47 protein-coding genes (2 of these 47 cut by a window edge) are annotated in these 57671 nt (G+C 33.4%); 33 read left to right on the top strand and 14 right to left on the bottom strand.

The features are described 5' to 3' along the window. The 5 genes from AST99_RS14755 to AST99_RS14735 all read left to right on the top strand — a co-directional run. Nucleotides 1–463: the 3' portion of a succinate dehydrogenase/fumarate reductase iron-sulfur subunit gene (locus AST99_RS14755; RefSeq protein WP_057782986.1), read on the top strand. Its footprint begins 293 nt before the window's first position; the window shows 463 of its 756 coding nt (coding positions 294–756); its start codon lies beyond the left edge, outside the window; the stop codon is at nucleotides 461–463. A 99-nt stretch (nucleotides 464–562) separates the two neighbouring features. After that, complete coding sequence (locus AST99_RS14750; RefSeq protein WP_057782984.1) at nucleotides 563–2332, top strand: MutS-related protein; 1770 nt, start codon at nucleotides 563–565, stop codon at nucleotides 2330–2332. Between the two features lie 780 nt (nucleotides 2333–3112). Further along, complete coding sequence (locus AST99_RS14745) at nucleotides 3113–4240, top strand: efflux RND transporter periplasmic adaptor subunit (RefSeq protein ID WP_057782982.1); 1128 nt, start codon at nucleotides 3113–3115, stop codon at nucleotides 4238–4240. A gap of 5 nt (nucleotides 4241–4245) precedes the next feature. Beyond that, nucleotides 4246–7449 (top strand): efflux RND transporter permease subunit, encoded by a 3204-nt coding sequence (locus AST99_RS14740; protein ID WP_057782980.1) that lies wholly within the window; start codon nucleotides 4246–4248, stop codon nucleotides 7447–7449. Next, complete coding sequence (locus AST99_RS14735) at nucleotides 7439–8755, top strand: TolC family protein (protein ID WP_057782978.1); 1317 nt, start codon at nucleotides 7439–7441, stop codon at nucleotides 8753–8755. The genes AST99_RS14740 and AST99_RS14735 overlap by 11 nt, the downstream gene beginning before the upstream one ends. A gap of 77 nt (nucleotides 8756–8832) precedes the next feature. On the opposite strand, the gene AST99_RS14730 is transcribed toward AST99_RS14735, so the two are convergent. From AST99_RS14730 to AST99_RS14715, 4 genes are all read right to left on the bottom strand, one after another. Continuing rightward, complete coding sequence (locus tag AST99_RS14730) at nucleotides 8833–9846, bottom strand: phytase (RefSeq protein ID WP_057782976.1); 1014 nt, start codon at nucleotides 9844–9846, stop codon at nucleotides 8833–8835. Nucleotides 9847–9849: 3 nt separating this feature from the next. Next, the gene (locus AST99_RS14725; protein ID WP_069727865.1) at nucleotides 9850–12702 is read right to left on the bottom strand and encodes a TonB-dependent receptor; all 2853 of its coding nucleotides are present in this window, start codon (nucleotides 12700–12702) and stop codon (nucleotides 9850–9852) included. Between the two features lie 163 nt (nucleotides 12703–12865). Beyond that, nucleotides 12866–14491, bottom strand: a complete 1626-nt coding sequence (locus AST99_RS14720) for a tetratricopeptide repeat protein (RefSeq protein WP_057782973.1) — start codon at nucleotides 14489–14491, stop codon at nucleotides 12866–12868. A 138-nt stretch (nucleotides 14492–14629) separates the two neighbouring features. Continuing rightward, nucleotides 14630–16717 carry a S46 family peptidase gene (locus AST99_RS14715; protein ID WP_057782971.1) on the bottom strand — a complete coding sequence of 696 codons (2088 nt, stop codon included), beginning with the start codon at nucleotides 16715–16717 and terminating at the stop codon, nucleotides 14630–14632. A 184-nt stretch (nucleotides 16718–16901) separates the two neighbouring features. Here AST99_RS14715 and AST99_RS14710 point away from each other — a divergent pair, with 184 nt between their 5' ends. Continuing rightward, nucleotides 16902–17231 carry a hypothetical protein gene (locus AST99_RS14710; RefSeq protein ID WP_057782969.1) on the top strand — a complete coding sequence of 110 codons (330 nt, stop codon included), beginning with the start codon at nucleotides 16902–16904 and terminating at the stop codon, nucleotides 17229–17231. After that, complete coding sequence (locus AST99_RS14705) at nucleotides 17231–18010, top strand: amidohydrolase (RefSeq protein WP_057782967.1); 780 nt, start codon at nucleotides 17231–17233, stop codon at nucleotides 18008–18010. Before AST99_RS14710 ends, AST99_RS14705 begins: the two co-directional genes overlap by 1 nt. Here the strand turns inward: AST99_RS14705 and AST99_RS14700 are convergent. After that, nucleotides 17997–19604: an Ig-like domain-containing domain gene (locus tag AST99_RS14700; protein WP_057782965.1), complete on the bottom strand. Its 1608-nt coding sequence runs from the start codon at nucleotides 19602–19604 to the stop codon at nucleotides 17997–17999. The two genes, AST99_RS14705 and AST99_RS14700, sit on opposite strands and share 14 nt — an antisense overlap. Before the next feature lie 56 nt (nucleotides 19605–19660). Continuing rightward, nucleotides 19661–20338: a ComF family protein gene (locus tag AST99_RS14695; protein WP_057782963.1), complete on the bottom strand. Its 678-nt coding sequence runs from the start codon at nucleotides 20336–20338 to the stop codon at nucleotides 19661–19663. A gap of 87 nt (nucleotides 20339–20425) precedes the next feature. On the opposite strand from AST99_RS14695, the gene AST99_RS14690 reads away from it, so the two are divergent. Next, nucleotides 20426–21967 carry a glycine--tRNA ligase gene (locus tag AST99_RS14690; RefSeq protein ID WP_057782961.1) on the top strand — a complete coding sequence of 514 codons (1542 nt, stop codon included), beginning with the start codon at nucleotides 20426–20428 and terminating at the stop codon, nucleotides 21965–21967. A 292-nt stretch (nucleotides 21968–22259) separates the two neighbouring features. Here the strand turns inward: AST99_RS14690 and AST99_RS14685 are convergent, their stop codons facing one another. Beyond that, nucleotides 22260–25664, bottom strand: a complete 3405-nt coding sequence (locus AST99_RS14685) for a hypothetical protein (RefSeq protein WP_057782960.1) — start codon at nucleotides 25662–25664, stop codon at nucleotides 22260–22262. A gap of 256 nt (nucleotides 25665–25920) precedes the next feature. On the opposite strand from AST99_RS14685, the gene AST99_RS14680 reads away from it, so the two are divergent. The 5 genes from AST99_RS14680 (at nucleotide 25921) to AST99_RS14660 (ending at nucleotide 31681) form a co-directional block, all read left to right on the top strand. Next, nucleotides 25921–26682, top strand: coding sequence for an exodeoxyribonuclease III (locus AST99_RS14680; RefSeq protein WP_057782957.1), 762 nt, complete (start codon nucleotides 25921–25923; stop codon nucleotides 26680–26682). 29 nt (nucleotides 26683–26711) lie between these two features. Next, complete coding sequence (locus tag AST99_RS14675; RefSeq protein ID WP_057782955.1) at nucleotides 26712–27671, top strand: OmpA family protein; 960 nt, start codon at nucleotides 26712–26714, stop codon at nucleotides 27669–27671. A 153-nt stretch (nucleotides 27672–27824) separates the two neighbouring features. Continuing rightward, complete coding sequence (locus AST99_RS14670) at nucleotides 27825–30005, top strand: tetratricopeptide repeat protein (protein ID WP_057782953.1); 2181 nt, start codon at nucleotides 27825–27827, stop codon at nucleotides 30003–30005. A gap of 17 nt (nucleotides 30006–30022) precedes the next feature. Then, nucleotides 30023–31060, top strand: a complete 1038-nt coding sequence (locus tag AST99_RS14665; protein WP_057782951.1) for an aldo/keto reductase — start codon at nucleotides 30023–30025, stop codon at nucleotides 31058–31060. A gap of 36 nt (nucleotides 31061–31096) precedes the next feature. Then, nucleotides 31097–31681, top strand: a complete 585-nt coding sequence (locus AST99_RS14660) for a hypothetical protein (protein ID WP_057782949.1) — start codon at nucleotides 31097–31099, stop codon at nucleotides 31679–31681. A gap of 75 nt (nucleotides 31682–31756) precedes the next feature. On the opposite strand, the gene AST99_RS14655 is transcribed toward AST99_RS14660, so the two are convergent. After that, entirely contained in the window at nucleotides 31757–33301 is a 1545-nt protein-coding gene (locus AST99_RS14655) for an Rne/Rng family ribonuclease (protein ID WP_057782947.1), read from the bottom strand. A 374-nt stretch (nucleotides 33302–33675) separates the two neighbouring features. Next, complete coding sequence (locus tag AST99_RS14650; protein ID WP_038532346.1) at nucleotides 33676–33969, bottom strand: HU family DNA-binding protein; 294 nt, start codon at nucleotides 33967–33969, stop codon at nucleotides 33676–33678. Between the two features lie 136 nt (nucleotides 33970–34105). Between AST99_RS14650 and mutY the strand changes: the two genes are divergently transcribed. From mutY to AST99_RS14615, 7 genes are all read left to right on the top strand, one after another. Further along, nucleotides 34106–35146 carry an A/G-specific adenine glycosylase gene (gene mutY, locus AST99_RS14645; RefSeq protein ID WP_057782945.1) on the top strand — a complete coding sequence of 347 codons (1041 nt, stop codon included), beginning with the start codon at nucleotides 34106–34108 and terminating at the stop codon, nucleotides 35144–35146. Between the two features lie 91 nt (nucleotides 35147–35237). Further along, nucleotides 35238–35684, top strand: coding sequence for a single-stranded DNA-binding protein (locus AST99_RS14640; RefSeq protein ID WP_057782943.1), 447 nt, complete (start codon nucleotides 35238–35240; stop codon nucleotides 35682–35684). Between the two features lie 23 nt (nucleotides 35685–35707). Continuing rightward, a complete protein-coding gene (locus tag AST99_RS14635; RefSeq protein ID WP_057782941.1) occupies nucleotides 35708–37012 on the top strand; it encodes a gliding motility-associated protein GldE in 1305 nt (434 codons plus the stop codon). Between the two features lies 1 nt (nucleotide 37013). Further along, on the top strand, nucleotides 37014–37601 hold the full coding sequence (gldD, locus tag AST99_RS14630; RefSeq protein ID WP_057782939.1) for a gliding motility lipoprotein GldD: 588 nt from the start codon (nucleotides 37014–37016) through the stop codon (nucleotides 37599–37601). A 180-nt stretch (nucleotides 37602–37781) separates the two neighbouring features. Next, entirely contained in the window at nucleotides 37782–39050 is a 1269-nt protein-coding gene (locus tag AST99_RS14625) for a chloride channel protein (protein WP_057782937.1), read from the top strand. A 105-nt stretch (nucleotides 39051–39155) separates the two neighbouring features. Continuing rightward, nucleotides 39156–40043: a dienelactone hydrolase family protein gene (locus tag AST99_RS14620; RefSeq protein ID WP_057782935.1), complete on the top strand. Its 888-nt coding sequence runs from the start codon at nucleotides 39156–39158 to the stop codon at nucleotides 40041–40043. A gap of 229 nt (nucleotides 40044–40272) precedes the next feature. Continuing rightward, nucleotides 40273–41061, top strand: coding sequence for a transglutaminase family protein (locus AST99_RS14615; protein ID WP_057782933.1), 789 nt, complete (start codon nucleotides 40273–40275; stop codon nucleotides 41059–41061). Nucleotides 41062–41176: 115 nt separating this feature from the next. On the opposite strand, the gene AST99_RS14610 is transcribed toward AST99_RS14615, so the two are convergent. Continuing rightward, a complete protein-coding gene (locus AST99_RS14610; protein WP_069727864.1) occupies nucleotides 41177–41722 on the bottom strand; it encodes a heavy-metal-associated domain-containing protein in 546 nt (181 codons plus the stop codon). A 94-nt stretch (nucleotides 41723–41816) separates the two neighbouring features. On the opposite strand from AST99_RS14610, the gene AST99_RS14605 reads away from it, so the two are divergent. Then, the gene (locus AST99_RS14605; protein ID WP_057782931.1) at nucleotides 41817–42692 is read left to right on the top strand and encodes a DMT family transporter; all 876 of its coding nucleotides are present in this window, start codon (nucleotides 41817–41819) and stop codon (nucleotides 42690–42692) included. A gap of 48 nt (nucleotides 42693–42740) precedes the next feature. Here AST99_RS14605 and AST99_RS14600 read toward each other — a convergent pair whose 3' ends face one another. Together AST99_RS14600 and AST99_RS14595 are read right to left on the bottom strand one after the other, a co-directional pair. Further along, entirely contained in the window at nucleotides 42741–44792 is a 2052-nt protein-coding gene (locus AST99_RS14600; protein WP_057782929.1) for a M16 family metallopeptidase, read from the bottom strand. Between the two features lie 19 nt (nucleotides 44793–44811). Beyond that, entirely contained in the window at nucleotides 44812–46131 is a 1320-nt protein-coding gene (locus tag AST99_RS14595) for a M16 family metallopeptidase (RefSeq protein ID WP_057782927.1), read from the bottom strand. A gap of 357 nt (nucleotides 46132–46488) precedes the next feature. Here AST99_RS14595 and rplU point away from each other — a divergent pair, with 357 nt between their 5' ends. Next, entirely contained in the window at nucleotides 46489–47109 is a 621-nt protein-coding gene (gene rplU, locus AST99_RS14590) for a 50S ribosomal protein L21 (protein WP_057782925.1), read from the top strand. A 42-nt stretch (nucleotides 47110–47151) separates the two neighbouring features. Next, a complete protein-coding gene (gene rpmA, locus AST99_RS14585) occupies nucleotides 47152–47412 on the top strand; it encodes a 50S ribosomal protein L27 (RefSeq protein WP_057782923.1) in 261 nt (86 codons plus the stop codon). Nucleotides 47413–47608: 196 nt separating this feature from the next. Here the strand turns inward: rpmA and ahcY are convergent, their stop codons facing one another. Beyond that, nucleotides 47609–48925, bottom strand: coding sequence for an adenosylhomocysteinase (gene ahcY / locus AST99_RS14580; RefSeq protein WP_057782921.1), 1317 nt, complete (start codon nucleotides 48923–48925; stop codon nucleotides 47609–47611). Between the two features lie 62 nt (nucleotides 48926–48987). On the opposite strand from ahcY, the gene AST99_RS14575 reads away from it, so the two are divergent. The 8 genes from AST99_RS14575 to AST99_RS14540 all read left to right on the top strand — a co-directional run bounded on the left by AST99_RS14575 (nucleotide 48988) and on the right by AST99_RS14540 (nucleotide 56319). Continuing rightward, nucleotides 48988–49614 carry a 4'-phosphopantetheinyl transferase family protein gene (locus AST99_RS14575; protein WP_057782919.1) on the top strand — a complete coding sequence of 209 codons (627 nt, stop codon included), beginning with the start codon at nucleotides 48988–48990 and terminating at the stop codon, nucleotides 49612–49614. Nucleotides 49615–49617: 3 nt separating this feature from the next. Further along, a complete protein-coding gene (locus AST99_RS14570) occupies nucleotides 49618–50343 on the top strand; it encodes a phosphoglycerol geranylgeranyltransferase (protein WP_057782917.1) in 726 nt (241 codons plus the stop codon). Between the two features lie 77 nt (nucleotides 50344–50420). After that, nucleotides 50421–50681, top strand: a complete 261-nt coding sequence (locus tag AST99_RS14565) for a thiamine-binding protein (RefSeq protein WP_057782915.1) — start codon at nucleotides 50421–50423, stop codon at nucleotides 50679–50681. Next, nucleotides 50665–51297, top strand: coding sequence for a nicotinamide riboside transporter PnuC (pnuC, locus tag AST99_RS14560; protein ID WP_057782913.1), 633 nt, complete (start codon nucleotides 50665–50667; stop codon nucleotides 51295–51297). The genes AST99_RS14565 and pnuC overlap by 17 nt, the downstream gene beginning before the upstream one ends. After that, the gene (locus tag AST99_RS14555) at nucleotides 51258–51824 is read left to right on the top strand and encodes an AAA family ATPase (RefSeq protein WP_057782911.1); all 567 of its coding nucleotides are present in this window, start codon (nucleotides 51258–51260) and stop codon (nucleotides 51822–51824) included. The genes pnuC and AST99_RS14555 overlap by 40 nt, the downstream gene beginning before the upstream one ends. After that, complete coding sequence (locus AST99_RS14550) at nucleotides 51821–53374, top strand: DUF4301 family protein (protein WP_057782909.1); 1554 nt, start codon at nucleotides 51821–51823, stop codon at nucleotides 53372–53374. Before AST99_RS14555 ends, AST99_RS14550 begins: the two co-directional genes overlap by 4 nt. Nucleotides 53375–53378: 4 nt before the next feature. Further along, entirely contained in the window at nucleotides 53379–53786 is a 408-nt protein-coding gene (gene arfB / locus AST99_RS14545; RefSeq protein WP_244973262.1) for an alternative ribosome rescue aminoacyl-tRNA hydrolase ArfB, read from the top strand. 343 nt (nucleotides 53787–54129) lie between these two features. After that, entirely contained in the window at nucleotides 54130–56319 is a 2190-nt protein-coding gene (locus AST99_RS14540; RefSeq protein WP_057782907.1) for a TonB-dependent receptor, read from the top strand. Between the two features lie 43 nt (nucleotides 56320–56362). Here the strand turns inward: AST99_RS14540 and AST99_RS14535 are convergent, their stop codons facing one another. Next, the gene (locus AST99_RS14535; protein WP_057782905.1) at nucleotides 56363–56806 is read right to left on the bottom strand and encodes a hypothetical protein; all 444 of its coding nucleotides are present in this window, start codon (nucleotides 56804–56806) and stop codon (nucleotides 56363–56365) included. Between the two features lie 150 nt (nucleotides 56807–56956). On the opposite strand from AST99_RS14535, the gene greA reads away from it, so the two are divergent. Further along, entirely contained in the window at nucleotides 56957–57430 is a 474-nt protein-coding gene (greA, locus tag AST99_RS14530; protein ID WP_057782902.1) for a transcription elongation factor GreA, read from the top strand. 111 nt (nucleotides 57431–57541) lie between these two features. Then, nucleotides 57542–57671, top strand: partial view of an HIT family protein gene (locus tag AST99_RS14525; protein ID WP_057782900.1) — the start only. It continues 260 nt past the right edge of the window; the window shows 130 of its 390 coding nt (coding positions 1–130); the start codon lies at nucleotides 57542–57544; the stop codon falls past the right edge of the window.

Here is a 57671-nt window from a genome sequence, read left to right as displayed (position 1 = left end):
TACCATTACTATCGAACCATGGAGAGCAGCAGCATTTCCAGTAATAAAGGATTTAGTAGTAGATAGAATGGCTTTCGAGCGTATTCAGCAAGCTGGAGGTTACATCTCTGTAAATACATCTGGAAATACGCAAGATGCGAACTCACTACCAATTTCTAAGATTGCAGCAGATGAAGCTATGGATGCTGCAGCATGTATTGGTTGCGGTGCTTGTGTTGCGAGTTGTAAAAACTCTTCAGCAATGCTATTCGTAGGTGCAAAAGTATCTCAGTACGCCTTATTGCCACAAGGTCAGGTTGAAGCAACAGAACGTGTTAAAAACATGGTTGCGCAAATGGATCTTGAAGGTTTTGGAAACTGTACAAATACTGGAGCATGCGAGGTAGAATGTCCTAAAGGCATTTCTTTAGATAACATTGCACGTATGAACAGAGAATTCATGAAAGCAAACGTAAAGGGGTAATCTAAACCTTTTAATTGTTATAATATTAAGAATCCCAAGCGCACAGCTTGGGATTTTTTGTTTAGTTTTATCTGTTATTTAATTCGTATACAAGTTTAAATGAAATCTCCAATCACTTTTTATAAAGAACAAGCTCAAATTCATCAAGTCAAAGCAACGGCTTTAAATAAGCAAATGCGATTGTTAAGTATCGTGCGTTTATTAGTGTTTTTAAGTGCGGCTTATGGCGTATATTTAATGTTTTCTAATTGGCAAGTTGCCGTGGCTATTGCTGTTGTGGGGATTGGTTTGTTTTTGTTTTTATTGCTGAAGTATACCAATATAAAACATCAGCGTAATTTAGAGAAAGCTATTGTAGCGATTAATGAAGAAGAAATAAAAATAAAAACTGAAGGTTTTGTCGATCGTTTAGATGGTTTAGAGTTTCAAGATCCGTTGCATGAATATTGTTTAGATATCGATTTATTTGGACGAGGTTCTTTCTTTCAGAATATAAATAGAACATATATTAAAGAAGGGGCGGAGAAACTTTCTGAAGCACTTAAGGCAAATGATATTCATAATATCAATACGCGCCAGGATGCGATTAAGGAACTGTCAGATAAAGCTATTTGGAGACAAAATTATAGTGCTATAGCAAGTTTAATTAAAGTTGAAACACCTGCAAAAAGTATAAATAGTTGGTTGTCTAATTACAAACCTAAATTTGGTAGTATTCTAAAAATATTGCCTTGGTTTTTTACTATTGTAACTCTTGTTGTCTTTTCTTTAGTATATTTAAATATAGTATCTGCTAACTATTTAGGTCTTTGGTTATTGCTTGGTTTAGTAACTACTGGTGTGTATTTAAAATCTATTAATGTTATTGCTTCGCAAACCGATAAACTAAAGGAAACGTTTAAGCAGTATGCGGCTTTGCTTGATAACATTGAACAAGAAACCTTTCAATCAGAATTGTTAGTTGAAAAACAAAACCAAATTACTCAAGAAGGAGAAAAGGCTTCAGCTATATTTTCAGAATTATCGAAGTTATTAGATCGTTTGGATAATCGGAATAATCTAATTTCTGCCATTTTTGGAAATGGGTTTTTCTTGTTAGATGTCAAAAATGCATATGCCATTGAACAATGGATTAAAAAATATGCGCATAAAACCACAGATTGGTTTGAAGTCATTTCCTTTTTCGATGCGTATAATTCATTAGGAAATTACGCATTCAATAATGCTGAATTTGTATATCCGAAAATTGATAAAACTCAAGACGTTATTTCAGCTAAAAATTTAGGTCATCCCTTATTAAAGACAGAAAAACGTGTGGATAATGATTTAAATATTCACAACGAAGAGTTTTTTATTATTACAGGAGCAAATATGGCAGGAAAGAGTACGTTTTTAAGAACAGTTTCACTTCATATTGTGATGGCTAATGTTGGACTTCCTGTGTGCGCCCAAAGTAGTGCTTACAATCCCATTAAATTAATAACAAGTATGCGTACAAGCGATTCGTTAACCGACGATAGCTCATACTTCTTTTCAGAATTAACACGTTTAAAATATATTGTAGATGCCATCCAAACCGACCGTTATTTTATAGTGTTAGATGAAATTTTAAAAGGCACGAATAGTACAGATAAAGCTATTGGTTCGCGCAAGTTTGTTGAAAAATTAGTAGCGTCTAATGCCACAGGAATAATTGCAACTCATGACTTGAGTTTATGTGAAATTTCTGAAGAATTATCTCAGGTTAAAAATCATTATTTTGATGCTGAAATTATTAACGACGAGTTGTATTTTGACTACACCTTTAAAGATGGAATTTGTCAGAATATGAATGCTAGTTTTTTACTTAAAAAAATGGAAATTATATAAGTTTTAAAATCTTAAAAAAAATAAAAAAAGTGCTATTTTATAAATCGTCTAAATTTAAATTGTAACTCTGTTTTTGATAGTGTTTTGAATAGTTTGTTTTGTTATTTGAATTTAATATTATTTAACTGATAATAAGTATTTTATGTTCTAATATTTTTGAACATGTTGTTAATTGTTGTGTTGTAATAACTGTCTTTAAATTTTGAAATCGTTATTAAGGATATCAGTATAATAATTTTGACTTGAACCAAAAATAAAGCAGTGTTTTTTACGAGTTACATTTCGTTTTAACCTATTTTAAAATTGATAGTAAAATTCAAATAAAATATTAATTATTTAGTATGATAGAATTTATAATATAGACCTCAGTTTTTTCATCGTATCAATGAATTTTTTACCATTTACATATTGCCCAGATTTAACTTTTCAATTTTCATTTAAGTGTTTAAACTCATAAAATCTAAATATGCCATCGCCGAATTTATTTATGTAGTTGGAACAAAGAAAATCATTACCTTTTAATTCAAATCTTTTTAAATAATTAGCATGTACTCAATGAAAATGACAATCTAACATTATAGTGATCTATTAACCATTATTGTAAACTGTTATAAATAAATATGATCTGTGGTATTTTACTTCTTTTTAAAAATACACAAATATAATACAAGGCAAAAAGTGCAGTATTTTAATAAGTTATATGGTTTTTAGGTTTTTTTTAACAAAACTTAACTAAACTTAGGGATAGTTTTGAAGTCAAATACTTTTTAAAGCCTCCATATGAGAAAAATTATACTTACTGTTTTGGGCATACTTTTAATAGTTGCCTCTTTTTTTTTAGCGAAATATCTAATTGATAATAAAAACAAAGTAAAACCTGTAGCTCCGAAAGTGGTGAAAGTGGTTTTTGCAGATACCGTAAAAAATAGTACAATTCCTATTGTAATTCCTGCCAACGGAAATCTAACAGCAAAACGAAGATTTGAATTATATGCAGAGGTGGAAGGGATCTTTAAACCTGGTAACGTCTTATTTAAAGCTGGGCAAACCTATAAAAAAGGTCAGACCCTAATTCGTATAGAAGATTCCGAATATTATTCTACGGTGCAATCTGCTAAAAGTGATTTGTACAATTCTATTGCAGCTATAATGGCCGATTTAAGATTAGACTTTCCAGAAGTGTTTCCGAAATGGGAAGCCTATTTACGTAGTTTCGATTTAAATAAAGCAACACCTAAGCTTCCTGAAATGTCTTCAGAAAAAGAAAATTATTTTATAACAGGTAGAAGTATTGTTTCTAATTATTATAATGTTAAAAATTTAGAACAGCGTTTATCAAAATATGTGATTAGAACACCATTTAAAGGGATTCTTACAGAAGCTTTAGTCAACGAAGGTACTTTAATTAGAAACGGACAAAAATTAGGAGAATTTATAGATCCGTCGGTTTACGAAATGGAAGTGGCTATAAGTAAATCTTTTGCCGGTTTATTACAAGTTGGAGAGGCTGTCGCTTTAAAGAATTTAGAAGGTACCGAATCGTACACCGGAAAAGTATCTCGTGTTAATGGAAGTGTAGATGCTACAACGCAAACCATTCAAGTTTTTATTGATGTACAAGATGAAAATTTAAAGGAAGGAATGTATTTAGAAGCTTATGTAGATGCTAAAGACGAAGAAAATGCTATAGAAATAGATAGAAATTTACTGCTTGACACTAAAGAGATTTTTGTAGTTAGAGATTCAGTGTTAGATGTTATTCCTGTAAAACCCATACATTTTAGTGATACTAAAGTGGTTTTAAAAGACGTTCCAGACGGTAGCGTTATAGTAGCTCGTCCTATACAAGGTGGTTATGCTGGTATGTTGGTAAAAGTGTTTACAGAACAAGAGTCTAAAAACAACTAAGCAATATGAGAAAAATAATAGCTTATTTTATAAAGCATCATATTGCTGTAACGATATTTATTTTAGGATTTACCATTTTTGGAATATTAGGACTGTTATCTTTAAAATCGTCGTATTTCCCTATTATAGAATCAAAAATCATTACCATTCAAATTACATATCCTGGAGCTTCACCTCAGGAAATAGAAGAAGGTATTGTACTTCAAATAGAAGATAATTTAAAAGGCTTACAGGGTGTAGATCGCGTTACATCCACATCAACAGAAGATAGTGGAACGATAACTGTTGAAATTGAAAAAGGCGAGAATATCGATTTTATGCTTTTAGAGATTAAAAATGCGGTAGATCGTGTGCCTAGTTTTCCTTCAGGTATGGAACCTTTGGTGGTTTCTAAAGTAGAAAATGTTAGAGAAACCATTTCGTTTGCCATTAGTGGTGAAAACATTCCACTGGCAACATTAAAACAAATTGGTCGGCAGGTAGAAAACGATTTAAGAGCTATTAAAGGGATTTCACAAGTAGAAGTGTCGGGATATCCAGAAGAAGAAATTGAAATTGCCGTTAATGAAAATAGTCTTTTAGCTTATAATATTACGTTTAACGAAGTTGCTGCTGCAGTAAGTGGTTCTAATATTTTAGTGACAGGTGGAAATATTAAAACCAATGCTGAAGAGTTTTTAATTCGTGCCAATAACAGAGCTTATTATAGCGACGAGCTTTCTAACGTTGTTGTACGTGCTTTTTCAGATGGGAAAACCATTCGACTTAAAGATGTCGCTGTATTAAGAGATCGATTCTCTGAGACTCCAAAAGCAACTTATTTTAACGGAGAATTATCTGTAAATGTTAGTGTAACAAGTACCGATACTGAAGATTTATTGTCTTCTGCAGAAAAGGTAAATGCCTATATTGTTCAATTTAATCAGTCGCATAATAACGTTCAGTTAGATGTGGTTAGAGATTTATCTATTACACTAAAACAACGTACGCAATTATTAACAGAAAACGCCGTCGCAGGTATGCTGTTGGTGTTATTGTTTTTATCTCTGTTTTTAAACACGAGGTTAGCATTTTGGGTTGCATTCGGGTTACCAATATCTTTTCTTGGAATGTTAATTTTCGCCGGGCAGTTTGATGTTACAATCAATCAGTTTTCACTTTTCGGAATGATTATCGTGATCGGTATTTTGGTAGATGATGGTATTGTTATTGCTGAAAATATTTATCAGCATTTTGAAAAAGGAAAAGATCCTATAAATGCAGCAATCGATGGAACCTTAGAAGTTATTCCTCCGGTTGTATCAGCTATTATTACAACCTTATTAGCCTTTTCAACATTCTTGTTTTTAGAAAGTAGAATTGGAGAATTTTTTAGTGAAGTTTCGGTTATAGTCATCTTAACTTTAATTGTGTCTTTAATAGAAGCTCTTATTATTTTACCAGCGCATTTAGCGCACTCTAAAGCGTTACAAAGACATAAAGACAGAAAGAATGGTCCTAAAACTAAAACAGGTTTGTTTTTTGCTAAAATGCGAGGAATTAATGCTTTTGGAGATCGCATCATGATCTTTTTAAGAGAGAAGATTTATGTACCGGTACTTAACTTTATGTTCGAGTTTAAAATATTAGCACTTGGTATATTTTTAGGAGTATTAATTTTAACTTTTGGAGCTATTGGTGGCGGTGTTATTGGAGTGACTATCTTTCCAAGTATCGCGAGTGATCGTGTCTCTATAGAATTAGAAATGCCAAACGGTACAAACGTTCGTGTTACAGATTCTATTATGGCTATTATTGAAGAAAAAGCATATTTGGTAAACGAAGAGTTTACTGAAAAATATCTTGGCGATTCGGATAAGATGCTTTTTGAAAATACCATTAAAAATATAAATAGTGCTTCTAGCGCCACTTTAAATATAAATATGTTGCCAGGTGAAGAGCGTCCAGATGTGATCAATTCTTCATTAGTTGCGAATCGTGTACGCGAATTAGTTGGTCCTGTAATAGGTGTTGAGAAATTAATTTTTGGTTCTGGTGGAAACTTCGGAGGAAGTCCGGTGGCTGTTTCGTTATTAAGTAACAATATAGAAGAATTAAAGGCTGCCAAATTAGAGCTTAAATCTATTTTAGAAACCAATCCGTTACTAAAAGATGTGGCCGATAATGATCCTGCAGGAATTAAAGAAATTAGATTAGAACTTAAGGAAAGTGCTTATTTATTGGGATTAGATTTAAGTTCTGTAATGAGCCAGATTAGAGCTGGATTCTTTGGAGTGCAAGCACAACGTTTTCAGCGTGGGCAAGACGAGATACGTGTTTGGGTGCGTTACGATATAGAAAACAGAGCATCTATAAACGATTTAGACGATATGCGTATTGTAACGCCTACTGGAGAGCGTGTCACTTTAAAAGATATTGCAAACTATTCTATAGTGCGTGGCGATGTGGCAATAAATCATTTGGAAGGCCGACGAGAAATAGAAGTGTCTGCAGATTTAAAAGACCCGAATACCAGTGCAACAGATATTTTAGATGATATTAAAACAACGGTTATGCCGGATTTACAAGCTAAATACCCAACCATTTCTGCGTCTTATGAAGGACAGAATCGCGAGGCTTCAAAATTAAACAGATCGCTAAGAAGTGCTGGAATAGTTATTATTCTTCTTATATATATCACCATTGCATTTACGTTTAGAAGCTTAAGTCAGCCTTTACTTTTAATTCTCCTTATTCCGTTTAGTTTAACAGCAGTTGCTTGGGGACATTGGTTACTAGGTTTTCCTGTAAATGTATTATCGTTACTAGGTATTATTGCTTTAATTGGTATTATGGTAAACGACGGATTGGTGCTTATTGGTAAGTTTAATACCAATTTAAAGGAAGGGTTAAAATTTGACGATGCTTTAAAAGAAGCTGGTAAATCGCGTTTTAGAGCTATCTTTTTAACCACTATTACTACCATGGCAGGATTGGCGCCTTTACTAATGGAAAAAAGTAGACAAGCACAGTTTTTAAAACCTATGGCCATTTCCATTACGTTTGGTATCGCCTATGCAACCATACTTACCTTGTTGGTTTTACCTTTGTTTTTATCGTTTAGTAATAGCATTAAACAAAAAACAAAATGGTTAGTCACAGGTCAAAATGTAACTAAAGAAGAAGTAGAACGCGCTATTAAAGAACAAAATGAAGAGCATGTACATTAAATATAAATTACTGTTACTGATGTTGCTTGTTTTTACATCAGTTACCGCACAAAAAGTATTAAGCTTAAACGAGGCTACTACGATTGCTTTAGGCAATAATTACGGTATTAAAATAGCCAACAACAATAAAGAAATTGCTGAAAACAATAAAAGCATTTTAAATTCGGGTTATTTACCAACCGTATCTGGAGATGCCGGAGCTGGGTATAATTTAGATAATACTGAAGCTGTCTTTTCTGATGGAAGTGTAACTAAGCTAAATGGTGCAGAAAGCTCGGATTATAGTGCGTCTATAGATTTGGATTATACTCTTTTTGATGGCTTAGGTCGGTATTACGATTATAAGCAATTAAAAGAACAATATCATTTATCTGAACTTGAAGCCCGTGAAACGATAGAGAATACCATTGCACAATTATTTACAGTGTACTACAATGTAGCTCAGGTAACAGAAAATGTAAATGCTTTAAAACAAACTTTAGAGATTTCTAACGATCGTATTTTAAGAGCACAATATCAGTTTGATTATGGGCAAGGGACTATGTTGGATGTTTTAAATGCTCAGGTAGATATTAATAACGACAGTATTAATTTAATGAATTCTGAACAAAATTTATTAAATACAAAACGTGATTTAAATGTGGTTCTAGGGACAGAGTTGGACTTGGATTTTAAAGTAGATACTTTAATTACGTTTATGTTAGATATTAATAAAGAAGATTTACACGATAAAATGAGAGCCAATAATGTTGCGCTTTTACAAGTCGATAAAAATATTGTTATTAATGAATTTACTATTAAAGCCAATCAATCGGGGTATTTGCCAACAGTAGGCTTAACCGGATCTTACGGATGGAATAAAAACAATAATAATGCCGCATCATTTTTATCGGAATCTACGAATACTGGATTGTATGGAGGTCTAACTTTAAGTTGGGATTTATTTGATGGCGGAAGTACAATTACTAGTGTTAAAAACGCAAGAATCAATTTAGATAACCAAAAGTTAGAAAAAGAATCGTTGTATATTAGTTTGGATCGCGACTTTAATAATGCTTGGGGCGATTATCAAAATAAATTGAAGATTTATTACATTCAAGAAAATAACATTATTACGTCTCAGAACAATTTTGAAAGAACGCAAGAGAAATTTAAATTGGGGCAATCGACTTCTATTGAATTTAGACAAGCACAATTAAACTTGTTGACTGCAGAGTTTAGTCGAAACAATGCTAAATATGATGCTAAAATAGCCGAATTGTATTTACTGCAATTAAGTGGAGAGTTATTAAATGTGTCTTTTTAAGTTTAGAATATACCGTATAAAAAATCCCGTGTTCATGAATGTTAACACGGGATTTTTATATTATAGTACAATTTAATTTATCTCAATTTAAGAGAATCTAAACTGTGGTAAAAGAAATCTTTTTCGTCGTTCATAGATACAAATAGACCATTCGGGTATTTCGCTCCAAGTGCTGCTGTAGTGACATCGCAGCCATCTGTTTCTAGCGTGCCTAGGTTTAAGGTTTTTACAAAACTATTATCGCCACGTTTAAAAATATTAAAGCTGTGGTCTTGTTGGTTAGATACAATTAAGAATCCTTCTCCATCACTGTAAGTTGTTAATGCAATACCTTCAATATCGTCTTTAAAACGATCTGTTCCAAATATTGAAATTTGCGCATTACCTTGTGCAGGGTCTGCGTAGAATTTTCTAACACCAATGCCTTCATCAGAATAATATACATGTCCTAAAGCATCATCAACAACAATAGCTTCAATCTCTTTATTTCCGCTAAATGTTCCAAATTTTCTAGCAAGTTTTACACTAACGCTACTCATATTAGCTGTTAATTCGTACTGATACAAATAGCCTTCTGTAGGTCCTTTTTTACGACCAACAATAGCGTAGACTTTGTTGTTTTCTGGGTTTTTATATAAACTAATTCCCATTGGGCGTCTTAATTCAAGATCTGTTTCGTCTTCAAAAACAGGGAAACCGCCGTTATCTAAAGGTGTCATATCTGGAATTGAAAATAAACGGATTTGATGCTTCTCACGTTCGGTAAACATCATGATATCGATTTGAGTGGAATCGTTTAAAGCGAATTCATATTCAACATCTACATTGTTAGGATAGCTTAATCCTGTAATGCTTTTTTCTTTAATTATTTTTCCGTCTAAATCGAATGCATATACACCACCATTAACTTCGTCTTTATCTGTTCCGAAAACAATACTTTGCTCTGGGTTAGCTTTATTAATCCAAATGGCAGGATCGTCTGTGTCGTGAGGTGTTTTTTCAGTGACTAATGTTGGTTTAATTTCAGGTAAATTGTTTTTACAACCTGTTAAAGATGCTGCTAGTAAACAGCCAAATATATATTTTTTCATATCTTATTTTTTAAATAAATCGTATTTCAATCCAAATGTAATGCGTGTTTTGTAATATTCCATTTGCATGGTTCTAGAGCTTACACCTTGGTAGTAACGTAAAGGTTGGTTGGTAATATTGTTAACATCTACATATAAACTTAACTGCTTAGTTAGGTTTGCACGGGCGTTAAAATCTAAGAAGAACTGCTCGTCATAATAACGATCTTCAAACGCACGACCACCAATTTCATCAATATAAGCATCAGAATAGTTAGCAGATAAACGTAAGCTAAAGTATTTGTTTGTGTATCCTAAAGAACCATTAAACATGTTTGGAGCTGTATTTGGTAAATCTAAATCGTTACGCTCTTCTCCATCTTCATTTCTAATTCCAGAAGCATCAGATTTAAGATACGTATAATTTAAATAAATGTTCAAGTTTTTAAGAAAACCCGGTAAAAAATCTAATTGACGTTGGAATGCAGCTTCAAACCCAAATACAGAGGCTTCGTCTCCGTTAAACGGTTGATACACTTCGTAACCATCTGTATCTTCAAACTGATACGTATAAATAAAATCTTGAATATCTTTATAAAATACACCACCAGAAAGTAAACCTACAGATGAAAAATAGTGCTCTGCCATGATGTCGAAGTTCATAGATGTTGTAGGATCTAAATCTGGATTACCTAATACAATTTCTTCGTCTTCGTTATTAATTTCTCTAAATGGTACAATGTCTACATAGTTTGGTCTAGCAATTGTATTGGTCCAAGCAAAACGCAATACAGTGTTGTCTGTAACATCGTATTTTACATGCAAGCCCGGTAACAGGTTGGTGTAATTGTTTTTACTCGTTACTGGAGATGTCCCTAAATAATCGCCTTCTGTATCAAAAACAATCTCATTTCCTGTGGCATCTACATCTGTATGTTCTAAACGTAAACCAAATAGAAAACTCAGTTTGTCTGTTATGTTTTGGTTAGTCATTACATAAGCTGCGTAAACATTTTCTTTAACATCGTAGTTTGCAGTAGCATATTCGTCTGGTTTGTCTTCAGATTCAAATAAATCGGCATCATAAAGATCTAAATTTCCTAAATATTCTGGTGTGCCAAAATATCCTAATTGGTATTGAGAGCCTGCACTATAATCTGATCTTGTGTAGTCTTTGGTAGGAATGTTTCCTAAGAATTCTAAATCGTCGTTTTCTGGGCTAAACTCTGTAAAATCATTATCACGTGTTTTAGATTTTAGTCTGGTTTTTGCTCCAAACTTTAAAGTACCGTTTTCTTCGTCTAGTAGGTGTAAAGGAACTTCAAAATTTACTAAAGCATTAAAGTCTGTTTCGTCTGTGTATTGATTTTCTTCAGATAATTCTCCGAATTCGTATAAACTAAAATCAGATTCGTCGGTGTCAATAGGAGTAAAGTTTGGCTTGTTAGTGTTGTTATTAAACGTTACGCCATATTCGCTTTCGTATTCTAAATAACGCTCGTTTAAACGCTCTTCAGATGCTTTAGAGTAAGATGCCATCCAGTCTACTTGTAAGTTGTTTACCAAATGCTCACCACCAATGCTATAGTTTTGCATACGTTGGTCTTCTAAACGTGTGTTTTTAGAACGGTCGTTATCTATACCTCCTTTTGTTTGGCGTTTAGCTTCAACAGGGAATGCTGTTAAATTTCCGTCTGCATCTACATTAAAATCTCCGCTAAAAATATCTTCACCATCAAGAATTTCTTGTTCTAAACGGAATCTGTTTTCGCGATCGTCTCTCCAGTTGTAAATAGATTTAAAGTAAAGGGTATTATTATCGTTTAGTTTATAATCGAAGTTGGCAGAAAAACTACGACGTACACGTTGGATTTGATATTCTCTAATTTCTGAAATATTAGCATATGGATTAACTTCTAATTCTTGTAAGATATCTTCGCCTTCGCTATCTTGTTCTCCTGTGTTATATTCAAACTCATCGTCCCATTCTGCTTCAACATCATCAGAACCGAATTGCGAATCGTTATAAGAGGCAGAAACGACCCAACCAAACTTGTTGTTCTTACTACGATCTCCTAATAAGAACGATCCGTTTAATATACGTTTATCATTAATTAAATTAATTCCAGAACCTCCCGTAGCAGAAAATCTGAATCCTTGTGGCGATGTTCTTGTTATTAAGTTTACAGAACCTCCAATAGCATCTGCATCCATATCTGGAGTTACTGCTTTATTCACTTCAACAGATTGAATCATATCCGATGGAATTAAATCCATTTGTACGTTTCTGTTATCGCCTTCTGCAGATGGAATTCTGCTTCCGTTTAATGTTACCGAGTTTAATTGTGGTGCCAAACCACGAACAATAATATTACGAGCTTCCCCTTGATCTACCTGCATGGTAATTCCAGGAATACGTTTTACAGCATCTCCGATATTGGCATCTGGAAATTTACCAATCTGATCTGTAGAAACAATATTAGTAATGTTTTGTTTGTTCTTTTGTGTGTTAAGCGCTCTGGCCTGACTTCCAAAACCAAAAGAAACTACTTGTACTTCGTCTAACTCTGTAGCCTGTTCTGTAAGTACAATGTTTAAATTAGTTGTCTGTTTAGGCGACACCGTTATTTCTTGGCTGTATTCTGAATATCCTAAATACTTTATCACTAAAGTATAGGTACCCGCTTCTACATTTACAAGTGTAAATTTTCCGTTGAAATCTGATACTGCGCCTTTATTAAGTTGTTCAATTAATACAGAAGCTCCAGGAATTGTGATTTTATTTTCATCTGTAATGAGACCTTGAACTTGTCCGGTTTGGGCTAATGCACTAAATGAGGTTACAATGAGTAGCATTAAAGTAATCCAATTTTTCATGATTTTTTTGTTAATTTTTGTTTGATACAAATGTAGATACAGAACGTATTTTCTATCTAAAGTAAGCGTTAACAAAACATGATAAACTGTGCAGATTGGCCTATATATTAAAGCAACATTAACACTGAGATTACAAGTTGATAATGTTTTTGAAACATTGAATTTATAAGTTCAGAATAAAGATCTGAAGGTCGTCTTTTGGGTTTAAAGGAAGCTTTTTTCTAAGGCGATAACGCGCAATACGCACACTATCAGGTGTGATTCGGAGTATAGATGCGATTTCTTTTGAAGATAAATTAAGACGTAACAGCATGCATAAACGCAATTCTGAGGGCGATAATTCTTTTGTAACAGCCTGTTTTAACGTTTGAAAAAAGTTTGGATGAATTTGCTCGAAGAATCCAATAAATTCTGTCCACTCTTGTTCTTGAGATAAGTCTAAATCGATCTCTTTTATTAACAGTTCGAGTTTAGATTTTATTAATGTAGTATGTCTATCTTTTATATTTATTAGAGTTCTAGAAATATCAGACATCATTTTATTTTTATGAGACAAATGCAGACTGTAATTTGTGAGTGCCGATATTTTAAAATCTATTTCTCGTTGTAGCGCTGCTTCTTCATTTGTCTTTTTTTCGAGATTGGCTTGCAATAATCTATTTTTATAATCTTGGATTTTAGCCTGTTGTTTTTTACGTTTTCTAAAGTAAAGAAACCAACCTATTAATAGTAGAATAAGGAATGCGCTAGATAATAAAATCACACGTTGTCTTACTTGGTTTAATTCGTACTGCTTATTAAGTAGTTTTACTTCGGCTTCACGTTCTTCAACCTCGTAAAGAATTTGTAAAATACTAACTAATTCAGCATTTTTATATTCACTCTCACTGGCATTTAAATCTTTGTATGCCATCATATAATCGAAAGCGGTTTTGTGGTCGTTTAAGTCGGCATAAATTAAAGCTAAATCCTTAAGCGCAGCTTCTACCTGATGTGTGTTTTTAGTCTGCTCTGCCATTTGCAGTGCAGACTGTGTATAAGGTAAAGCCTGTTCTGGAGAGCGTTGTTTTCTGTACGTATCTCCAATGTTGTTAATAATGTTTATGCGGTTGTTGCTAGGAATGTGTTTAGCGTGTGACTTGGCTTCTAAAAAATAACGAAGCGCATTGTCAAACTGCTCAAGGTCTTCGTAAATACTACCTATGTTCTCGTAAGTAATAGCCAAACCGGTATGGTCTTGAAGGGATTTAAAAATAGCTAAACTTTTATCTTGATACTTTAAAGCTAAAGCGTAATCAGATTCTTTTTCGGCAACACTTCCTAATAACGCATAACTTGTTGCTTTTCCTTTTTCAAAGTTTATGAGCTCTGCAACCTCTAAACTTTTAGTTACATATTGTAGGGTGTTTTTATATTGTTTTAAAGCGAGATGAATGGCTCCAATTTTATTGCCAATATAAACAGAAGTCGTATCTGTTTGTGTGTGTAAATCTAGGGCTTCGTGGTAGTTTTTTATGGCTTCGTTTTCAATACCTAAATTCTCGTAAAACTGAGCGAGTTGAATACGAGCTGTTACAATAGCTTCTGTATTGTTAGCACTTGTGGCATGTTGTAATTGATCTTTTAAATCTTTTAAAACGGCATCTATCTTAGTAAGGGACTTCTTCTGATTGTTCTGAGCGTTTAGAAGTGTTGTATTAAGGACAACAAACAGAAAAAGATAGATTGATTTACTCGTGAAATTGTTTTTTAACCAGTAAAATGTTGAGGTTATTTGAAATGTAAACATGGTCAAAATTAAAGAAAGTAATGTTACTTAAATATTACTTTTATGTGACCTTTTTGGATTGCTTAAAAGAAAAATAAACCCCTCGATTTAAATTAAAAAGAGGGGTTTAAAATCTTAAAATGATTTGAAAATGAAGCCTTATTTTTTAGGATGTACTAACTTCATTTCTTTAATTAAGCGTTCTGCACCAGCATATTTATCGATAATAAATAATACGTAACGTACATCGACCATAATGTTTCTACAAATTTCTGGATCGTAATTCATGTCGCTCATAGTTCCTTCCCAAACACGGTCGAAATTTAGGCCAACTAAATTTCCTTCAGCATCAATAGCTGGACTTCCAGAGTTTCCTCCAGTTGTATGATTTGTGCCTAAGAAACAGACAGGAAGTTTCCCGTTTTTATCGGCATAACGTCCGTAGTCTTTTGTGGTATATAAATCTTGTAATTTTTGAGGTACATCAAACTCATAATCGTCTGGCACATATTTTTCCATAACACCGTCTAAATAAGATACTGGGTTGTAATACACAGCATCTCGAGGTTCGTATCCGCGCACTTGTCCGTATGTTACACGAAGCGTGCTGTTTGCATCCGGATAGTAACGTTCGTTAGGAACGACTTCCATAAGCGCCTTCATATATTCGGTTTCTAGGGCATTAATCGCAGAGTTTTTATCTTGGAAATCGGGTTCTATATTTGTGTAAAAATCTTCAATAAAAGGTTTAGCGTAAACGTAAGCCGCATCTGTATTTAATTTTTCAATCACTTCTGTAGGAGTACCTTCAAGTACGGCTAAAGCACTATCTAAGTTTGTAAATGCTGTGCTGTTATAAATTGAAGTATCTACATTTTTAGTGTAGAATGGCATAATTGCTTCAAAAACACCTTGGTCTACTTCTGTGTTAAAGTTTTTTAATGTGCTTTTAATTCTGCCTTGCATAGCTTCTTTAGCTTTGTTAAAAGTAGCCTCATCTTTAGTTGCAGCAGCTTCAAGCTGTGTAAGTCTAAACATCATGGACATTAGCTCGTTTGTTCTCACAAAAATTTCAACAAAATTATTACGTTTAATATCTACTGGAGCAAACGCTGCATATTGTGTTTCAAGTTCAGGAAGAATGTGTCCGTATTCCGCTTCAAGATTTTTTGCTTTTAAAGCTTCGGTAAAGGTGACTTCTTCGGCTTTCTTTTTAGCGATGGCATTACTCTTTTTTATACCTGTATTTTCGCCAATCCATTTTTTCCAATAGTTTGCAATTCGAGCTTGTTTAGACGCATATTGAATGCGAATTTCGTCGCTTGTTTTCATTTTAGCATCTATTACTTTTAAAGCTGCCTCACGAATTGCAATATTACTTGGGTTTAATTGCTCAGTAATTTCTTGAATAGCTACTGCTGGTAAATATTCTTCAGTAGTGCCTGGAAAACCGAACACTAAGGTGAAGTCTCCTTCGCTAATTCCGTCTAAAGAGACTGGTAAAAAGTGTTTTGGTTTGTAAGGTTTATTGTCTTTAGAATACGCTGCTGGACGATTGTTTTTATCGGCATAAATTCTAAAAATTGAAAAATCTCCAGTGTGTCTTGGCCATACCCAATTGTCTGTGTCAGATCCAAATTTTCCAATACTTGTAGGTGGAGCTCCAACTAAACGAATGTCGTTAAAACGTTCGGTAACAAATAAGAAATATTGATTGCCTTTAAAGAATGATTTTATCTTGGTGTTTTGCCATTCCTCTTTTTTTGTTGCGGCTTGAATACGATTACTATTTCCGTCTGTTTTAGCTTGCTTTTCTCTTGGTGTCATATCTTTGGTTACGCCTTCAAGAACTTGTGCTGTGACATCTTCTATGCGGACAATGAATTCTACGTAAAGTCCGTTGTTAGGTAATTCCTCATCAAAAGATTTGGCCCAAAAACCATCTTTTAAATAGTCGTTTTCTAAAGATGAATGCGATTGAATCTGACTGTAACCACAGTGATGATTTGTTAATAATAAACCTTGTTTAGAGATGACTTCGCTTGTACATCCGCCATTAAAATGTCCGATAGCATCTTTTAAACTTGAATGGTTAACATCGTAAATATCTTTAGCAGAAAGTTTACTTCCTAAAGATTGCATGTCGGCCTCGTTCATGCCTTGTAAAAGGGAAGGAATCCACATGCCTCCTTGTTGTGCACTCACTTGAAGTGTTAGAAAAAGGAGTAGAATTTTGAATAATTTCATGAGTTTGTTTTTAGTTCCTGCAAAGATAAAAAAGCATATATATATGTACACTTTTAGATTGGTATTTACGCTTGTATACCAACTCATTTTTAAAGGATATAAATAATTTAAAAACGTATAAGTCTCAAAATTATAGGCAAATACACTGGTATTTAGTAAGTTTGTAATCCCAAATCTATTTTATATGAAACAACATTTACTTTTAACTGTTGCGTTTTCATTATTTTTTTTCGTGGCTTTAAATGCTCAAGAAATTGAGTATAAAGGTAACGCCTACGAAGTGAAAGGCAACTCCATTTTGTTAAATGGGTACAATGTAACCGAGAGTTTAACGTTAGACGATCAGCGTAACATTCGTAATCAATATCAAGAACGCGCTAAAGAGTTTAGAGCCAAAAAGAAAGCTGAAAAAGCCGAAGAAAAAGCACTTGCTAAAGCAGAGCGCAAACAAGAAAAAGCCAAAGAAAAGGCCGAAAAGCAAGCGCAAGGAAAAAAGAAATTTGTGATTTTTTAATGGAAGACCAATTACATATAGCGCTTATTCAAACCGATTTAGTTTGGGAACAACCTGAAGCTAATCGCAAAGCCATACAAGATATTGTAGCTTCTATTACAGACGATATTGATGTCATCGTACTTCCTGAAATGTTTACTACTGGATTTTCTATGAATGCCGCTAAGCTTGCCGAACCTATTTCGGGAACATCGGTAGCTTGGATGAAGCAATTAGCTGCCCAAAAAGAAACTGCTGTTATGGGGAGTTTAATTATTTCTGAAGCAGGTAATTTTTACAATCAATTGGTATTCGTGTATCCTAACGGAGAACTGACTTCATATAAAAAACGACATACATTTACTTTAGCAGGCGAAGATACCGTTTACACGGCTGGAACAGAGCGTACAATAATTAATTATAAAGGTTGGTCACTTTGCCCATTAGTGTGTTACGACTTGCGTTTTCCGGTTTGGTCAAGATATAATAATGACTACGATGTGTTGTTCTATGTTGCGAATTGGCCTAAACCAAGAATAGCTGCTTGGAATGCGTTGTTACAAGCACGCGCTATTGAAAATATGAGTTATTGTATTGGCGTAAATCGTGTGGGAACAGATGCAAAAGGACATGAATATTCTGGGCATTCTGCTGCCTATAATGCATTAGGAGAAACCATTTCTACATTTGTCGAACACGAAATAGGTTACCGCATAGTTGCCTTAAATAAAGACGAGATTAGTGCTACTAGAAATAAGTTTAATTTTTTAAATGATAGAGACGCGTTTACTTTAAAATAAACTCTTGTACAGTATCCCAGCCAACACGAACTTCTATTGGACTCGGATAATAACTAATACGCTCTGGTTGTATTTTCTTTAAATAATTACCTGTATCGTATTTTTTGTTGCCATTCTCATCGTAAATAACGCGAAGAAAATATTTTCCCGTTTTTAAATACTTAAAGTCTATTGGTTCAGGTTCTGTGCTATATACTTCTTTTTTTACTTCACCTTTATCATCCGTTAATTGAACAATTACAGGGTACTTGGCATTTTTAAGTGTAATACGTGCATTCGGAAAATCGTTATACCCCTTTGTTTGCATTAAAAATTGGATGGTGTCGTTTTTATTATCGAAAAAGTCTGTAATGGCTTCTGGTAAAAATTGCAAACGGTATCTGGAGTTTTCAGCCTTTTCAAACTCAAAAGTAATATTGTTGTTCAGTGTATCCATTTTTGTAGTGTAAGGCACTAAAACAGAATCTTTATCAATAAAAGAAATCTTTTCTTTATCTAGGGTTTTAAATGGGGTAGAGGCAGTTAATACAAATGTGTCGTTAAAGTTAATTTGTCCAGTAGGTTCCCCTTTTACAATTAATGAGTCCTGATATTTGTCTGTGATTTTAACATCAAAAGTATCTACAACTTTATTGTTATAGCTTATTTTAAACTGAAGTGAATCTGTTTCTAATTTTGGTTTATACCAATACATTAAAGAATCGGCCTCTTTGTCTTTTGTAATGGTGTATTCAAAATCAGAAGGCACATCTGTAAGCACATCAATATCCATGTTCTTGTAATCCCCTTCAAAACCAAAAGCAATTTTTCCTTTAGAAAGTAATCGAGGTTTGTATGCTTTAAAGTCTAAATCTTCATTAAACAAGGTTAGGTGATAAATAGAATCTGTAGGGAGTTCGATAAATGTGTTATTGAATGCGATTTTATCTGTTTTTTGCTGAAATTTATAATCTTGATTTTCATCTTTCATGGCTGTTAAAAGATACTTTCCAGCCTTTACATTTTCTAAAACAAATGTGGTTATACTATCTAACGTATTGGTAATGTAGGTTGGCTTTTCGTTATAAATAATAGAGTCAGTAAAGGTAGAGTCTACTTCATATAAAGCCACTGTCACAAAATTATCAGGTTTGCTTAAGGTCGCATCTTTTATAACACCTGCAACAGTTAAAGAATCTATATAATCTCCTGTAGAAAACACATATTTATAATACGAAAACGGATTGCCTTCGTTATTATCAACAATACTACTTCCAAAGTTAATCGCATAAGTGGTGTTTGGAGTAAGCGTATCGTAAATTTTAATGGTAATGTATTTACTTGCCGTTCCTAGAGGTGTAATCTCTGGAGTAGATTTCATAGGTGGCGAAATAATAAGCTGCTTACTTAGATTGTTCATTTTAATGTATTCATCAAAATAAATTTTAATCTCTCTAGCATTAAAGTTTGTAGAGAAATTTTCTGGTACAGACTTTACAATCTTTGGAGGTGTGGTGTCTTTTTCTCCACCAGTAGGATTTCCTCTATTGGCACAGTTTGCGATAAATAAACACAAGACACTTATGAACAAAAAATTAGAAAGCGTTTTACTCATTATTTCATTAAAATTTACACAAAGAAACAATTTATTTAGCAGTAATCGAAAACAGTTTAAGCAATTGCCATTGTTGCGATACTGATTTTAACATTTTCGCCACGCAGAAGTAAATTAGCACAAGCTTCCATTGTTGCTCCAGTAGTTATAATATCGTCTACAAGTAACAGGTGTTTATTATTTATTTTCTCTAAATGCTGAACGCTAAAGACGGCATCAGAGTTTGTCCAACGACTTAATCTGTTTTTGGAAACCTGAGAGTTAGTATTGTTTATTTTTATCAATACATCGTCTAAATACTTAGCTTCTAAAGCTTCAGCTAGCTGAATTCCAAATTTTTCAACTTGGTTATAACCACGTTTTTTAAGTTTGTTTTTATGAAGCGGTACCGGAATTACGGCATCTATACTCTTATAAGCATCTAAAGTTTGTAATTCGCCGCCTAACCAATCGCCTAAAAAAGCGCCAATAGGTTCTTTTCCTTTATATTTTAATTGGTGCATGAGTTTTTGGGTGATTCCTTTTTTCTCAAATCGCAATAAGGCCGTGGCTTGTTCTATTTTAACTCGGCCATAAAGTACATTAGCTACGCTGTTGTCGTTATTAAAATGAAACTGAGTTATGGGTAAGCGATGTCTGCAATCTGTGCAAAGCGTTTGTTCGCCATCTGCTAAAATATTTTGGCAGCTGTAACACACTCTAGGAAAGAAAATATTAAATAACGCTCCAAACATATCACCTAAAACCTTTAATTTACAAAATTTTGCAATACTTTAAATAAAAGATACACGAAGTTTTCTCGCGTTTTATATTTTTGCATTATGGCAAATCAAGATGATCAATTTAAGAAGGTAATTTCTCATGCTAAAGAATACGGATATGTATTTCAAAGTAGTGAAATTTACGACGGTTTAAGTGCAGTATACGATTACGCACAAAACGGTGTGGAGTTAAAGAAAAATATACGTGACTATTGGTGGAAAGCCATGGTGCAAATGCATGATAATATTGTAGGTTTAGATGCCGCAATATTTATGCATCCAACCACTTGGAAAGCTTCTGGCCATGTCGATGCCTTTAACGATCCATTAATAGATAATAAAGATTCTAAAAAGCGCTATAGAGCAGATGTTTTAATTGAAGACTATTGCGCCAAAATAGAAACAAAAATAGAAAAGGAAGTTAACAAAGCTGCAAAACGTTTTGGTGAAGCCTTTAATAAAGAAGAATTTTTAAGCACTAACGGACGTGTTTTAGGATATCAAGAAAAGATTGATGGTATTTTAGCACGTATGGGGAAATCTCTAGGTGAAGAAAATTTAGCCGATGTTAAAGCTTTAATTGAAGAATTAGAAATTGCTTGTCCATTATCAGGATCTAGAAACTGGACCGATGTTAAGCAATTTAATTTAATGTTCGGAACTAAATTGGGAGCGTCTGCAGATTCTGCAATGGATTTATATTTACGTCCAGAAACTGCTCAAGGTATTTTTGTGAACTTTTTAAACGTTCAGAAAACGGGACGTATGAAGATTCCTTTCGGAATTGCTCAAACAGGAAAAGCGTTTAGAAACGAAATCGTTGCAAGACAATTTATTTTTCGTATGCGTGAGTTTGAACAAATGGAAATGCAATTTTTTGTGAAGCCAGGAACTCAAAAAGAATGGTACGAAAAATGGAAAGAAACGCGTTTAAAATGGCATTTATCATTAGGAATGGGAGAAGATAATTACCGTTTCCACGATCATGATAAATTAGCACATTACGCAGAAGCAGCAGCAGATATCGAATTTAAATTCCCATTCGGATTTAAAGAATTAGAAGGAATTCACTCGAGAACTGATTTCGATTTAAGTCAGCACGAAAAGCATTCAGGTAAAAAACTTCAATATTTCGATCACGAAGAAAACAAGAGTTATGTACCTTACGTTGTAGAAACGTCTATAGGTTTAGACCGTATGTTTTTAGCTGTATTCTCAAATTCGCTAGTTGAAGAAGAATTAGAAAATAATACAACACGTACCGTTTTAAAATTACCTGCAGTATTAGCTCCAGTTAAAGCCGCCATCTTACCATTGGTTAAAAAAGACGGTTTACCAGAAGTTGCTAGAAAAATTGTAGAAGATTTAAAATGGGATTTCAATGTGACTTACGATGAAAAAGATGCTGTTGGAAGACGTTACCGTAGACAAGATGCAAATGGAACACCATTCTGTATTACTGTAGATCATGATACGTTAGAAGACCATATGGTAACTATTAGACATAGAGATACTATGGAGCAAAATCGTGTTAAAATAGAAGATTTACGCAATATTATTAAGCAAGAAGTAGATGTACGTACTTGGTTAATGAAAATGTAATTTGTTTACAACCTTATACACTAAATCCTTAAGTTAACGCTTAAGGATTTTTTTGTTTTTAGAATTTTAATTTTTCTTCAATAAGTACGGTTTTTCCGCAACTAGCTAAAATAAATATGAATTATATTTGCTGTATAAAATGTAGATAACCAGCCCCATTATAAATGAATTAAATTTTGTTATGGTATTTACAATTTCTCAAATCTACCACGCAAAAAGCCTAAACATCTGTATGTCTAGGCTTTTTTTATAATTCGTTCCTAACAGTTACTTGATATAGAACGTTTTATTGTTAAAAATAGGCTTTCAATTGTACGGTTCCGGTATGTATCGTGTTACTAGTTTCTGTATTTCTTCCAAAGTAAGAGAGGTTTAAATCTAGAAACTTGGTAATTTTTTTCTGAACTAGAAGTGTCCAAGTGAAGTTTTTTCCGGCCTGTAAACCCTCAAGCATTTCGTAAGCTACAGGTGTATTTGATTCTCCGGAATACGAATTAGCAAAGTAATTAAATTCGCCACTAATCGCAGATTGTTGTAGATTAGATACAGAAAAAGACGTGCCATATTTTTGTTGCTTTAAGGTTTCAAAACTATCAATCGTATTTTCCTTGTTGGTAAATTGATAGAATATCTCAAAGCGTGTGTTTTCATTTAATAAGTAGGTTACTTTTGGATTGATTTGTGTTTCGTCAATATTATAATTTTTACTCACGTAATTCTCGCTAATACTTTCTGTATTACTTTGGCTGCTTAAAAAGGTTATCAACCAATTTTGTGCAAATTTATGATTGAAATTTAATTGGTGGCTCTTAATATTACTGGCTGTATAACCTATTGTAGAAATGCTCCTGACCTTATTTTCTAAGAATGTGTAAGAGGTGGTGTAGTGTTGTTTACCCCGATTAAAAGAAAGTATGTTTCTAATGTTTAATTGTAAACCAAGCTGACTATCTTCATCTGTTTTAAATGGATTAATCTGAAAATTATTACCATCGCGTTCAGTCTTACTGTCTATTAAATAAGCGGTTTGATTATAGAATTTAGAAAGTATAGACTTTAAGGTGTTGTCTGAATTTATCCACTTTTGCGGATTTAATGTCAATGTCTGACTGAACCTGTTTTGGTGTGTTTTTAAGTATACTTGGTTGGGTAATAAGACGCGCAAATATTTACCTTCATCTTGAAACTGTGCGATTTCAAATTCTTCTAATTCTTGTATGCCATTCTCATTATAATCAATCCAAGTATAAGAGCCTTGTCCGGCTTCAACTTCTACATAGGTGTATTCTTGTTCAGCTAAAGTTCCAGAATTTGTTTCAAAAACAGTATTCCATTGCACCATTTGTTTAAAGAAATTCTGACTGTAAATTAGGCGAGAGTTTAAAGAGTTTTCATCGTCATCATCAACATTTTTCAATGTTCTATAATTCACGTAAAGCGACAAGTTTGTATTTGCGTTCTGAATCAATCTAGAATCTACATAATATGTTTTAGAAGTATTTACATGCTGTAAGTTATTGTTTCTAATACTGTCGTTCACACGGTGTTTAAACCCAACTTCTGCAAATAATTTTAGACTATCTCCAATTCCTGTAAAAACCTCATAACTTGTAAATTTCTGGCTGTCTTCAAGATAAGTGTCTGTGGTTTTATCTTTTTGCTGATTATCTTCTAATGCTATTTTTGTGCCAATCCAAGAGGTGTTAAAACTGTAGGTAGCCGTGTTAGAAGATCTTAAAAAAGTTGAGGTATCTGTATCCGACTTAGAATCTAAATAACTAGAACTGGTGTAAAATTGAAATCGGTTTAAATGCAGAAATCCAGAAGCTACATGGCGATTTCCATTAAAATTATTTTTATAGCTTAAATGCTCAAATTGATATGTAAACAATACTTGTTCTGGTAACCGAAGTTCTAAACCACTAATAAGTAAGTTCTGATTTCCTGTCGTGGTTTCAATATTCCAATCTCTATCAAATTCTGTATTGTAAAGTGCTTCTATCGTTTCAAAATTTTGCTCTATATAGTCAAAGTCAGCATACGCATCTAAATTCCATCGGTCTTGTTGTTGAATGATATTCTGACTAATTTTTAATTTTCCAGCAAAGCCATTATTGTCATCATCATCTAAATCAGAAAACAAGTTTAGATCATTAATGCTTCCTGCACCTTCAAAATAGATATTTGTCTTTTTAGACGGTTTATAGGTTCCGTTAAGTACAGCAATTTGTAATTTTGAAGGGGCTATAAGTTGGGTTACGGGTGCATAACTTCCTTGCGGAATACCATTTTCAGGAGCAACATATTCGTAAATATCGTTAATTGCGTTTATGCTACTTAGTACATAATTACCATAGTTGTCGCCCACAGAAGTAAAAGTTACACTATAAAGTTCATCTTCAGAATCGTTAGAATACACGTAAACATCTTCTCCATTAATTTGTTCTTTTTTATATAAAATGCGATTTTCACTATAGGTTTCCGGTGTTTCTGAAGCCACAATCATTTTGGTAGAATCGTCTCCAGCTTCAGATAGAATGTCGACTTGATCTGTAGATAAATTTTGTTGAACGGGATTGTTTTTCGAATCACTTTCAGAATATACAGAAGCTCCAATATTAAAATTATCGGTTTCGTAACGTCCACCACCATAACCAATAATACGTGAGTAATTAAGCTCGCTATATTGAAAATCTACGGTTACTCGCATTTCTGATGTTACGGGAAAGGTCGAGTTAAAGATAACTTCGCCAGCATTATAATCGATAATATAATCGTTGTTCTCGCCACGTTCTAAAGCAATACCATTAACATAAACAGTTTCACTTCCCGATACAATTAGTACGTAAAGCTCGTCGTTGGGGCCATTTAATTTATATGGTCCCTGATTACCTTCTTCTGCAGTAAATGTACTACGAGTAAATTGTCCGCGAACTACAGCTCCAGCGGCAAATAAATTGGTTGTAGAGTTATCTCTGTGAATGTTGGCGTTTAAAGATAATCCTTGCACACGCTTGCTAAAATTAGCGTAATAGGTTTTGGTGTTTTCTAAATCTACATCTCCAGCACGAATGTTCCAATTGTCACTAAAAATTTCAATAAACACTTGGTCAAATTCATCTAAACGCTGTGAGTAACCGCTCTCCTGTAAAGGAATATTTGCATCCTGAATAGAGGCTCGCAACGATATGTTTTCATTTAGTTTTCCTGTAATCTGTAAGTCTAATTCGCTGTTTAAAACCGAATTTTGATTGTTTCCAACAGTGACTCCTCGAGAAATACTTCCGGAAGTCGATAATCCATCAAAAGGAATGTATTTGGATGATTGATTAGATTGTGAGAGTTTATATAATTTTTGCTGATTGTTTATATTCGCTAGAATAATACTTTCGTCTAACTGCTTATAGGTTTTTGTTAAGAAGTCTGGAAACTTTAAATAAGATATCTGAATAGAATCTGTAGCAATGGGCTGTTTAAATACTAATAAAGCGTTGGGGAAATCTATAGTATACAAACTTGTGTCTATAACCGTGTTTGTAGCTGTTTTTAACGTAAACCAACTGGGGTTTATGCTTACGCTATCTACTACAATAGTATCTTTAATAGCGACATTTTTAGTTCTGTAATTGGTATTTAGCTCTTGTGAAAAAACACAAAGGCTAGAGCAAAAACATATTAAAGTAATTATAAATTTCATGTAGTCTTTAAACAGCGTAACGTTTAAAATATTTTGGTGTTAAGCAACCATTTGGGTAAATAATATAACAATATGGTCTTATTCGTTGCCTTTTTAAACTTTACTGTTGCTTTCTGTTAAAAGGGCATTAAATTAATAGTGTAAAAGTAACGTATTATTTATTTTAGCTGAAATTCTAAGAAAAATAAGCGCACCGCGTTTACTAAACGCATATTGTTAGTAAATATTGAATAGGTTGTGCAATAAAATAGCAAAAATGAAGATAATATCTTACAACGTAAATGGTATTCGTGCCGCCTTAAAAAAAGGATTCATAGATTGGTTAAAAAGTGCAGATCCAGATGTTGTTTGTTTGCAGGAAATTAAGGCTAATGAAGAGCAGTTAGATTTAGATGTTTTTATTGAAGCAGGCTACGCTTATAATTATTGGTTTAGTGCTCAAAAAAAAGGGTATAGTGGTGTTGCGATTTTAAGTAAAACAAAACCCAATCATGTTGAATTTGGCACGGGAATTGAGTCTATGGACTTCGAAGGACGTAATATACGAGCAGATTTTGATGATGTGTCTGTAATGAGTTTATACTTGCCATCGGGGACTAACATAGCGCGTTTAGAACACAAGTTTGAATACATGGCTATGTTTCAGGATTATATCACGACATTAAAACAAGATATTCCTAATTTGGTAATTTGTGGGGATTATAATATTTGTCATGAAGCTATAGATATTCACGATCCTGTAAGGAATAAAAACGTATCAGGATTTTTACCTGTAGAGCGCGAGTGGATTGGAACATTTATGGATAGCGGATTTATAGATTCGTTTAGATATTTTAACCAAGAACCAGACCATTACAGTTGGTGGAGTTATCGTGCGAATGCAAGAAACAACAATAAAGGATGGCGTATAGATTATTGTTTGGTCGCGAATCCTTTAGAAGAGCGTTTAAAACGTGCGGTTATACTTCCTGAAGCTAAACACAGCGATCACTGTCCGATTTTGGTCGAGATTGCCTAATATATTAATAACCGTTTAATAAGATAAAAATGAATTATAAATTAGTTTTACCTGTATTATCTATAATTTTGGCGAGCTCTTGTGTGGCACCAAATGTTTATAAAGACCTTGAGGCAAGACACGAGGTTTTAAAGCAAGAGAATAAATCTTTAATGGATGAAAACTCTGAAATGTCTTCCCAGATTTCTGCATTAGAAACAGAGTTAAATGCGCTAAAGAAAGATTATAAAGAGACAGCTGCCAGACGCGATAAATTAGAAAACGATTATAGTGCGTTACAATCTAATTATGATAATTTACAAACATCTTATGATGCTTTAGAGAAAAACAGCTCCGCATCAATTGCTAAAAACGTGCAACAAAACAGAGAGTTGTTAGCACAATTAGAAGCTAAGGAGCAAGCTTTAGCTGCAGAAAATACCCGTTTAGAAGAATTAAAGAAAGAATTGCAGTCAAGATCTCAGCGTGTTGCAGAATTGGAACGCGTTATAGCTCAGAAAGACGAAAGCATGCATGCTTTAAAAGATGCCATTTCTAGAGCGCTAACAGATTTTGAAGGTAAAGGATTAACTGTAGAACAACGTGATGGGAAAGTGTATATCTCTATGGAAAACAAATTACTTTTTGGTTCGGGAAGTTGGGCTGTAGGTACAGAAGGTCGTCGTGCAGTAAATCAATTAGGAACCGTTTTGTCTGCTAATCCAGATATTGCTGTGTTAATTGAAGGACATACAGACGATGTACCTTATAAAGGTAGCGGACAATTATCTGGAAATTGGGATTTATCGACTAAACGTGCCACTGCAATCGTGAATATTTTAAGAGAAAATACAGCTATTAATCCAGAAAACTTAACAGCTGCTGGAAGAGGAGAATTTGCGCCAATTACCTCAAATTCAACTGCAGAAGGTCGTGCTAAAAACCGTAGAATTGAAGTGGTGTTAACACCAAAATTAGATGAAATTTCTAAGTTGTTAAACGACATTTAATTCAGTTTTAGCTCAAAAAAATAATATACAGACCGCTAAATGTGCTTAGTAATTTATACTAATTCAAAGCACATTTAGCGGTTCTTTTTTTCCTTAACGTAGAAATTAATTTTAACTTAGTAGCATAAGTTAATTCTACATTTTTTTAAGGATATGAAGCATTTGTTTTGGGTGGTTTGTTTAGTGGTGCTTACAGGTTGTAATTCTAAAACTAAACAATCAGATTATGTTGCTATAGAAGATTTTAAATCGCAGCATAAAGATGGTTTTGTGGGCGATTCACAATGTATGGCATGCCATAAAGGTGTTTATGATAACTGGACAGGATCCGATCACGATTTAGCAATGCAAGTGGCTAACGACTCTACGATTTTAGGAGATTTTAATGATGTGAAAAAAGTAATTGATGGGGTGTCTTATCACTTTACAAAAGCAGATGATGCTTTTATGATTCATGTTAAAGAAATTGATGGAAGCGAAGTAGACTATAAAGTAAGTTATGCCTTTGGTGTTAGACCGCTTCAGCAATATTTAATAGATTTTGACAAGGGAAAAAAACAAGTGCTGCGTGTCACTTGGGATTCCGAAAAAAATGTTTGGTTTCATCAATATAAAGGAGACGAAATAGATCCGCACGACTGGCTACACTGGACAGAAACTGCTCAGAACTGGAATACTATGTGTGCCGAATGTCACTCTACTAATCTAGAAAAAGATTACGATGTAGAAACCGATTCTTATAACACCACTTACTCGATTATTAATGTGAGCTGCGAAAGTTGTCACGGTCCAGCAGAACGCCATGTATTTTGGGCTGAACATGTTCAAGATAGTGTACATACAGAAAATACATATATAATCCCTGGTAATTCTCAGTTAAGTCAAATGAATATGTGTGCGCCTTGCCATGCTAGACGCGCTCGATTAACAGAAAAAATGATTCCGGGAACAGCTTTCGAGGATCAATATATGCTTCAAAACATTTCTTCAGACTTCTACCATGGAGATGGTCAAATAGAAGATGAAGATTATGTGTATGGTTCATTTCTTCAAAGTAAAATGTATCACGACGGTGTTAAATGTTCAGATTGTCACGATCCTCATACTTTAAAAGTGAAATTTAATGATAACAGATTGTGTTTACAGTGTCATGCACCAAGTTACGACGAGCCTTCGCATCACTTTCATGCGCAAGATACCGATGGTGCACAATGTGTAAATTGCCATATGACAGGTGCTGTGTATATGGGGAACGATTTTAGACGCGATCATAGTTTTAGAGTGCCACGTCCAGACCAAAGTGTGGAGTATGGTACGCCAAACGCATGTACACAATGTCACCAAGATAAATCAGACCAATGGGCGGCAGATCAAGTGGTAGATTGGTATGGTCCAGATCGCTTAGATCACTTTTCAGACGATTTATTAATAAGTAATAAAACCACTATAAATCCGCAAGAACGCGAACGTTTAGATACTTTCATAAACAACTTAAATTATCCTGCAATAGCTCGATCTACTGTAATCGCAAATATAGATATTACCAATAACGCGCAATTTGAAGCCGTTCTTAAAAGCTTAGAAGATCCTTCTGCTATGGTGCGTTATAATGCACTTCAGAAATTTAGAACGTTAAGTCCGCAAGATCGTGTAGCTATAGCGTCTAAACTTTTAAATGACGATACGCGATTAGTGAGAATAGGAGCGGTGCAGTTGTTAACAGGTATAGATACACAAACACTAGCTGCGGTAAATCAATCTGCTTTAAGTAATGCCAGACACGAGTTAGAAACCATGATGTTTACCAATGCAGATTTTGCTACCGGACGTTTACAACTAGGAGATTATTACCTGCAAAGTAATGATTTGGACAATGCCATAAAAAATTACGAGATGTCCCTTAAAAAGGATAGTTTGCTATTGCCAGTGTATTCTAACTTGGCAACAGCTTACAGTTTAAAAGGCGATTCTAATTCTGCCTTAAAGACTTTAAATATATGGATGAAAAAATCGGCTAATGAAGGACGAGCGTATTATTTAAGAGCGCTTTTATATTTTGAATTAAAACAAAATGATTTGGCGATATCTGATTTAAATAAAGCGATTAAAATAGACCCAACAGATACAAGATCGATGTATAATTTGGCTACATTTTATTATCAAAACAAACAATTATCTAATGCTGAAAATGTAATTTTAAAAGCATTAAAGCTTCAAGCTAGTAATCCAGATTATCAATATTTGTTAGCTTTAATTTATCGCGATCAAGGGAAAATGGAAGAAAGCGGTAAAATTATGCAAGCTTTACAAGCAGCAAGCCAGAATAATTCATAAAAGCACATTATTAAAAAATGAAATATACTACACTACCGCATACAGATATAAAAGTGAGTAAAATATGTTTGGGTACCATGACTTTTGGAAATCAGAACACTCAAGAAGAAGGTTTTAAACAGATGGATTACGCCTTAGATCAAGGTGTTAATTTCTTTGATACAGCAGAAATGTACCCAGTACCAGCCCAAAAAGAAACCTATGCAGAGACCGAACGTATTATTGGAAAATGGTTAAAACAATCGGGTAAACGTAGCGATATTGTTTTAGGATCTAAAATAGCTGGAACCGGAGATTATACAGCTCATATAAGAACAAATGGATTCGCTCCAATAGCAATTGAAGATGCAATCGATCAAAGTTTAAAACGCCTACAAACAGATTATCTAGATTTATTTCAACTGCACTGGCCAGAACGTCAATCTAATTTTTTTGGAACGCGAGATTATAAACACAATCCAGACGATCCTTGGATAGATAATTTTAATGAAGTTTTAGAAAGTTTAGATAAAGCGATAAAAGCAGGTAAGATTCGTAATATTGGTATCTCTAATGAAAAAGCGTGGGGTGCTATGCGTTATATAGAAGAATCTAAATATAACAATAGACCACGAATGGTGACCATTCAAAATGCATATTCTTTAATAAATAGAGGTTTTGAAAGTGATTTAGCAGAAATAGCTATGCGCGAAGGTTTAGGCTTATTAGCGTATTCGCCAATGGCTTTTGGAGTGTTGTCTGGCAAATATGTTGAAGGTTTAGCAGGAGACGATGCTAGGTTGAATTTATTTCCGCGTTTTTCAAGATATAGTAGCGTGAATTGTACTAAAGCCACGACACAATATTTAAAAATTGCAGCAGACAATGGATTAAGTTTAGCGCAAATGTCTTTAGCCTTTGTTACACAACAACCGTTTGTAACAAGTAATATTATTGGAGCTTCTAAAATGGATCAATTAAAAGAAAATATAGATAGTATTCATCTGCATTTAAGCGACGAAATTATTGCTAAAATTAATAAAGTACATGAAGATATACCTAATCCTGCAACATAAATTGTGAAATTATATGGGGTTAAAATATAAATTGAATTGAAAATCACACAAAAGAAAGGCTCTAAAACGCAGGAATTTGAATTGATTAATGATAGCGAATTACTAATTAAGGAAAAAAGTTTTCTAAATTCTAAAGAATGGACTGTAGACATAGAATCTATTGGCCATCATAAAATTGTAGAAGAACATTCTAGAAACGGACTACGAATTGTAGGGAGTTGCTTTATTTTAATAGCATTAACGAGTTGGATTGTTTTTTTTGTTGAAGATAATTTAAATGGAGAATTCGATGGGTTAATTTGGGGTGGCTTATTTTCTGTATTATTGGGGATAACGTGTTTTAAGGCGCCACTTAATAATTTTCTAATTTTAAATGGAGGGTATTCTAATTTAAAGTTTTTTTTGGATTCGCCTTCCCGAGAAGAGGTCGAGGCCTTTGCAGATAAGTTAATAGTAGTATCTAAAAATAAGATACGAGAAAAATATTCAAGAATTGATTCTGATCTTCCAGAAGATACGTTTATGAATCAGTTAAATTGGTTACTTAATTCCAAATTAATTAATGAAGAGGAGTACAATGAGAAGAAAAGAGAATACAAGATTTCTAAATTAATTAAATAAGTATTATTTTATTTAGTCTAACTCATATTTTACAGCATAAAAAAAGCCTTACTTGAATAAAGTAAGGCTTTTTTATTAGTTGATTTGATTACCATCTTTATCAAAAAAGTGGTATTCTAGATATGTGTAAGCATCTCTGGGCATAATTTTCACCCATTTTTTGTGTTCAACAAACCATTTTGAACGTATTGATGGAATGCCTTTTGTTAAAAAGGCCGCTATAAAAGGATGTGTGTTTAAAACCAGCTTTTTATAGTCTTTTTTTAATAGTCGTTCAAGCTCTTGCGTGATTTTCTGTACCAAAATAATTGGTGCTTCTACTTCTTGGCCTTGAACGCCGTTAGGGTTTTCTTCACGTGTTTTTATGTTCATTTCTGGACGCACACGCTGTCTTGTAATCTGTATCAATCCAAATTTACTTGGAGGTAATATTTTGTGTTTCGCTCTATCATCCTTCATTTCATCTCGAAGGTAATTGAAGAGTGTTTTTCTGTTTTCAGCATTGGTCATGTCTATAAAGTCGACAACTATAATGCCTCCCATGTCGCGTAAACGAAGTTGTCTCGCTATTTCTTGGGCTGCAATCATATTAACTTCTAATGCTGTGTCTTCTTGAGAATTGGCTTTGTTAGAGCGATTTCCGCTGTTAACATCTACAACGTGAAGGGCTTCGGTATGTTCTACTACCAAGTAGGCGCCTTTTGCCATAGAAACCGTTTTTCCAAACGACGTTTTAATTTGTCTTTCTACTCCAAATTTTTCAAAAATAGGAACATTAGACTGATACAATTTTACAATAGATTCTTTATTAGGTGCAATAAGTTGCACATAATCTTTAATTTGGTGATAAAGTTCTTCATCATCTACCTGAATACTTGTAAAAGTGTCGTTAAAAATGTCTCGTAAAATAGACGAGGCTTTATTTAATTCTCCTAAAACTTTACTAGGGTGATGTGCTTTGTTTAGCTTCTTACACATTGCGGTCCAACGACCAAGCAAATTCTGTAAGTCTTTATCTAATTCGGCAACTTTCTTGCCTTCTGCTACAGTACGTACAATAATCCCAAAGCCTGGAGGCGTAATGCTTTTTACCAGTCGTTTTAGGCGATCTTTTTCTTCCTTATCTTCAATTTTTTGTGAAATTGAAATTCGATCAGAAAAAGGAACAAGAACAATATATCTACCTGCAATAGAAAGCTCTGAGCTTATTCTAGGGCCTTTTGTAGAAATAGGTTCTTTTACAATTTGTACTAATAGCGATTGATTCGATTTTAAAACATCTACAATGCTTCCATTCTTATCAATCTCTTTTTCAAACGGGAAATCTTTTAAAAAGAAATCGTTTAGTTTACCTGTGCTTACACGTTTTGTGAATTTTAAAAGGGAAGGGAGTTTAGGACCTAAATCGTGATAATGTAAAAAGGCATCTTTTTCGTAGCCTACATTTACAAAAGCAGCATTTAGTCCAGGAACAGTTTTTCTTATTTTGGCGATAAACACGTCACCAACAGAAAAATTGTTACCTCCTTCGTCTTTATGTAATTCAATAAGTTTTCCATCTTTTAATAAGGCAAAATCAACATGTTGGGGACCAGATCTTACGATCAATTCTTTATCCATTTCGTTAATTTTTATCCATACTATTAAGTATAAAGCTAAAAGTTAAAAGCCGAAAAGTTTAAAAACTTATCAGCGTTTAACTTAAACTTATAACCAAACTGTACAGATGGATTATACATTATTTTTCACAGGATTTAATCTGTGGAGCTTCCTTTTTTTGCGCAAGGTATAACGCGGGGAAACTCATGTCAAAGAACAATTCAATTAAAAACCAAAAAAGTAGTTATAAAACTACTTTTTGGGATTATTTTTTCTTTTTGTGACGATTAGCGCGTCTACGTTTCTTACGCTTATGCGTCGCTACCTTATGTCTTTTACGTTTCTTACCACTTGGCATAGATCTGTTTTTTTTTTAGTTAATATTAAGTTTCTTGTTATTCTTTAACGTCTACATTAGTTTTTACACCTTCTACAAATACTTTTGCAGGTTTAAATGCAGGAATGTTGTGAGCTGGTATTTTAATTGTCGTATTCTTAGAGATATTTCTACCAGTTTTTTCAGCACGAGTTTTAATTATAAAACTTCCAAAACCTCTTAAATATACGTTATCTCCAGCTTCTAAAGAAGTTTTTACTTCTTCCATGAAAGTTTCTACAGTTGCCTGAACATCACCTTTCTCGATTCCTAATTTCTCAGAAATTTTCGCTACTAAATCAGCCTTAGTCATTATCTATTATGTATTAAAGTTATCAATTAATTATAAAGGGATGCAAATATAGTCATTTAATATTCAATATTTCAAACCTAATTCATTAAAATTTAAGATTATAAACGATTATTTTTGTCGCACCTAATTTTTAGATATGTCTTTTAGTAAAACTTTAACAGATTGGTATTCAGTGAATAAGCGTCAACTTCCTTGGAGACAGACTACTAATCCGTATTATATCTGGTTGTCTGAAATTATTTTACAGCAAACTCAAATTAAGCAAGGATTACCATATTATGAAGATTTTGTAACGACATTTCCTACCGTTTTCGACCTTGCACATGCAAATGAAGCCGAAGTTTTAAAACTTTGGCAAGGATTAGGGTACTATTCTCGTGCTAGAAATCTTCATTTTGCAGCAAAATATGTTGTAAATGAACGAGATGGTGTGTTTCCCAAAACGTACAAAGATCTATTAAAACTGAAAGGCGTGGGCGATTATACGGCTAGTGCTATTGCGTCTATTTGTTATAATGAGGTGTCTGCCGTTGTAGATGGTAATGTGTATAGACTATTGTCGCGTTATTTTGGAATATATACCCCAATAAACTCATCTAAAGGTGCAAAAGAGTTTAAAGCTTTAGCTCAAGAACTAATTGATAAAAAGGATCCTGCAACATTTAATCAGGCGGTTATGGAGTTTGGTGCTGTGCAATGCAAGCCCAAAAGTCCAGATTGTTCTGTGTGTCCGTTCATAACTAGTTGTTATGCTTTTGGAAAAGATGTAATTTCAGATTTACCCGTTAAAATAAAGGCGGCTAAAGTGACTAAAAAGTATTTTAATTTTTTAGTGTTTTTAACCCCAAGTCAGACCACATTTTTAGAGCAACGCCAAGGTAAAGGCATTTGGCAAAACTTGTATCAGTTTCCTTTAATAGAGTCTAAATCAGCTTTAACACAAGCTCAGCTTCAGTTAGAGTTGGATAATTTAGAGGTTCTAAAAGATCATACCTACGAAGTGTCATTATATAATAAAGACGAAATTGTTCATAAATTATCACATCAGCATTTATATACAAGATTTTGGATTGTAGATGTAGATACCAATATAAAAGGCGGAATTCCTGTGACGGAAGTTGAAGATTTTCCAGTACCTATTCTTATTGGAAACTTTATTGAGGCCTTTAATTTTTAGCCTCAGAAGTTTATAACTCATAATTTTTTTATTAATTTTAAAAAAGTTGAACTACAAAGTGTAATTTTGCAGTTCGTTAAAAAAATAATTTATGGCAGGAACGTTAAATAAAGTAATGCTTATTGGGCATTTAGGAGATGATGTTAAAATGCACTACTTTGAAGGAGGTGGTTGTGTTGGACGTTTTCCTCTAGCGACCAACGAAACGTATATGAGTAAGCAAACTAATGAGCGTGTTACAAATACGGAATGGCATAATATTGTAGTACGAAATAAAGGCGCAGAAATCTGTGAAAAGTATTTAAGTAAAGGAGATAAAATTTATGTTGAAGGACGTCTTAAAACTAGAAAATGGCAAGACGAGTCTGGGCAAGAGCGTTACTCTACAGAAATTCAATGTACAGATTTTACTTTTTTAACGACAAAAAAAGAGAGTTTAGCGAATGCGCAACAATCGTCGCAAGATGCTAAACCAACAGAAAACAAACCCGCAACAAGTCAAAATACGTCTAGCGTAGAAGACGATTTGCCGTTTTAATTGTTTAACTAAATTTATTCCAATTGGACCCTGACCCCTCGAGTTTATTAGCTCTAATTTCCACGATAAATATTCCATTAATTATTGGTATCGTACTTTTATGTGTTTTACTGATATGTTCTGCACTTATTTCTGGCGCAGAAGTAGCCATGTTTTCTTTAACTGTTACCGATATAGATGAAGGCATAGAAGAAGATTCTAAAGCCATCAAAATTATTTCTAAGCTATTAGAACGTCCCAAAAAATTGCTAGCCACCATACTTGTTGCTAATAATTTTATAAACATTGGTATTGTTATTCTCTTTGCTTATTTAGGCGATTTTATATTTCATAGTATTACCTCAGAAGTGATGCGTTTTATTCTTGAAGTTGTATTAGTAACCTTCCTTATTTTATTATTTGGCGAAATTTTACCAAAGGTTTATGCTAGCAGAAATAAACTAAAATTTGCGTCGTTTATGGCCGTTCCTTTACAAGTTATGGATGTGCTGTTTTCGCCTTTAAGTTTGCCTATGCGTAGTATTACTCTAGGGATTCATAATAAATTAGGAAAGCAAAAATCTAATTTAAGTATCGATCAATTATCACAAGCCTTGGAGCTTACTAGTGAGGCAGATACTTCTAAAGAAGAACAGAAAATATTGCAAGGTATAGTATCTTTCGGAAATACAGATACCAAGCAGGTTATGCGCCCTAGGATAGATATTTTTGCATTAAATGTAGATTTAAAATATACCGAGATTATTCCAGAAATTGTATCTAACGGATATTCGAGAATTCCTGTTTACGAAGATAATATAGACAACATTAAAGGGATTCTTTACGTTAAAGATTTACTGCCTTATGTAGATAGAAAGCAATTTGATTGGAAGACTTTAATTCGTGAGCCATTTTTTGTTCCGGAAAACAAAAAGTTGGACGATTTAATGGGAGAGTTTCAGGAGAAAAAAGTCCATTTAGCAGTCGTTGTAGATGAGTATGGCGGAACCTCGGGATTAATTTCTTTAGAAGATATTATTGAAGAAATTGTTGGTGAAATTAGCGATGAGTTTGACGATGAAGATTTAGTATACTCTAAACTAGACGATAATAATTATGTGTTCGAGGGAAAAACACCTTTAAAAGATTTTTATAAGATTATTAAAATTGAAGACGATACTAATTTTGAACAGAAAAAAGGTGAAGCTGAGACTATTGCTGGTTTTGTGTTAGAATATTCTGGAAGTTTTCCGAAATTAGGAGCGAAAATTAATTTTGAAAATTATAAGTTTACAGTCGAAGCTTTAGATAAAAAACGCATTAAACGCGTAAAAGTTACCATTTTATAATATGTTAAAATACATTCAGAATACACTTATACTTTTATTGTTAACCTTAGTGACGTCTTGTGCAGACGATCCAACACCTAAACCCAATGCGTTTTTAAGGTTAAGCTATCCAGAAGCGAATTATAGCGAGGCAGATTTAGAGGTGCCTTTTACATTTCAGAAAAATGAATTTGCATCTCAAATGGGTGTGAAAAAGATGGTTGGTCAAGATAATTATGGTGTAAATATTGAGTATTCTAACTTAAAAGGAACCATATTCTTAACGTATAAGAATATTAATGAAGACTCTAAAAACCTTATGGAGTTTATCAAAGACGCGCAAAATTTTACACAAAAACATACTATAAAGGCCGACGAAATTGTTGAGCAAGTTTATATAAACGATGAACGTAAAGTGTATGGTATGTTCTACGAAGTAGGAGGTAACGCCGCTTCTCAATCTCAGTTTTATGTTACAGATAGTGTTAAGCACTTCTTGACAGGCTCTTTGTATTTCTACGCTAAACCTAATTACGACTCTATTTTGCCAGCTGCAAAATATCTTGAAAGGGATATCAAGCGTATTATGGAATCGGTGTCTTGGAAGTAAATTCTGTAGTTGTTTAATTGATCTTAATCTAGTTAATACATTAAAAGAAATAAAACTGCTGCTTTCAGAATCTTTATTCAGATAAATATATCTTTTCTGTGATTTTCTCTTATTTAACGAGAATCTTTTTTGAACTTTGCCGACTTGCTATTTCAAGTAAAAGTTTAAAACGCATTCGCTGTGAAACTCAAACAAAAAAGAAAACTAGTTACGTATCTAAATATTTTAGATCAGCCTATAAAATTCAATCCATTTGTCTTTAGTCGAACCTTCTTGCTTTGGGCTTTAGTAGGTTTAATTGGAGGTTGTATTGCCGGATTATATTGGATAGTTTTAGAGTTTTTTACTCATAAATTAGCTTTTTTCGAAGGTTGGTCTGTGATTCCTGTTATGGCTATTTGTGGATACTTAGCGGGTTTGGTTATTCATTTTATTGGAGATCCAGGAGAAATTCACTTAATGGTAAACAACATCCGATTTAATAAAGGGAAACTTGATCCTAAAAATAATCCATCTATGGTTTTGTCTTCTTTACTTTGTGTAGCGTCGGGCGGAAGTTTAGGTCCGGAAGCGCCTTTAGTTCAGGTTACAGGATCTACAGGAAGCTGGTTAGGAAAAATATTTCGTCTTAAAGGTGAAGAATTAAGATCGTTAAGTATTGCTGGAATGGCATCTGGTTTTACGGCGCTTTTTGGTGCTCCTTTAGGCGGAAGTTTATTCGCTTTAGAAATTCTTCATCATAAACATGCTGTAGAGTATTATAAGGCTATTATTCCAGCTTTAGTGGCGAGTAGTTTTAGTTATGTGGTGTTTGCTATTATTATTCATGTTGGCCTGGGCGCGGTATGGAATTTAGAAGCGTATGAATTTGCAGGGACTTTCGATTTTGCTTATGCTGTGTTATTTGCTATTGCTGGCACAGCAATAGGTTGGGGGTTTATTTATTGTATAAAAGGTTTTAAATTTCTTTTTGATAAAAAACAATTGCCAATTTATATTAAAACACTTATTGGAGGGTTATTGTTAGGTGTAATCGCGTATTATATCCCATTAACACGTTATTTCGGACATCATGAAATTAATGAAATATTATCAGAGCCTTTACCTGTTAAACTTTTGGTAGCCATTTTAATAGGTAAGATTGTTGCCATTTCTATAACGGTGACTTCCGGATGGCGTGGCGGATTTATAATTCCGTTGTTTTTTGTGGGGGCGACTTTAGGTTTAATTATTCATCATGTATTTCCTTCAACTAATTTAACACTTGCAATTGTAAGTTGTATGGCAGCAATTAATGCTTGTGTAACGCGAACGCCTATGAGTACGCCTATTTTGTTAGCAACACTAACCGGATTTTCGTATTTTATTCCCATACTTTTTGCAAGTTTAACAGGATATTTTTTGGCTCCTAGAATTCCATTTATTAGTTCTCAGTTAGATCCAGAATAAGAACAGTAGCATTGAATTTTTTAGATTCCTAAATGAACTTTATAAAATAAGTTGTAAATTTTGAACAGTTAAGCTGTTTAATACATTACAAACTTTAGAATTAGGATGAAAAAAATAAAAAAAGAAGATATAAATCAAGAGGTTTTTGATTTGTACGACGACTATGCCCACAACAAAATACAGCGCAGAGATTTTATGAAGAAATTGTCGCTTTATGCTGTTGGTGGATTAACTATGCAATCGCTTCTCAGTTTTATGATGCCCAATTATGTGGATTCTATTTTAGTGCCTCAAGACGATCCGCGATTAGACTCAACTTACATCACATACAATTCACCGCGTGGTGGCGGTGGTATCAAAGCATTGCTTTCTAAACCAAAATCTAATACAGAGAAATTACCAGGTATTATTGTAGTGCATGAAAATAGAGGGTTAAATCCGTATATAGAAGATGTAGGTAGACGCGCGGCAACAGAAGGTTTTATATCTATAGCGCCAGATGCATTAACGCCTCTTGGTGGGTATCCAGGAAACGATGATGAAGGTAGGGAGATGCAGAAGCAGCGTGATAAAAATGAAATGTTAGAAGACTTTATAGCAGCTTTTAATTATCTAAAAAATCATGAACAATGTAATGGGAAAATTGGAGTAGTAGGTTTTTGTTTTGGAGGATGGATTTCAAACATGATGGCTGTTAGAATTCCCGATTTAGGTGCAGCAGTTCCGTATTATGGGAGTCAGCCTAGTGCTGAAGAAACAGCCGAAATTAATGCGCCACTAATGATGCATTATGCAGAGCTTGATAAACGTGTAAACGCCGGATGGCCAGCTTATGAAGCTGCGCTTAAAGATAATAATAAACAATATGAAGCGTTTGTATATCCTGAAGTTAATCATGGATTTCATAATAATACCACACCGCGTTACGATGAAGCAGCAGCTACACTATCATGGAATAGGACACTGTTATTTTTTAAAGAAAATTTAGTTTAATATTTAAATACAATTACAAAAAAAGCACCTCTAAGAGATGCTTTTTTTATATAGATAAGGTTACGGCTCTGTATTTATTAAAAGTGCTCGAAAGGATGATATTTATTATTGTTAAATCATCTTTATAGTAGTAATATAACATATAAGTTAATACATGTGTGGTGTTAATGTTTTATATTTAATAATTAGCAGTTTGTCTAATGTAAAAAGCTTTTAATAAGATTTACTTATGTGGTTGCGTGTTAGTTGTAGTTTGTCTTTTGATGTAGAGATACCATCTCCATTTATTTTAATGTTGCGTCCTCGTAGTGGGGCTGAACAGTGGATTGAATGCGATGAATTTAAAATAACACCAGGTGTGCCTATTGTAGAGTTTACAGATGCTTATGGTAACTTGTGCCAAAGACTTGTAGCGCCTAAGGGGCATTTTACCATTCACACCAAATCTGATGTGAAAACGTCTCAGTTTGTAGATGTGAATTTTAGTGCACCCTTTGTAGATATTCAAGATTTACCATCAGATGTACTAAGTTATTTATTGCCGAGCAGATATTGTGAATCCGACCGTTTTAACGATTTAGCAAATACAATTACTGCAGATAAACCATTAGGTTACGCACAAGTATATGCTATAGAACAATGGTTGCGGTATACAATTCAATACATTCCTGGGAGTAGTGCTTATCCTATTTCGGCAGTTGAAGTGAACCAAAAAGGTTCTGGTGTTTGTCGTGATTTAGCACATTTAGGAATTGCCTTATGTAGGAGTTTGAGTATTCCTGCACGTATGGTGGTTGGTTATCTACATCATTTAAAACCCATGGATATGCATGCGTGGTTTGAAGCTTATGTTGGTGGACGTTGGTATGTGTTCGATGCGACTCAAACAGGTTTAAAAGGAGGTTACGTCTCTGTGGGTTATGGTCTTGATGCAGCAGATGTCGCTATATTTAATCAGTTCGGACCTAAAGTGCATACTTTAACGCAAGAAGTTATTGTAAAGCAGATTAAGATTTAAATCTAAGTGTTATCAGCTATAAAGCTAAAATAAAACCTTTTAATTTGATTCCTATATATTAATAAAAAAGCATCTCGATAGAGATGCTTTTTTATTAATTATGTGATAGTTAGAGTTATGCTTTAGTCGCGCAACATCCTTCTTTTCCATGTTCAGAACAAGCCATTGCTATGTCTTCAGATTTACCTTTACAGTCTCCGTTACATTCACCTTCACAGTCTCCTTTGCACGTCATTTTTTTAGACGTTTCTGTTTCTTCAGTACTAGTTGTATCAAAATCTTCAACAGTTTTCATGTCTTTTACACTATACATGTCTCCGGCTTTAGTTACAGTTTCTTCAAGAGTAGTGGCGTTTACTTTAGCAACATCATATTCTACCATAGCTAGTTTTTTGTCAAAACTCACTGTTGCAGATTTAATACCATCTAATTTAGATAATTTTTTCTCTATGGTGTTAGCACAACCAATTTGGCAAGTCATTCCTTCGATAGTGAATTCCGCTTTAGCGTAAGTGGCGTTAGGGTCTAAAGTGTTTGTTGTGGTTTCTGCAGTTGCAGCCGTTTCAACAGTTTTTATCTCAGGCTCTGCAGCTTTGTCTTTACAAGAAAATGCTAAGATTGAAACTAATGCTAAAGTGTAAACAAGTTTAAAATGTTTCATAGGAATAATAATTTATATAAGGTGAACAAATTTAATAATTTATGTGAGTATTTATGTTAAAAGTTTCATTTTTGCAGCTTTAATAGAATGATTTATGAGCGAGAATACCAAAAAATGGGGTTATCTTTTTGTGTTGTCATTAATTTGGGGAAGCTCATTTATATTAATGAAAAAAGCACTCATAGGAGTTACAGCCTTTCAGTTAGGTGCATTAAGGACCATTTTTACAGCTTTAATTTTATTTACTGTAGGATTAAAATCAATCCAAACCATAGATAAACAAGCTTGGAAATGGGTTATGCTTTCTGGTGTTTTTGGATCGTTTATACCAGCGTTTTTATTTGCTATAGCTGAAACTGAAATCGATAGTGCGATTGCTTCTATATTAAATTCTTTAGTGCCATTACAAACGGTTTTGGTGGGTTTTGCTGTATTTCAGATTGCATCTACTAAACGCCAGGTTTTTGGTGTGATTTTGGGTTTTGTAGGTACGGCTTTGTTGGTTGTTAAAGGCGCAGACCTTAATCCGCATCAAAACTATTTATATGCTGGTTATATTGTCTTGGCTACTGTAATGTATGCGTTTAATGTTAATATTATAAAACGGTATTTACAGCATTTAAAACCATTAACTATTGCAACGGGTAATTATGTGGTGATTGTAATTCCTGCGTTAATAATATTATATTTTACAGATTTTTTTGAAAGTTCTAATTTGAACCATCCAGAGCTTAAAATGGCTTTAATGTATGTGTTTATTTTATCTTTTTTTGGAACGGCTTTGGCTAAAGTATTATTTAATAACTTAATTAGAATATCGACTCCGGTGTTTGCTTCGTCTGTGACTTATGTAATGCCTATAGTGGCGTTAACTTGGGGTTTTTTAGATGGAGAAGGGTTTAGTATGTTGCAAGCTTTTGCTTCTTTAATTATTTTATTAGGGGTGTATTTAGCTAATAAAAAGGCATAAAAAAACCGAAGTGTTAGCTTCGGTTTTTTATAAAGTAGTAGATTCTGATTATTTGAAATCTTCGTCTGTAATACCTTCATTTATTTTTAAATCTTTTACTACGAAATCGAATTTTTGTGGTCCCATAGTTTGAGATAATTTATAAGGAAATTTAATTCCGTTTACATCTTTGTAATCAGAATAAAATAATGAAGCACTACCCATTGGTGTAGATCGTTCTTCTTTTAATTTTAATCCAGACTCAACGCTATAGAATGCAGATAATTCTTCGCTTACTTTAATTTTGTATGCGTTTTCTCCGTCTATATTTTCTATGCTTTCTAAAGTAACGCCATTGTTTAAATAGTTTAATTCAGGGAATGGAGCTGCTTCAGAGATTGATTTTGTGATTTCCTCTTCTGTCATCTCTTTCTTTTGTCCTTGCATAACAACATAACCTGATTTACTATCCATTACGGTTTTCATTACAGATTGACCCATAGCAACAATTTCTTGTGCAAATTGTTTTTTTGATGTTTTTTTAATGTCTAAATTCATCATCACTCCAGGCTGTAATTCTGCTTCAGCTACAATGTTTATTGTGTTTACAGCATCAAGTTTGTCTTTACCACCTATTGCAGCGATGTAACTCTGTAGTACTTTTTCTACTGTCATATCTGCAGGTAATGCAACCTCGTAAGTCGGTTTTTCTACAGGTGTCGCATATTTATCATAATACTTAATTGGAACGCCTGTTTTTTCAAGGTTAGTTAATACATCACTTCCTTTACCTACAATAATTATACGTGCATTTTCAGATTTAAAATACTTGTTAGCTGCTTTCTGGATGTCTGCAGGTGTTAACGCGTTTATTTTTTCTAAATACGTTTCATAAAAATCTTTTGGTAAATCATTCAGCTTAATGTTTAAGGCGTATTCGGCAACGGTTTCAGGTTTTTCTAAAGCCATAACAAAACTTCCTACATATTTAGCCTTAGCACTTTCTAAATCTTTAGGGTCTACAAGTTCTGTTTTAATTCTTTTGATTTCATTTAAAATCTGAACAGCAGCACTATCTGTAACGGCATTTCTTACTTGAGAGCTTGCTTCAAAACGCCCAGCGTTATAACGGCTGTCTCTAAGTGAAGAATATGCGCCATAAGTATAAGCGTGTTCTTCTCGAAGGTTTTTAAATAAATACCCTTCGCCACCACCTCCTAAAATGTAGTTTGCAATTTTAGCAGCAAAATAGTCTGGGTCGTTCATTTTTAAATCGACATTGTTTGTAACTACAACATTAGATTGTACGGCATTTGGCGCATCTACAAAGTCTATTTGTGTTGCAGTAACATTTGCTGTAGTAGCAGGTGTTGCTGTTGTAATGTCAGCTCCTTTTTTCCATTTTCCAAAATCTTTAGTAATGGCTTTTTTTACGGATTTAAAATCTACATCTCCAACAACTACTAAATATGCATTGTTAGGAATAAAATATGTAGTATAAAAATCTTTAACATCTTGAAGCGTAATGTTGTTTACGGTTTCTTCTGTAGTAAATTCTCCGTAAGGATTATTTTTACCATAAGATAAAGCGTTTCCGACCCTAGAAGCGATAGCGTCTACACTTTTTTCTTGAGATTTTAAACCTTCAATAAGTTGGTCTTTACTTTTTTGAAATTCTTCTTCTGTTAATAGCGGATTAATAGCAGCATCTGCCATTAATTCTAAAATACGAGATGAATACTTTGTTAAAGACGATGCGTATCCGCTTTGAGAACCAAAACCTAAACGCGCTCCTAAGAAGTCTATTTCGTCGTTAAATTTATCTTTCGGAATTGATGTTGTTCCGTTACCTAACATAGAAGACAGTAAGCTAGAAACTCCGGCTTTGTTACCTTCTGTAATAGGTTTATTGTCTAATCGTAAAGAAAAAGTTACTTTAGGTAGTTTGTGGTTTTCTACCACAAGGACTTTAATACCATTTTTTAATTGAAATTCTTGTGGGTTTTCCAAAGTGATTTTTGGAGCAGGTCCCGGCTCAGGTTGTTTAGATCTGTCTATTTGAGCGTGAACGCCAACAGACATTAAAAACAATACTAATAATACTGATATTTTTGTTTTCATTTTTTGTGTACGTTTTGGATTATTGCTTTTTGTCTTCTGGTAAGTATTCTAATAATAACCTTTGGTTAGGATTTAAATACTTTTTAGCAACAGCTTGAATGTCTTCTCTTGTTATAGATCTGTAAATATTAATTTCGTTGTTAATTAAATTTACATCGTCGTAAAGTAAGTAGTACGTTGCTAAAGAGCTTGCAATACCTTCTACACTTGAATTTGAGTTTACAAACTGATTCTCAAATTGATTGATTAATTTTTCGTAATCGCGTTCAGAAATTAAATTGGTTTGAATTTTTACAATTTCTTCATCAATTTCTTTAGTTAAATTGGCAAGAGTTGTGTCTCCTAAAGGTAAACCGTAAACAATGTAAGCACTGTAGTCCTCTTGGCTAATACTCATAGCACCTACTTGTAAAGCCATTTTTTTATCGTCGACTAATTTTTTGTAAAGTTTGGAAGATTTACCACCGCTTAAATAAGACGAAATCATTTCTAAAACATAAGCATCGCGTTCCTTATAAGAAGGTGTTCTGTAGGCTTGAATTATTGCTGGAATTTGAATGTTGCTGTCGTAAGCTTTAGCTTCAATTGCTGTAGTGATCGGATCTTCTTTTGGTAAGTTTCTTACAATTGGCGCGCCTTTAGGAATTGGACCAAAGTAATCCTTTATCATTTTTTTTACCTTGGTTTTATCAATATCTCCAGCAACAACTAAAACAGCATTGTTTGGAATATAATATTTTTTGTTGAAGGCTTGAAACTCTTCAAGAGTAGCAGCATCTAGGTGTTCCATTTTACCAATAGTAGTCCATCGGTATGGGTGCTTTGTAAATAGGTTAACTTTAACTTGTTCTAAGAATTTTCCGTAAGGCTGATTGTCTACACGCATACGTTTTTCTTCTTTTACAACTTCGTTTTGAGTGTCTACTCCAATTTGGTTAATAACGGGATGCATTAAACGCTCAGACTCTAGCCATAAACCAAGTTCTACTTTGTTAGAAGGGAAAACTTCGTAATAATAGGTTCTGTCGTCTGTCGTGTTTGCATTAAATTTTCCACCATTAGCAGGGATAATTTTCATGAATTCTCCACGTTCTATATTTTCTGTACCTTCAAATAAAAGGTGTTCAAAAAAGTGAGCGAAGCCTGTGCGTTCTGGGTTTTCGTCTTTGGCTCCAACGTGGTACATTACTGAAGTTGTTACAACTGGTGCTGTGTTGTCTTGGTGCAAGATTACATGTAATCCATTGTCCAAGTCGTACTCTTCAAATTCAACTTTTTGTGCTGTAGCTAGATGGCCAACAAGCAACAAAGAAGCTAAAGTAAATAAGCTTTTTTTCATTGTGAGTTTGTGTTAAGTTGATTTTTAATTTATTGATATGTCTAGTAGCTATTAGGAAAGTTACATATTTAACGAAAATAAGAAATGAAAACCTTACAACAACATTGTCTGGTGTAAAACATATTATTTTGTTAATTATGATGTTTTGTATTTGACTTTAATGTTTTAAGTAAATTTGTTGAGGTGTAATTACTGAAAAGGAGGAGTGCGTTGTAAGTAAAGTGTAGGAGTTTTGGTGTTATGCATTTAAAAAGCACATAAAATTATTTCAATTTTAATAAAACGTTTGTAGTTTAATTAATTAGGTGTATATTTGCACTCATTTTTGAACAAAATTAATAAATAAAACGTTACGCTATGTACGCAATTGTAGAGATAGCAGGGCAACAATTTAAAGTTGAAAAAGACCAAAAAGTGTTTGTTAACCGTTTAGCTTCTGAAGAAGGAGATGCAGTATCTTTTGATAATGTACTTCTAATAGGAGATGGTGACAATGTAACTTTAGGCGCCCCGGCTATAGATGGAGCACAAGTAAGTGCAAAAATCTTAAAACACCTTCAAGGTGATAAAGTTATTGTTTTCAAGAAAAAGAGACGTAAAGGATACCGTGTTAAAAACGGACACCGTCAGGCTCTTACTGAAATCGTAATTGAAAGTATTGCTGCTTCTGGAGCTAAAAAAGCTGCCCCAGCAAAGAAGGCTAAAAAAACAACTGCTACTAAAGCAGATGATTTAAAGAAAATCGAAGGTGCTGGACCTAAAGCTGCTGAAGCTTTAGTAAATGCAGGAATCGATACTTTCGCTAAAGTTGCAAATACTCCAGCTGAGAAATTAAGCGAAGTATTAACTGCTGCTAGCTCAAGATTATCTCACATCGTTACAGAAACTTGGCCAAAACAAGCTCAGTTAGCTGCAGATGGTAAATGGGATGAATTAAAAGTATTACAAGACAAATTAGACGGTGGAATTGAAAAGTAATTTTCAAATTCACTATTATCAACAATATAAAACCTTAAGACAATGGCTCACAAAAAAGGGGTAGGTAGTTCTAAAAACGGTAGAGAATCAGAATCAAAACGCTTAGGTGTTAAGATATTTGGTGGTCAAGCCGCAATCGCAGGAAATATCATCATAAGACAAAGAGGAAATACACATCACCCAGGTGAAAACGTGTATGGAGGTAAAGATCATACATTACACGCTAAAGTGGATGGTGTTGTGAAATTTACAAAGAAGAAAGATAACAAATCTTACGTTTCTATAATTCCTTTCGAGGTTTAAGAAATAATTTTCTTTACAATATATTAAAAAAAGTCCTTGCAAATTATTGCAAGGACTTTTTGAGTTTCGTTTAACTTAGGTGTGTTTACTTCAATACATTTTGGTTTAAAGCATAAAAAATCCCAAACATCACTATTTGGGATTTTTATAAATAATAAGGAGTTACTTAAGTGTTTTAAGCAACATCAATATGTATTTAGTATCTGTAGTATTCAGGTTTGTAAGGACCTTCAACAGTTACACCAATATATTCAGCTTGATCTGATTTTAATTCAGTCAGTTCAACACCAATTTTAGCTAAGTGTAATTTTGCTACTTTTTCATCTAAATGCTTAGGTAACATGTATACTTCATTCTTATACGCATCTCTGTTAGTCCACAATTCGATTTGTGCTAACGTTTGGTTTGTAAACGAGTTACTCATTACAAAACTTGGGTGACCTGTTGCACAACCTAAGTTTACTAAACGCCCTTCTGCTAATAAAATAATATCTTTTCCGTCTATTGTATATTTATCAACCTGAGGTTTAATTGTGTTTTTAGTATCTCCATAGTTATCGTTTAACCAACCCACTTGGATTTCGTTATCGAAGTGTCCAATGTTACAAACGATAGTTTTATCTTTCATCGCTTTAAAATGCTCGGCACGAACGATGTCTTTATTTCCAGTCGTTGTAATTACAATATCTGCAGTAGTCACTACAGATTCTAATTTCTTAACCTCAAAACCATCCATTGCAGCTTGTAACGCACAAATAGGATCTATTTCTGTAACGGTAACAATACTACCAGCTCCTTTAAAAGATGCTGCTGTACCTTTACCAACATCACCATAACCACAAACGATAACACGTTTTCCAGCTAACATAACATCTGTAGCACGACGAATTGCATCTACAGCACTTTCTCTACATCCGTATTTATTATCGAATTTAGATTTTGTAACAGAATCGTTAATGTTAATAGCAGGCATGGGTAACGTTCCGTTTTTCATACGTTCGTATAAACGGTGAACACCTGTAGTTGTTTCTTCAGATAAACCATTAATACCATCTACTAATTCTGGGTATTTATCTAAAACCATATTGGTTAAATCTCCACCATCATCTAAAATCATGTTTAGTGGTTGTCTGTCTTCACCAAAGAATAATGTTTGTTCAATACACCACTCAAATTCTTCTTCTGTTAAACCTTTCCAAGCATAAACAGCAGTACCACCTTCTGCAATTGCAGCGGCAGCTTGATCTTGAGTAGAGAAAATATTACAAGAACTCCACGTTACTTCTGCGCCTAAAGCTTTTAATGTTTCAATTAAAACTGCAGTTTGAATCGTCATATGTAAACATCCTGCAATTCTTGCGCCTTTTAAAGGTTGGCTGTCTTTGTATTCTTCACGAAGGCTCATTAAACCTGGCATTTCTGCTTCAGCTAATTCTATTTCTTTTCTTCCCCAAGCCGCAAGCGACATGTCTTTTACTTTATAAGGTACGTATGGAATCGTTTTTGTATTCATAATTGTATATTTGTCTCTGAATTTAAGAGTGCAAAGTTACATAATAAGTACGAGAAATATAAATGCCAGTATACAAAACACTACATCCAAACTCACAAACTACTGTTAAGGTTTGGAAAATTACAGAATCTTATGATGAATTGTTTCAGGGAGTTAAGTTAAAACCTGAAAGTTTATCGCGTGTTTTAGGCATGAAAAGCGAATTGCATCAACGCGGATTTTTAAGTGTAAGACATCTTTTAGCTGCTTTTGGGTATACAGATTCAGATTTATATTACGACCAACATGGCAAACCGCATTTAAAAGATGGGAAATATATTTCTATAACACATTCATTTACATTTTCTGGCGTTATCATTAGCGATAATAAAACAGGAATAGATATTGAGAAAAATCGAGAAAAAGTGAAATTAATAGCGCATAAATTTTCAAATTATGAATTTTGCTACTTAAATGAAGATGAAATTGATTATGTTAAAAAACTTACCGTTATTTGGGGAGCAAAGGAAGCCTTGTATAAATTGTATGCTACACCAGGATTAAGTTTTTACAATCATATTTTGGTGATCCCTTTCGATTTAAAGGAACATAAAACTGTTGCCTGGATAGATTATAAAGCACACAAATGTCGTTTCGATATCTATTTTTTAGAGTTGGAAGATTTTACTTGTGTATACACTGTAACATAGAAGATGAACGTATTAAATAATATTTTAAATAACATTTTTAATAATAAAAAGCAATTAGCAGTGCTTATTGATCCTGAGAAAATTAGACTCGAGGATGTGAAAGGCTTTGTAAAGAAAGTAAATCAATCTGTTGCTAATTATATTTTTGTTGGAGGAAGTACAGTTCCTGTAGATGTTACAGAACCTTTAGTATTAGAGATTAAACGTTATACAAATCTTCCTGTTGTTTTATTTCCTGGCGATGTGGTACAGATAACCGATAAAGCAAACTCTTTATTATTCTTATCCTTACTTTCTGGAAGAAACCCTGCGTATTTAATAGGAAAGCACGTAGAGGCTATTCCAAGATTAAAAGAAACCAGTTTAGAAATTATACCTACAGGATATCTTTTAATTGAAAACGGAGAAACCACAATGGTACAAAAGGTTACAGAAACAGAACCTATGTCTTCTAAACACATAGAGAATATTGTAAATACAGCCTTAGCGGGAGAATTATTAGGTATGCGCTTAGTTTATTTAGAAGCGGGTAGTGGTGCAAAAAGCCCAGTGTCTCCAGAAATTATTAAAGCCGTTAGCAATGATTTAAGCGTGCCTTTAATTGTTGGAGGTGGTATTAAAACAAAAGCACAAATGCAACTGGCTTTTGATGCAGGAGCAAATCTTGTAGTGATTGGTACAGCATTAGAAAAAAATGAAGCATTATTCAACGAACTTAAACGTTGGTAAATCCCAAATATATTTCCTTATCGACCTTCAATACTAAAATCATTAGTATTTTTGTGTTTATATAAAATATACTAATTATGGAAATATCTGTAGAATTAACTTTAATGCCCTTAAATAAAGATTATGAGCCACCAATACAGGAGTTTATAAAAGAGTTAAGAGCATCAGAATTCACTGTTTTAGAAAATCCCTTAAGCACACAAGTGTATGGCGATTTCGATAAAGTTATGCCTTTTCTTACAGATGCCTTAAGAACATCTTTTCAAAATCAAGATGGGGTAATTGCAAATATGAAAATAGTGAAGAGCGATAGAAGCGACTATGTCCCAAATTTTTAATTTTTTATTCGGTCAATATGAAGGGTATCAAACCATAAATATTGTTTTAGAAATTATTGCTGTAATCTTTGGGTTCTTATCGGTTTGGTATTCTAAAAAAAACAATATACTCGTATTTCCAACAGGAATGATTAGCACACTAATTTTTGTGTATCTATTATTACACTGGGGATTATTGGGAGATATGATGATAAACGCTTATTATTTTATAATGAGTGTCTATGGTTGGTATGTGTGGACACGCCAAACAGGAGACAATGAGTTAACTCCAATTTCTAAGATGACTGCTAAGGAACAAAAAATTGGAGTTGCTATTTTTTTTGCCACCATGGTCTTTGTGTATTTAGTATACCACATTTTCGATAAATTAAACAGTTGGACTGCTTGGGTAGATATGCTTACAACCGCATTGTTTTTTGTTGGTATGTGGCTTATGGCAAAACGGAAATTAGAAAACTGGATTTTTTGGATTGTTGCCGATATTATTTCTATACCGCTTTATTTTTATAAAGGATTTACATTTACAAGTCTACAATATTTAGGATTTACATTTATAGCAATTTCAGGATATTACGCATGGAAGAATACCTTAGGCAAAGCCCGTCAAACAACTTAAAAATAGTTTTATTTGGGCCAGAATCCACAGGGAAAACGGTGTTGGCTAAACAATTAGCTGCGCATTATAATACCGTATTTGTACCCGAGTATTCTAGAACATATGCATTAGAGAAGTTAAAAAAAAATGAAACTTTAACGTCAGAAGATGTCATGCCAATTGCAAAAGGGCAAATTTTTTTAGAGAATGAGTTAAGCAAAACCGTTGAAAATCTATTAATTTGTGATACTAATTTATTGGAAACTAAAGTATATGCAGAAGTCTATTACGAAGGGTTTTACAATGAAGTTTTAACAGCTTCGGCAGTTCAAAATTATTATAATTTGTACTTTTTAACGTATATTGACATCCCTTGGGAAGCAGACGACGTTAGAGATAAACCAAACGAAAGAGAAACTATGTTTAATGCTTTCCAAAATGCGTTAATCGATTACAATAAACCCTATGTTTTACTAAAAGGAACTTACCAAGAACGTTTCGATTTAGCCGTAAAACATATCGACAATTTAATATTAAAACACACATGAATTTTTCAGAACAAGATTTAAAACAAATTGATAAGAAGGGACTTACTCTTCAAAAAATAGATAGACAAGTAGAACAATTTCAAAATGGTATTCCTTTTATAGATTTAGAATCTCCAGCGATTATTAATCATGGTATTCTAAAATTTGACGATGCCGAACGAAAAAACTATGTAGATGCTTACGATGCAAAACATAACGATTTATCTGTTTTAAAATTTGTACCTGCTTCTGGAGCTGCCACAAGAATGTTTAAAAACTTATTCAATTTTGTGTCTAATTTCAATCCAGAAGGAACAGAATCTTTCAGTGCTTATATTGAAAAAACAAACGATAAAAATCTAGTTTCATTTTTTGATGGTTTAGAGCAGTTGCCTTTTTATCATCTTGTAATGGATGTTATTGCTAATAAATATCCAGATTATACAACATTTAGTGAAGACAAACAAAAATGGATTTTTGTACATGTTATGCTAGATGATAAGTATTTGGATTACGGTGCATTTCCTAAAGGATTGTTACCTTTCCATAAATACGACGATCATATTTCTACTGCCTTTGAAGAGCACTTATTTGAAGCAGCGTCTTATGCCTCAGCAAATGAGAAAGCTAACTTACATTTTACAATCTCAGAAACACATAATGATAAGTTTGATGCTGAGTTTAAAAAGATTAAACCTCAAGTAGAAGAAACTACAGGATTAGATTATAATATTTCGTTTTCTTATCAAAAACAATCTACAGATACTATTGCGCTTACGCCAGAAAAAGAACCATTTCGCGAAGCAGATGGCACATTATTATTTAGACCTTCCGGGCATGGTGCTTTAATTGAAAATTTAAACGATTTAGATGCCGATGTTATCTTTATAAAAAATATAGATAATGTTGTTGTTTCAAAATACAAAGACAATATTGTTGAATATAAAAAGGTGCTTGCAGGAGTACTTTTAGAGCTTCAGGAACAAGCCTTTACATATTTAAACGATTTAGAAACAGGTAAAGCAGATGAAGCTGAATTAATAGAGATTGCAGAGTTTTTAAAACGTAAATTAAATGCTGATATTGCAATGGATTTTGAAAATTATTCAAATAGCTACCAGATAGAATATTTAAAAGATAAATTAAATAGACCCATCCGTATTTGTGGAATGGTTAAAAATGAAGGAGAACCTGGTGGAGGTCCATTTTGGGTAGAAGACCATAATGGTAACTTATCCTTACAAATTGTAGAATCTGCACAAATAGATTTATCTAATCAAATACAGAAAGACATCTTAAGCGGATCGACACATTTTAATCCCGTAGATTTAGTATGTGGGACTAAAAATTATCAAGGGCAACCGTTCGATTTATTAAAATTTGTAGATCCTAAAACGGGATTTATTACCAAGAAAACAAAAGAAGGTCAAGATCTTTTAGCTTTAGAATTACCTGGATTATGGAATGGTGCTATGGCAAATTGGAACACAGTTTTTGTAGAAGTGCCATTAAACACATTTAATCCAGTAAAAACGGTCGCAGATTTATTAAAACCAATGCACCAAAATTAAATTTATGATTGATGATGCTCAACTTATTTTAGAGTTATCCTTTAAAGCCGTACGCAGTTCCGGAGCTGGAGGGCAACATGTAAATAAAGTGTCTTCAAAAGTAGAATTAAGTTTTAATATTTTAGATTCTGTCGTATTAAATGCAGAGCAAAAAGAACGACTCATAACTAATCTTCAGCCGCGATTAACTAAAAATCAGGTGTTATTATTGCAATGTGGTGAAAGCCGCAGTCAGCATAAAAACAAGGAATTAGTTATCAGTCGTTTTTTGCATATTATCAAGGAGGGTTTAAAGGTGTCTAAACCTAGGAAACCGACTAAAATTCCGAAATCTGCTATAAAAAAACGTCTTAAAAGTAAGCGTGTAGTGTCTGAACGTAAGGCTTCTAGGCGTAAGCCAAACTTAGATTAGAATTTTATCTAAAAACTTAGATGTTTCAGGAATAGTTATTACATTTGTACCGTTCTCATAAAGGGGTGCCTAATATCGGCTGAGATCATACCCATTGAACCTAGAACAGGTAATGCTGTTTAGGAATCGAGCATAAAAAATGTCTGAAAGATGTTTTTTGCGAATGCGATAAGATTATCAATGTTATTTTTACTTCTAAATCTATTCATGTAATGCAAATGCATGTTCCGATTTATAATATAAAGTAACAGTTATCGAATTGTGTTTGCGTATGCTCAAACATGTTATCAATTTTAAAAATATAGAATAAGGGCCTCTTTTTATTCGATTAATATACTATCGAATGAAACATTTTATTGTTTTAGCCTGCTGTTTAATTTCAGCTATTTCAGCCTTTTCTCAAGAAGAAAAAGTGCAAGATTCAATTGCTGTATCTACCGAAACTTTAGACGAAATTTTGGTTACAGCTGTACGTGTACAAGCTACTTCACCAATAACACACTCTAATGTAGATAAAGCCACACTCGCAAAACGAAATTTAGGACAGGATTTGCCAATTCTATTAAATTACTTGCCTTCTGTAGTTACGACTAGCGATGCTGGAGCAGGAATAGGGTACACAGGGATTCGTGTGCGTGGTGTAAGTGCACAATCTACTAACGTTACTATTAACGGAATTCCATATAACGATGCAGAATCTTTAGGAACCTTTTGGGTAAATTTAGGCGACATTGTATCTTCTGTAGAAAGTTTGCAACTACAACGTGGTGTAGGAACATCTACCAATGGTTCTGGAGCTTTCGGGGCGAGTATTAATGTGTTAACCGATGCCGTTTCTAACGAAGCAAGTGCAGAAATTTCTAACAGTTTTGGAAGTTTTAATACAAGAAAACATAATGCGAAATTTAGCACAGGATTGTTAAATAATCATATTGAAATAGCTGGACGTTTGTCTGTTATAAAGTCTGATGGTTATGTAGATCGTGCTTCAACAGATTTAAAATCCTATTTTCTACAAGCAGCCTATGTAGATGATAATACATTAATAAAAGCCGTTGTTTTTGGTGGACATGAAAACACATATCAATCTTGGAATGGGATTGATAAAGAAACACTTAAAGACGACAGAACTTACAATTCTGCTGGGATATATACAGACGATGATGGCAATACACAATTCTATGATAATGAAGTAGACGATTACCAACAAGATCACTATCAATTACATTGGAACGAGCGTTATAATAATAATTGGTCTACTAATTTAGGACTTAATTATACCAAAGGAAGCGGATATTTCGAGCAATATAAAGAAGATGAATCGTTTGCAGATTATGGGTTAAATAATGTAACTATTGGAAGCACAACATTAGAGACCACAGATATTATTCGTCGTCGTTGGTTAGATAATGATTTTTATGTAATTAATGCGAATGTGAATTTTAAAAACGATCATGTTAATGCCTTTTTTGGAGGATCTTACAGCACGTATGATGGCGATCATTTTGGAGAAATTATTTGGTCTAAATATGCGAGTAATAGTGAAATACGAGATCATTATTACGATGGCAATGGAAAGAAAAAAGATTTAAGTGTATTTGCTAAAGCAACATATAGATTAAATACACAGTGGAGTTTGTTTGGAGATTTACAGCTGCGTTTTGTAGATTATAAAACTTCTGGAATAGACTCAGATCTTACACCTTTAAATATAGACGAGCAATATAGTTTTTTCAATCCTAAAGCAGGAATAACCTACGAGCTTAACACTAATAATAACATGTATTTCTCTTATGCTCGTGCTAACAGAGAACCGAACAGAGACGATTTTCAGAATAATCCAGATATTAAACCAGAACAATTAAATGATTTTGAATTGGGATGGAGACACGAAAAGCAACGTTTTAAATTTAATGCGAATGTGTATTATATGCAGTATAACGAGCAATTAGTACTGTCTGGAAGCATAGACGATGTTGGAAACCCTATTCGAACCAATAGTGGAGAAAGTTACCGATTAGGATTGGAAATTGAATCTGCTATCGGAATTTCTAAAGCCTTTTCAATTCAGCCTAATGTCACGTTTAGCACCAATAAAAATAAATCGGTTTACGGATCTTTTGATGGTGTATTACAGGACTATGGATCGACAAATATTTCATTTTCTCCAGATATAGTTATGGGGAATGCAATCGTATATCAGCCTAATACCGCATTACAAATTTCGTTATTAAGTAAATTTGTAGGAGAACAATTTATGGGCAATACAGATTCAGAAACATCTAAATTAGATAGTTATTTTGTAAACGATTTAAATATCACTTACGAATTTAAAATGGAGTCTATTTTTAAGTCTATTATACTAAGCGGAGTGGTAAATAATATTCTAAATGAGAAATATGTGTCTAATGGATATTATTACACGTATGATGATACTTGGAGTAACGCCAATTCAGTAACCACTATTGAAGGTGCAGGATATTATCCGCAAGCCACAACAAACTTTTTAGTAGGTGCAACTTTAAAATTTTAAACAGTAAAAAGGCGATTCATTAATATTGAATCGCCTTTTTACTTTATTCATTATACACTCTAATTGTAGAGCCACTTACTTTAACAAAATAGGGCTTTAAGGTATATTCTCCAACGGTATCGGTGCTAGGATATCCGTTTACAATATTATAAGAATTATCGTCATCATCGCAACCACAAGTGGCAAGAATACCATCAACTTCTAAAACAGAACAAGACGTTACAACATGATTTGGGTCTGTAAGTTCAAATGCAGTATACATGCTAGATCCCACGTAATATAAAACCACACCATTTACACCATAACTGTCTAAAATAATATAGTTACCAGGAAAATTTAAAGCATTGTATTTTGGTAAACTGGTATTGATTAAAGTTCCTGTGTCAAATTTATAGTCTGGAATGTAGGGGTTATCTTCATAACTGTCACTAGTGCTACAATTCATCATTAGTAATACGGTTAGTGTCGCTAAAAAAAGTTTTTTCATAGTCATAATTTCGGATTGCAAATTACAACAAAAAGTAGTTTGCTGTAAATATTTTGTATATTTGTGTATTAATCTCGTACCGCGAGATTTTTTATGTTTTATAAGCTGAGGTTTGTGAAACATATTTTTTTTAATTAAAACGATGAAGTTATGAGTAAAGTATCTTATTACACTGCAGAAGGACTAAAAAAATTAAGAGACGAACTAAAACAATTAAAAGATATAGAGCGTCCGCGTGCGTCTCAAGCCATTGCAGAAGCCAGAGATAAAGGCGATTTAAGTGAAAATGCCGAGTACGATGCAGCTAAAGAAGCACAAGGGATGTTAGAGATGAAAATTTCTAAATTAGAAGGTATTTTATCTGGGGCTCGTGTTATTGATGAGTCGCAATTTGATAATTCTAAAATCTTAGTACTGTCTAAAGTGAAAATTAAAAACCAAACTAATGGTATGGAAATGAATTACACTTTAGTAGCAGATGGTGAAGCCGATTTAAAAACAGGAAAGATTTCTGTGAACTCTCCAATTGGGAAAGGTTTATTAGGGAAAACTGTTGGAGATGTTGCCGAAATACAGGTGCCTAACGGTATTATGAAATTTGACATTGTAGAAATTTCAAGATAATTTTTTCTGTTTGTAGGAGATTTAGATTTCTAAAGTTTAAACCGAAATTATTTTTGGTTCATATTAAACCTCTAGGAATCTTTTTATATTTACGATATTAAATAAAATATTATGGCTTCAATTTTTAGTAAAATCATTTCTGGAGAAATTCCATGTTATAAAGTAGCAGAAACCGAAGATTTTTTGGCTTTTCTAGATATTAATCCAAATGCTAAAGGCCATACGTTATGTATCCCGAAGC

The organism is Formosa algae (assembly GCF_001439665.1).
GTDB lineage: Bacteria > Bacteroidota > Bacteroidia > Flavobacteriales > Flavobacteriaceae > Formosa > Formosa algae.
The sequence above is the reverse complement of the archived record's forward strand: the minus strand, read 5'-3'. Positions and strand labels throughout refer to the sequence as shown.

Coding starts and splice junctions, on each gene's coding strand:
- AST99_RS14750 (WP_057782984.1), top strand. CDS start 563: ATGAAATCTCCAATCACTTTTTATAAAGAACAAGCTCAAATTCATCAA.
- AST99_RS14745 (WP_057782982.1), top strand. CDS start 3,113: ATGAGAAAAATTATACTTACTGTTTTGGGCATACTTTTAATAGTTGCC.
- AST99_RS14740 (WP_057782980.1), top strand. CDS start 4,246: ATGAGAAAAATAATAGCTTATTTTATAAAGCATCATATTGCTGTAACG.
- AST99_RS14735 (WP_057782978.1), top strand. CDS start 7,439: ATGTACATTAAATATAAATTACTGTTACTGATGTTGCTTGTTTTTACA.
- AST99_RS14730 (WP_057782976.1), bottom strand. CDS start 9,846: ATGAAAAAATATATATTTGGCTGTTTACTAGCAGCATCTTTAACAGGT.
- AST99_RS14725 (WP_069727865.1), bottom strand. CDS start 12,702: ATGAAAAATTGGATTACTTTAATGCTACTCATTGTAACCTCATTTAGT.
- AST99_RS14720 (WP_057782973.1), bottom strand. CDS start 14,491: ATGTTTACATTTCAAATAACCTCAACATTTTACTGGTTAAAAAACAAT.
- AST99_RS14715 (WP_057782971.1), bottom strand. CDS start 16,717: ATGAAATTATTCAAAATTCTACTCCTTTTTCTAACACTTCAAGTGAGT.
- AST99_RS14710 (WP_057782969.1), top strand. CDS start 16,902: ATGAAACAACATTTACTTTTAACTGTTGCGTTTTCATTATTTTTTTTC.
- AST99_RS14705 (WP_057782967.1), top strand. CDS start 17,231: ATGGAAGACCAATTACATATAGCGCTTATTCAAACCGATTTAGTTTGG.
- AST99_RS14700 (WP_057782965.1), bottom strand. CDS start 19,604: ATGAGTAAAACGCTTTCTAATTTTTTGTTCATAAGTGTCTTGTGTTTA.
- AST99_RS14695 (WP_057782963.1), bottom strand. CDS start 20,338: ATGTTTGGAGCGTTATTTAATATTTTCTTTCCTAGAGTGTGTTACAGC.
- AST99_RS14690 (WP_057782961.1), top strand. CDS start 20,426: ATGGCAAATCAAGATGATCAATTTAAGAAGGTAATTTCTCATGCTAAA.
- AST99_RS14685 (WP_057782960.1), bottom strand. CDS start 25,664: ATGAAATTTATAATTACTTTAATATGTTTTTGCTCTAGCCTTTGTGTT.
- AST99_RS14680 (WP_057782957.1), top strand. CDS start 25,921: ATGAAGATAATATCTTACAACGTAAATGGTATTCGTGCCGCCTTAAAA.
- AST99_RS14675 (WP_057782955.1), top strand. CDS start 26,712: ATGAATTATAAATTAGTTTTACCTGTATTATCTATAATTTTGGCGAGC.
- AST99_RS14670 (WP_057782953.1), top strand. CDS start 27,825: ATGAAGCATTTGTTTTGGGTGGTTTGTTTAGTGGTGCTTACAGGTTGT.
- AST99_RS14665 (WP_057782951.1), top strand. CDS start 30,023: ATGAAATATACTACACTACCGCATACAGATATAAAAGTGAGTAAAATA.
- AST99_RS14655 (WP_057782947.1), bottom strand. CDS start 33,301: ATGGATAAAGAATTGATCGTAAGATCTGGTCCCCAACATGTTGATTTT.
- AST99_RS14650 (WP_038532346.1), bottom strand. CDS start 33,969: ATGACTAAGGCTGATTTAGTAGCGAAAATTTCTGAGAAATTAGGAATC.
- mutY (WP_057782945.1), top strand. CDS start 34,106: ATGTCTTTTAGTAAAACTTTAACAGATTGGTATTCAGTGAATAAGCGT.
- AST99_RS14640 (WP_057782943.1), top strand. CDS start 35,238: ATGGCAGGAACGTTAAATAAAGTAATGCTTATTGGGCATTTAGGAGAT.
- gldD (WP_057782939.1), top strand. CDS start 37,014: ATGTTAAAATACATTCAGAATACACTTATACTTTTATTGTTAACCTTA.
- AST99_RS14620 (WP_057782935.1), top strand. CDS start 39,156: ATGAAAAAAATAAAAAAAGAAGATATAAATCAAGAGGTTTTTGATTTG.
- AST99_RS14615 (WP_057782933.1), top strand. CDS start 40,273: ATGTGGTTGCGTGTTAGTTGTAGTTTGTCTTTTGATGTAGAGATACCA.
- AST99_RS14610 (WP_069727864.1), bottom strand. CDS start 41,722: ATGAAACATTTTAAACTTGTTTACACTTTAGCATTAGTTTCAATCTTA.
- AST99_RS14605 (WP_057782931.1), top strand. CDS start 41,817: ATGAGCGAGAATACCAAAAAATGGGGTTATCTTTTTGTGTTGTCATTA.
- AST99_RS14600 (WP_057782929.1), bottom strand. CDS start 44,792: ATGAAAACAAAAATATCAGTATTATTAGTATTGTTTTTAATGTCTGTT.
- AST99_RS14595 (WP_057782927.1), bottom strand. CDS start 46,131: ATGAAAAAAAGCTTATTTACTTTAGCTTCTTTGTTGCTTGTTGGCCAT.
- rplU (WP_057782925.1), top strand. CDS start 46,489: ATGTACGCAATTGTAGAGATAGCAGGGCAACAATTTAAAGTTGAAAAA.
- rpmA (WP_057782923.1), top strand. CDS start 47,152: ATGGCTCACAAAAAAGGGGTAGGTAGTTCTAAAAACGGTAGAGAATCA.
- ahcY (WP_057782921.1), bottom strand. CDS start 48,925: ATGAATACAAAAACGATTCCATACGTACCTTATAAAGTAAAAGACATG.
- AST99_RS14575 (WP_057782919.1), top strand. CDS start 48,988: ATGCCAGTATACAAAACACTACATCCAAACTCACAAACTACTGTTAAG.
- AST99_RS14570 (WP_057782917.1), top strand. CDS start 49,618: ATGAACGTATTAAATAATATTTTAAATAACATTTTTAATAATAAAAAG.
- AST99_RS14565 (WP_057782915.1), top strand. CDS start 50,421: ATGGAAATATCTGTAGAATTAACTTTAATGCCCTTAAATAAAGATTAT.
- pnuC (WP_057782913.1), top strand. CDS start 50,665: ATGTCCCAAATTTTTAATTTTTTATTCGGTCAATATGAAGGGTATCAA.
- AST99_RS14555 (WP_057782911.1), top strand. CDS start 51,258: ATGGAAGAATACCTTAGGCAAAGCCCGTCAAACAACTTAAAAATAGTT.
- AST99_RS14550 (WP_057782909.1), top strand. CDS start 51,821: ATGAATTTTTCAGAACAAGATTTAAAACAAATTGATAAGAAGGGACTT.
- arfB (WP_244973262.1), top strand. CDS start 53,379: ATGATTGATGATGCTCAACTTATTTTAGAGTTATCCTTTAAAGCCGTA.
- AST99_RS14540 (WP_057782907.1), top strand. CDS start 54,130: ATGAAACATTTTATTGTTTTAGCCTGCTGTTTAATTTCAGCTATTTCA.
- AST99_RS14535 (WP_057782905.1), bottom strand. CDS start 56,806: ATGAAAAAACTTTTTTTAGCGACACTAACCGTATTACTAATGATGAAT.
- greA (WP_057782902.1), top strand. CDS start 56,957: ATGAGTAAAGTATCTTATTACACTGCAGAAGGACTAAAAAAATTAAGA.